Source organism: Streptosporangium sp. DT93, from assembly GCF_049844535.1.
GTDB lineage: Bacteria > Actinomycetota > Actinomycetes > Streptosporangiales > Streptosporangiaceae > Streptosporangium.
Window position 1 is genome coordinate 456,623 of record NZ_JBNCLF010000003.1, and the last position, 41,967, is coordinate 498,589.

At 71.4% G+C, this 41,967-nt stretch carries 29 protein-coding genes and 1 pseudogene; 15 read left to right on the forward strand and 15 right to left on the reverse strand.

Annotated elements, in window-relative coordinates; translation table 11 throughout:
• Positions 1 to 65 precede the first annotated feature (65 nt).
• Positions 66 to 2,645, reverse strand: a complete 2,580-nt coding sequence (gene glgP, locus ACLQ2R_RS09880; protein ID WP_425959063.1) for an alpha-glucan family phosphorylase — start codon at positions 2,643 to 2,645, stop codon at positions 66 to 68.
• Between the two features lie 348 nt (positions 2,646 to 2,993).
• Here glgP and ACLQ2R_RS09885 point away from each other — a divergent pair, with 348 nt between their 5' ends.
• The 3 genes from ACLQ2R_RS09885 to ACLQ2R_RS09895 are packed head-to-tail and all read left to right on the forward strand — an operon-like array spanning position 2,994 to position 8,197.
• On the forward strand, positions 2,994 to 5,129 hold the full coding sequence (locus ACLQ2R_RS09885) for an alpha-1,4-glucan--maltose-1-phosphate maltosyltransferase (protein WP_425959064.1): 2,136 nt from the start codon (positions 2,994 to 2,996) through the stop codon (positions 5,127 to 5,129).
• A 46-nt stretch (positions 5,130 to 5,175) separates the two neighbouring features.
• Entirely contained in the window at positions 5,176 to 6,879 is a 1,704-nt protein-coding gene (gene treS / locus ACLQ2R_RS09890) for a maltose alpha-D-glucosyltransferase (RefSeq protein ID WP_344893948.1), read from the forward strand.
• 4 nt (positions 6,880 to 6,883) lie between these two features.
• Positions 6,884 to 8,197, forward strand: coding sequence for a maltokinase N-terminal cap-like domain-containing protein (locus tag ACLQ2R_RS09895; protein ID WP_425959065.1), 1,314 nt, complete (start codon positions 6,884 to 6,886; stop codon positions 8,195 to 8,197).
• A gap of 75 nt (positions 8,198 to 8,272) precedes the next feature.
• Here the strand turns inward: ACLQ2R_RS09895 and ACLQ2R_RS09900 are convergent, their stop codons facing one another.
• The gene (locus tag ACLQ2R_RS09900) at positions 8,273 to 9,178 is read right to left on the reverse strand and encodes a phytanoyl-CoA dioxygenase family protein (RefSeq protein ID WP_425959066.1); all 906 of its coding nucleotides are present in this window, start codon (positions 9,176 to 9,178) and stop codon (positions 8,273 to 8,275) included.
• Positions 9,179 to 9,380: 202 nt separating this feature from the next.
• Here ACLQ2R_RS09900 and ACLQ2R_RS09905 point away from each other — a divergent pair, with 202 nt between their 5' ends.
• Positions 9,381 to 10,439 carry a LacI family DNA-binding transcriptional regulator gene (locus tag ACLQ2R_RS09905; RefSeq protein WP_425959067.1) on the forward strand — a complete coding sequence of 353 codons (1,059 nt, stop codon included), beginning with the start codon at positions 9,381 to 9,383 and terminating at the stop codon, positions 10,437 to 10,439.
• A 95-nt stretch (positions 10,440 to 10,534) separates the two neighbouring features.
• Here the strand turns inward: ACLQ2R_RS09905 and ACLQ2R_RS09910 are convergent, their stop codons facing one another.
• The 3 genes from ACLQ2R_RS09910 to ACLQ2R_RS09920 form a co-directional block, all read right to left on the reverse strand.
• A complete protein-coding gene (locus tag ACLQ2R_RS09910; protein ID WP_425959069.1) occupies positions 10,535 to 12,130 on the reverse strand; it encodes a glycoside hydrolase family 13 protein in 1,596 nt (531 codons plus the stop codon).
• Positions 12,114 to 12,368, reverse strand: coding sequence for a hypothetical protein (locus tag ACLQ2R_RS09915; RefSeq protein ID WP_425959070.1), 255 nt, complete (start codon positions 12,366 to 12,368; stop codon positions 12,114 to 12,116). The genes ACLQ2R_RS09910 and ACLQ2R_RS09915 overlap by 17 nt, the downstream gene beginning before the upstream one ends.
• A 340-nt stretch (positions 12,369 to 12,708) precedes the next feature.
• Complete coding sequence (locus tag ACLQ2R_RS09920) at positions 12,709 to 13,398, reverse strand: hypothetical protein (protein WP_425959071.1); 690 nt, start codon at positions 13,396 to 13,398, stop codon at positions 12,709 to 12,711.
• 37 nt (positions 13,399 to 13,435) lie between these two features.
• Between ACLQ2R_RS09920 and ACLQ2R_RS09925 the strand changes: the two genes are divergently transcribed.
• A complete protein-coding gene (locus ACLQ2R_RS09925) occupies positions 13,436 to 14,077 on the forward strand; it encodes a TetR/AcrR family transcriptional regulator (RefSeq protein ID WP_425959072.1) in 642 nt (213 codons plus the stop codon).
• A gap of 143 nt (positions 14,078 to 14,220) precedes the next feature.
• On the opposite strand, the gene ACLQ2R_RS09930 is transcribed toward ACLQ2R_RS09925, so the two are convergent.
• The 5 genes from ACLQ2R_RS09930 to ACLQ2R_RS09950 form a co-directional block, all read right to left on the reverse strand.
• Positions 14,221 to 14,811: a hypothetical protein gene (locus ACLQ2R_RS09930; protein WP_425959073.1), complete on the reverse strand. Its 591-nt coding sequence runs from the start codon at positions 14,809 to 14,811 to the stop codon at positions 14,221 to 14,223.
• A gap of 638 nt (positions 14,812 to 15,449) precedes the next feature.
• Complete coding sequence (locus ACLQ2R_RS09935; RefSeq protein WP_425959074.1) at positions 15,450 to 16,748, reverse strand: APC family permease; 1,299 nt, start codon at positions 16,746 to 16,748, stop codon at positions 15,450 to 15,452.
• Positions 16,749 to 16,816: 68 nt separating this feature from the next.
• Positions 16,817 to 17,947 (reverse strand): 50S ribosomal protein L11 methyltransferase, encoded by a 1,131-nt coding sequence (locus ACLQ2R_RS09940; protein ID WP_425959075.1) that lies wholly within the window; start codon positions 17,945 to 17,947, stop codon positions 16,817 to 16,819.
• Positions 17,948 to 17,956: 9 nt separating this feature from the next.
• Positions 17,957 to 18,277 carry a Rieske (2Fe-2S) protein gene (locus ACLQ2R_RS09945; protein ID WP_386234032.1) on the reverse strand — a complete coding sequence of 107 codons (321 nt, stop codon included), beginning with the start codon at positions 18,275 to 18,277 and terminating at the stop codon, positions 17,957 to 17,959.
• Complete coding sequence (locus ACLQ2R_RS09950) at positions 18,274 to 19,434, reverse strand: iron-containing redox enzyme family protein (RefSeq protein WP_425959076.1); 1,161 nt, start codon at positions 19,432 to 19,434, stop codon at positions 18,274 to 18,276. The genes ACLQ2R_RS09945 and ACLQ2R_RS09950 overlap by 4 nt, the downstream gene beginning before the upstream one ends.
• 939 nt (positions 19,435 to 20,373) lie before the next feature.
• On the opposite strand from ACLQ2R_RS09950, the gene ACLQ2R_RS09955 reads away from it, so the two are divergent.
• From ACLQ2R_RS09955 to sppA, 7 genes are all read left to right on the forward strand, one after another.
• Complete coding sequence (locus ACLQ2R_RS09955; protein ID WP_425959077.1) at positions 20,374 to 20,865, forward strand: GNAT family N-acetyltransferase; 492 nt, start codon at positions 20,374 to 20,376, stop codon at positions 20,863 to 20,865.
• 548 nt (positions 20,866 to 21,413) lie between these two features.
• Positions 21,414 to 22,100, forward strand: a complete 687-nt coding sequence (locus ACLQ2R_RS09960; protein ID WP_425959078.1) for a hypothetical protein — start codon at positions 21,414 to 21,416, stop codon at positions 22,098 to 22,100.
• A gap of 3 nt (positions 22,101 to 22,103) precedes the next feature.
• The gene (locus ACLQ2R_RS09965) at positions 22,104 to 23,342 is read left to right on the forward strand and encodes a copper amine oxidase (protein WP_425959079.1); all 1,239 of its coding nucleotides are present in this window, start codon (positions 22,104 to 22,106) and stop codon (positions 23,340 to 23,342) included.
• Positions 23,343 to 23,613: 271 nt separating this feature from the next.
• Positions 23,614 to 25,962, forward strand: a complete 2,349-nt coding sequence (gene glgB, locus ACLQ2R_RS09970; RefSeq protein WP_425959081.1) for a 1,4-alpha-glucan branching protein GlgB — start codon at positions 23,614 to 23,616, stop codon at positions 25,960 to 25,962.
• A gap of 252 nt (positions 25,963 to 26,214) precedes the next feature.
• A complete protein-coding gene (locus ACLQ2R_RS09975; protein ID WP_425959082.1) occupies positions 26,215 to 27,828 on the forward strand; it encodes a glycosyl hydrolase family 18 protein in 1,614 nt (537 codons plus the stop codon).
• A 148-nt stretch (positions 27,829 to 27,976) separates the two neighbouring features.
• Positions 27,977 to 30,133 carry a S8 family peptidase gene (locus ACLQ2R_RS09980; RefSeq protein ID WP_425959083.1) on the forward strand — a complete coding sequence of 719 codons (2,157 nt, stop codon included), beginning with the start codon at positions 27,977 to 27,979 and terminating at the stop codon, positions 30,131 to 30,133.
• A 179-nt stretch (positions 30,134 to 30,312) separates the two neighbouring features.
• Positions 30,313 to 32,013: a signal peptide peptidase SppA gene (sppA, locus tag ACLQ2R_RS09985; protein ID WP_425959084.1), complete on the forward strand. Its 1,701-nt coding sequence runs from the start codon at positions 30,313 to 30,315 to the stop codon at positions 32,011 to 32,013.
• 24 nt (positions 32,014 to 32,037) lie between these two features.
• On the opposite strand, the gene ACLQ2R_RS09990 is transcribed toward sppA, so the two are convergent.
• Entirely contained in the window at positions 32,038 to 32,508 is a 471-nt protein-coding gene (locus tag ACLQ2R_RS09990; RefSeq protein ID WP_425959086.1) for a flavin reductase family protein, read from the reverse strand.
• A gap of 232 nt (positions 32,509 to 32,740) precedes the next feature.
• Here ACLQ2R_RS09990 and thrS point away from each other — a divergent pair, with 232 nt between their 5' ends.
• Positions 32,741 to 33,982, forward strand: coding sequence for a threonine--tRNA ligase (gene thrS, locus ACLQ2R_RS09995; RefSeq protein ID WP_425959087.1), 1,242 nt, complete (start codon positions 32,741 to 32,743; stop codon positions 33,980 to 33,982).
• A 230-nt stretch (positions 33,983 to 34,212) separates the two neighbouring features.
• On the opposite strand, the gene ACLQ2R_RS10000 is transcribed toward thrS, so the two are convergent.
• From ACLQ2R_RS10000 to ACLQ2R_RS10015, 4 genes and pseudogenes are all read right to left on the reverse strand, one after another.
• Complete coding sequence (locus tag ACLQ2R_RS10000; RefSeq protein WP_425959088.1) at positions 34,213 to 35,136, reverse strand: glycine betaine ABC transporter substrate-binding protein; 924 nt, start codon at positions 35,134 to 35,136, stop codon at positions 34,213 to 34,215.
• 36 nt (positions 35,137 to 35,172) lie between these two features.
• Entirely contained in the window at positions 35,173 to 35,844 is a 672-nt protein-coding gene (locus ACLQ2R_RS10005) for an ABC transporter permease (RefSeq protein ID WP_425959089.1), read from the reverse strand.
• On the reverse strand, positions 35,841 to 36,503 hold the full coding sequence (locus tag ACLQ2R_RS10010) for an ABC transporter permease (protein WP_425959090.1): 663 nt from the start codon (positions 36,501 to 36,503) through the stop codon (positions 35,841 to 35,843). The genes ACLQ2R_RS10005 and ACLQ2R_RS10010 overlap by 4 nt, the downstream gene beginning before the upstream one ends.
• Positions 36,504 to 36,714: 211 nt before the next feature.
• Positions 36,715 to 37,800 (reverse strand): annotated as a pseudogene (locus ACLQ2R_RS10015) (ABC transporter ATP-binding protein); the annotation flags it as partial.
• 291 nt (positions 37,801 to 38,091) lie between these two features.
• Between ACLQ2R_RS10015 and ACLQ2R_RS10020 the strand changes: the two are divergent.
• Together ACLQ2R_RS10020 and ACLQ2R_RS10025 are read left to right on the forward strand one after the other, a co-directional pair.
• Positions 38,092 to 40,083, forward strand: coding sequence for a hypothetical protein (locus ACLQ2R_RS10020; protein ID WP_425959091.1), 1,992 nt, complete (start codon positions 38,092 to 38,094; stop codon positions 40,081 to 40,083).
• Positions 40,084 to 40,725: 642 nt separating this feature from the next.
• Positions 40,726 to 41,862, forward strand: a complete 1,137-nt coding sequence (locus ACLQ2R_RS10025; protein ID WP_425959092.1) for a glycoside hydrolase family 19 protein — start codon at positions 40,726 to 40,728, stop codon at positions 41,860 to 41,862.
• Positions 41,863 to 41,967 lie beyond the last annotated feature (105 nt).

Here is a 41,967-nt window from a genome sequence, read left to right on the forward strand (position 1 = left end):
GGGAAAGGACGAGGCCCCGCCCCGCGACGTGAGCGCGGGGCGGGGCCTTCAGGTCGTGCCGGATCTCAGCGCAGGGTGCCGTTGGTCATGCCGACCGGCTCCTCGGGGACGGTCACCAGGCCGAGCTCGGCCGAGGACGCCACCAGCGGGTGGTCGGGGACGACCCTGACCGTGTAGCCGAAGGGACCGGTCCGCTCCAGCGGCACGGTCCCGGCGAAGACGGCCCTGCCGTCGTCACCGGAGGACTCGACGGTCAGGTCGGCGTAGGCGGGGTCGGCGAGGTCGTCGTGGTCCCCGACCCGGCCGTAGGCCGCCTGCACCCGGATGTCGCCCGGCTCCAGCTCGCCCAGCGCGATGGTGGCCCTCAGCTCCAGCGAGGAGCCCAGCTCCGGGGTGTCCCCCAGGCCCGAGGTCTCCACGTGCTCGACCCGCACGCCCGGCCAGGCCCGGCCGACCTTGAGCTTCCAGGCCGCGAAAGACCTGGCCCGCTCGTAGCCGTCGCCGGACAGGGCCCGCGCCGAGGTCGCGGCCGGGGCGTACAGCCCGACCACGTAGTCGCGGAGCATCCGCCCGGCCAGCACCTTGGGGCCGAGCGAGGCCAGCGTGTGCCGGACCATCTCCAGCCAGCGCCGGGGCAGGCCGTCGGCGCGGTCGTAGAAGCGGTCGGCCACCTCGTGCTCGATCAGGTCGTACAGGGCGGTGGCCTCGAGCTCGTCACGCCGGTCGGGGTCGGTGACGCCGTCGGCGGTGGGGATGGCCCAGCCGTTGGTGCCGTCGTACCACTCGTCCCACCAGCCGTCGCGGATCGACAGGTTGAGCCCGCCGTTGAGCGCGGCCTTCATGCCCGAGGTGCCGCACGCCTCCAGCGGGCGCAGCGGGTTGTTCATCCACACGTCGCAGCCCTGCACGAGCAGCTGGCCCAGGGCCATGTCGTAGTCGGGCAGGAACACGATGCGGTGCCGGACGTCCTCGGAGTCGGCGAACTTCACGATCTGCTGGATGAGCTTCTTGCCGCCCTCGTCGGCCGGGTGGGCCTTGCCCGCGATCACGATCTGGATCGGCTTGACCGGGTCCAGCAGCAGCGCGCGCAGGCGGTCGGGGTCCGACAGCATCAGGGTGAGCCGCTTGTAGGAGGGCACCCGGCGGGCGAAGCCGATGGTCAGCACCTCGGGGTCGAGGGCCTCGTCCACCCAGCCGAGCTCGGCCCGGGAGGCGCCCCGGTTCAGCCAGGACTGGCGCAGCCGCTCGCGGGCCGCCCGGACCAGCCGCTCGCGCATCCGGCCGCGGATGCCCCACACGTCGCCGTCGCTGACCTTGGCGATGCTCTCCCAGCCCTGGGCGCGCTCGACCAGCGTGGGCAGCTCCTGCCCGGCCAGCTCCATGATCTCGCGGCCGACCCAGGTGGGGGCGTGCACGCCGTTGGTGATGAAGCCGATCGGCACCTCGGCGGTGTCGAAGCCCGGCCACAGGCCCTGGAACATCCCCCGGCTGACCTCGCCGTGCAGCTCGGAGACGCCGTTGACCCGCTGGGCCAGCCGCATGCCCATCGCGGCCATGTTGAACTTGCCGGCCTCCTCCTCGGCGCCGAGCGCGAGGATGCGGTCGACCGGGACCGTGGGCCAGGCGTTGTCGCCGCCGAACTGGCGGCCGATCATCTCGGCGGGGAAGCGGTCGATCCCGGCGGGCACCGGGGTGTGGGTGGTGAAGACGGTGCCGGCCCGGACCGCCTCCAGGGCCTCGTCGAAGGAGAGCCTGGCCTCGGTGAGCTCGCGGATGCGCTCCAGGCCCAGGAAGCCGGCGTGGCCCTCGTTGGTGTGGAAGACCTCGGGCTCGGCGTGCCCGGTGACCCGGCAGTAGGCGCGGATGGCGCGCACCCCGCCGACGCCGAGCAGCAGTTCCTGCAGCAGGCGGTGGTCGGTGCCGCCGCCGTAGAGGCGGTCGGTGACGTCACGGGCGGCGGCGTCGTTCTCGGCAACGTCGGAGTCGAGCAGCAGCAGCGGCACCCTGCCGACCTGGAGCACCCAGACCTGGGAGTGCAGCGTGCGGCCCTCGGGGAGGCTGATCTTGATCCGGACGGGGGTGCCGTCCTCCTCGCGGAGCAGGGTCAGCGGCAGGCCGCCCGGGTCCAGCGAGGGGTAGTGCTCCAGCTGCCAGCCCTCCGGGGAGAGGGACTGGGTGAAGTAGCCGTGCCGGTACAGCAGGCCGACGGCCAGGATGGGCACCCCGAGGTCGCTGGCGGCCTTGAGGTGGTCGCCGGCCAGGATGCCCAGGCCGCCGGAGTACTGCGGCAGGGCGGCGGCGATGCCGTACTCCGGGGAGAAGTAGGCGACGGCGCGGGGGGCGTCCGCGATGGTCTGGTACCACCGGGGCGCGGTCATGTACTCGCGGAGATCGTCGGCAGCGTCGGCCAGCCGCCGCAGGAAGCGGCGGTCGGCGGCGAGCTCGCGGAGCCGCTCGGCCTCCACGGCGCCCAGCAGGGCGACGGGATCGTGGCCGACGCGCGCCCAGATGGCCGGATCGACCTCGCCGAAGAGGTCCAACGTCTCCGGATGCCAGGACCATCGCAAGTTCAGGACGAGCTCGCCGAGGGAGGCCAGCTCCGGGGGCAGGACGGTGCGGACGGTGAACCTACGGATTGCTCTCACGGTGCCAGACCCTAGTTACTCAGCGCCACGAGGGCGACCTCAACACTCAACGCGTCTCCCCCTCACCGCTATCAAACCGCCCTAAACAATCACAACACAGGTCATCGACCGTGAGGACGGCTCGCCGGAGAGTAAGAGGTCTCGCACTCTATCCAGAGCCAGGCATGAAGATGGACTATTGGGGCACCGGACATACGAGCCAGCCGTACCGCCCTCGGGAACCGGCCGTCCCAGCTGGGCGGGGCTACGCCCTGCCCGGAGACGGCCGCCGGAACGCTTGAAAAACGAAGATCTTCCTTGCTGACTTCCCCGGCGGCACCGGGCGTGCCGCCGCTACCTTGAGACGCGATGATCGGACGAATTCCCATTCAGGACATTCACCCCACGGTCGACTGCGGGCGCCGCCCCGCCAAGGCCGCCGCGGGTGAGACCTTCGAGATCTCCGCGACCGTGTTCCGCGAGGGACACGACGCGGTCGCCGCGGGCGTGGTGCTGACCGGCCCCGGCAAGGTGCGCGGCCCGTTGCTGCCCATGGCCGAGCTCAATCCCGGCACCGACCGCTGGGGCGTGGAGGTGACGCTGCCCACCGAGGGCGAGTGGCGTTTCCGCGTGGAGGCCTGGGGGGACCCCCTGGCCACCTGGCTGCACGACGCGGCCATCAAGATCCCTCGCGATCTGGACGCCGACCTGATGTGCGAGGAGGGGGCCCGGCTCTTCGAGCGCGCGGCCAGGGCCGCCCGCCCGGCCGACTGCCGCCCGGTGAGCACCCAGCTCGCCGCCGTCGTGGCGACCAGCGGGGCGACCACCGCTCCGGCCGGTCGCAGGGGCGGGCGCAAGAAGCCCGAGGTCGTCCCCGAGCAGCACGTCTGCGGGCACCGCGCCGCGCTCCAGGCCGTCGCGGCCCGGCTGCGCGACAGCGGCATCGACCCGCGCGCCCGGTTCAGCGTCGCGCAGACCCCGGAGACGGCGGCGCTGCTGCGCGCGCACCCGCTGCGGGACCTGGTGACCCGCTCGGCCCCGCGCACGATCCTGGTCCACCGCCGCAGGGCGCTGTTCGGGTCGTGGTACGAGTTCTTCCCGCGCTCCGAGGGCGCGATCATCGAGCAGGGCGTCGCCCCCAAGTCCGGGACCTTCGCCACCGCGGCCGAGCGCCTGCCGGCCGTGGCGAGAATGGGCTTCGACGTCGTCTACCTGCCGCCGATCCACCCGATCGGGCAGAGCTTCCGCAAGGGGCGCAACAACACCCTCACCCCCGAGCCGTACGACCCGGGCTCGCCCTGGGCGATCGGCTCGGCCGAGGGCGGCCACGACGCGATCCACCCCGAGCTGGGCACCTTCGACGACTTCGACGCCTTCGTGGCCAAGACCCGCGGGCTGGGCATGGAGGTCGCCATCGACCTCGCCCTGCAGTGCGCGCCCGACCACCCGTGGGTCAAGGAGCACCCGGAGTGGTTCAACATCCGCGCCGACGGCTCGATCGCCTACGCCGAGAACCCGCCCAAGAAGTACCAGGACATCTACCCGCTGAACTTCGACAAGGACCCCAAGGGGATCTACGAGGAGATCAGGCGGGTGGTGCGGCTCTGGATGGACCACGGGGTGCGGATCTTCCGGGTGGACAACCCGCACACCAAGCCGGTCTCCTTCTGGGAGAAGCTGCTGGCCGACATCCACACCACCGACCCGGACGTGCTGTTCCTCGCCGAGGCGTTCACCCGGCCGGCGATGATGCGGATGCTGGCCAAGGTGGGCTTCCACCAGTCGTACACGTACTACACGTGGAAGAACTCCCGCGCGGACGTGGAAGAATACCTGGGCGAGCTCTCCCACGAGACGTCGCACTACATGCGACCGAACGTGTTCGTGAACACCCCTGATATTCTCCACGAGTATCTGCAGAACGGGGGAGTCCCCGCATTTCGGATCAGAGCCATACTCGCGGCCACGTCCATGCCGACCTGGGGCGTGTATGCCGGATACGAACTTGCGGAGAATGTCCCGGTAAGGCCAGGTAGCGAAGAATACCTGGACAGCGAGAAATACCAATACAGGCCCCGAGATTGGGAAGCGGCGGAGCGCGAAGGCCATAGCCTGGCACCGCTCATCACGCAACTCAATGTGTTCCGAAGAGCCCACCCGGCGCTCCAGGAACTGCGTAACCTACGTTTTCACAGCGTCAACAATCCGGACGTGGTCTGCTTCTCCAAGCGGCTGCCCGGCGCCTACGACACGGCCACACGACGGCACGGCCTGGGCGATGTGGTCCTCGTTGTCGTGAACCTGGACCCGCACCACACCCATGAGGCGACGGTGTCGCTGGACATGCCGGCCCTCGGTCTCGACTGGCAAGCCGAGTTCGTCGTGGAGGACGAACTGTCGGGCGAGTCGTACCGCTGGCGGCAGGACAACTACGTGCGCCTCGATCCCCACATCCACCCAGCGCACGTCTTCACTCTGCGTGCCGCGGCGGCGAACCAGCGGTGAGCCGGCCGGGTACGCGTATACCGGCAGAACAGCGGGGAGTCCACTGGTGAGTCAGCTACACGAGCCCATTCCGAACACCTTCGACGAGGAAAAGCCGCGCGATCCGTACTGGTTCAAGCGTGCCGTCTTCTACGAGGTTCTCATCCGGGGCTTCGCCGATTCCAACGGCGACGGCACCGGAGACATCCGCGGTCTCATCCAGAAACTGGACTATCTCCAGTGGCTGGGCGTCGACTGCCTCTGGCTGCTGCCGCTGTACGAGTCGCCGTTGCGTGACGGCGGATACGACATCGCCGACTTCATGAAGATCCTGCCGGATTTCGGCGACCTCGGGGACTTCGTGAAACTGGTCGACGAGGCGCACAAGCGCGGCATGCGGGTCATCGCCGACCTGGTGATGAACCACACCAGCGACCAGCACCCGTGGTTCCAGGCCTCCCGGCACGACCCCGAGGGGCCGTTCGGCGACTTCTACGTCTGGAACGACAACGACGAGCTCTACAAGGACGCCCGGATCATCTTCGTCGACACCGAGACGTCGAACTGGACCCACGACCCGGTCCGCGGGCAGTACTACTGGCACCGCTTCTTCAGCCACCAGCCCGACCTGAACTACGAGAACCCCGACGTCCAGGACGCGATGCTGGAGGTCCTGCGCTTCTGGCTGGACCTGGGCATCGACGGGTTCCGGATGGACGCCATCCCGTACCTGTTCGAGGTCGACGGCACCAACTGCGAGAACCTGCCCCGCACCCACGAGTACCTCAAGCGGGTCAGGGCCGAGGTCGACCGGCTCTACCCCGACCGGGTGCTGCTGGCCGAGGCCAACCAGTGGCCCGCCGACGTGGTCGAGTACTTCGGCGACCCCGCCACCGGGGGCGACGAGTGCCACATGGCGTTCCACTTCCCGCTGATGCCGCGCATCTTCATGGCGGTCAGGCGGGAGTCGCGCTACCCCATCTCCGAGATCATGGCCCAGACGCCGAAGATCCCGGAGAACTGCCAGTGGGGCATCTTCCTGCGCAACCACGACGAGCTCACCCTGGAGATGGTGACCGACGACGAGCGCGACTACATGTACTCGGAGTACGCCAAGGACCCGCGGATGCGGGCCAACGTCGGCATCCGGCGGCGGCTGGCCCCGCTGCTGGAGAACGACCGCAACCAGATCGAGCTGTTCACCGCGCTGCTGCTCTCCCTGCCGGGATCTCCCGTGCTCTACTACGGCGACGAGATCGGGATGGGCGACAACATCTGGCTGGGCGACCGCGACGGCGTCCGCACCCCGATGCAGTGGAGCCCGGACCGCAACGCGGGGTTCTCCGAGTGCGACCCGGGCCGACTCTACCTGCCGGTCATCATGGACCCGATCTACGGTTTCCAGGCGCTCAACGTCGAGGCCCAGCAGCGCAGCGCGGGCTCGCTGCTGCACTGGACCAAGCGGATGATCGACATCCGCAAGCGGCACCCGGTCTTCGGCCTGGGCGAGTTCACCGAGCTGAACTCCTCCAACCCGAGCGTCCTGGCCTTCGTCCGTGAGCTGGGCGACGACCGCATGCTCTGCGTCAACAACCTGTCACGGTTCCCCCAGCCGGTGGAGCTCGACCTCCGCCGTTTCGAGGGTTCGGTACCGGTGGAGACGATGGGCGGCGTCCCTTTCCCTTCAATCGGCGAACTTCCGTATCTTTTGACGCTTCCTGGGCATGGGTTCTACTGGTTCACCCTGCCGCCCGCGTCCCAGGAGGCGTAACACCGTGTTGACGGAGCTCCTTACCGGTTGGATCACCCACCAGCGATGGTTCGCCGGTAAGGGGCGCCCGATCGACGATCTCGTCGTCGATTCGGACGTCGAGCTCTCACCCCGACTGCGCCACCTGATCATCTCGGTCCACCAGGCCGGTGCCCGCGACCGCTACCAGCTCCTGCTGGGCAGCGAGGCACCGGACTGGGCCCACTTCAAGGCCGCCCACATCGGCGAGGGCTACTACGACGCGGCCTACGACGCCGACCTCACCGTGACCCTGCTGGAGGGCATGGCCGAGGGCCGCGACACCGGGCCGCTGCGCTTCCGCCACGTCGAGGGCGTGGAGATCGACACCTCCCTGCGGAGCCTGGTCCTGGGCGCCGAGCAGTCCAACACCTCGCTGGTCTACGGCGAGACCTACATCTGCAAGCTGTTCCGCCGCCTGAACGCGGGGGTCAACCCCGAGCTGGAGATCGTCACCGCCCTGGCCGGCCACGGCGGCCGGAACATCGCCCGCCCGTACGGCTGGATCGAGGCCGATCTCGACGGCGAGCCCACCACGCTGGCGATGACCCAGGAGTTCCTGCCGAACGCCAACGACGGCTGGGCCCTGGCGCTGGCCAGTGTCCGCGACCTGTACGGGGCGCTGGAGGGGTCGGCCTCCGACGCCGGCGGCGACTTCAGCTCCGAGTCCTACCGCCTGGGGATCACCACGGCCCAGATCCACCGGGAGCTCGCGGAGGCGTTCCCGACGGAGACGATCGAGCCGCAGGAGGTCAAGCGGATGGTGGAGGAGTTCCGCCGCCGCCTGGCCGCCGCCGTGGAGGAGGTGCCCGAGCTGGGCGAGCACGCCCACGTGGCCGAGGAGGCCTACCAGCGCGTCGCCGACGTGGCCTCCGAGACGCGGGTCCAGCGGGTGCACGGCGACTACCACCTGGGCCAGGTGATGCGCACCACCACCGACTGGATCGTCCTGGACTTCGAGGGCGAGCCGGGGCAGCCCATGGCCGAGCGCCGGGCCCTGGCCTCCCCGCTGCGGGACGTGGCCGGCATGCTGCGCTCCTTCGACTACGCCGCCCGCCACCTGCTGGCCGACCACTCCAACGCCGACGAGCTGCGCCCGCGCGCGGTGGAGTGGGCCGAGCTGAACCGCTCGTCGTTCCTGGCGGGCTACTCCGCCGGGGGCGGGCGGCTGCGCGCCGAGGACGCCGTCCTGCTCCGCGCCCTGGAGCTGGACAAGGCCGCCTACGAGGTCCTCTACGAGGCCCGCAACCGGCCGACCTGGATGCACATCCCGATGTCGGCCTTCCAGATGGGCCGCTGACGACCGCCCGGCTCACCACCGGCCGGCCGGCTCCTGACCGGCAGGTTCACGATCCCGGACGCGTGACCGGAGGGCTCACGCCTCCCCCATCACCAGACCCTCGATCGTGTGCTTCTGCGTGATCGGCACCAGCTCGTCCACCACCGGGCAGGGCAGGTGGTCGCGTACCAGCGCCGGCAGACTCTCCCGGTAACCGTGGGTGACCGCCATGGCGTGGTGGGCGGCGTTGCCCGCGCCGGGGGCGTCGACGCCCAGGACGAGCACGGGGCGGGACCTCTGCGACCGGTTGGTCGTGCCCCGGTGGATCGTCAGGGCCGAGCGGGCCGAGATGTCGCCGCGCTGCGGGTACTTGCGGGTGGCGCGCTCGACGTAGCGCGACCAGGTGTCCCGGGGCGGGAACATGCCGTGGTCGAACGACGGCTCGTCGTCCCACTGGGTGCCAGGGGCGATCTCGAAGGGGCCCATGTCGGGCTCGGTGTCCACGGCGGTGAGGTTGAACGCCAGGGAGGTGAGCCGGCGGTGCGCCCGGGTCTCCTCGGGCATCGGGAAGTCGCGGTGCCACGGCTGGTCGACCGCCCCGGCGAACGGCACGTCGAAACCCAGCTCGACGATCTCGTACCGGGGGCCGAGCACAGCCGTGCAGACCGCGACCACCCACGGGTGGGTGACCAGGTCGACGAAGCCGCGCATCTGCTCGGGGTGGATCTCGACGTAGAACCGGTTGGGGCCGCGTCCCACCGCGCCGCCCTCGCGGGCGCGCGCCTCGTTGAAGGCGGCGTCGATGTCGGAGGCCACCTGATCCACCCAGGCCGCGTCGAAGGCGCCCCTGCGGGCGGTGATCCCGTCACCGTAGAGGGCGGCGACGGCCTCGGCCGTGCCCGCCTCGTCCACGTGCGCGTTCCTCCAGCCCGGCCGTACGGGCTCCGCGAGCCCTCCTCCGGCCGCCGCCGGGGAGATCGCGTGGTGTGTCGTGTCGGTCATGGCACTCTCCTCCTCTACCCTGTCCTTCTATGTTGCAGCGTTGCATGCAACGCTGCAACACCTCCCGGCGGAATAGGATCGGTGACCGGTGACGAATCCCGGACGCCGGGTCCGGGTGGTGATCGCGAGCGGCCCGTCACGCGGGCGCGGCCGGTCACGGCCGGGCGGACCAGATGGACGAGGCGGACGTGAAGGAGGGGCGATGGCCGGCCTGAAGGAGGTGGCGGCACGAGCCGGGGTGTCGGTGCGCACGGTGTCGAACGTCGTCAACGACTTCCCGCTCGTCGCCCCCGAGACCCGGCGGCGCGTGCTGGAGGCCCTGGAGGAGTTGCAGTACCGCCCCAACGCGGCGGCACGGCGGCTGCGCGGCGGCCGGTCCGGGCTCGTCGGGCTGGTCATCCCGGAGATCGACTCGCCCTACTTCGGGGAGCTGGCCTCCCTGCTGGTCCAGGCGGCGCAGGAGCACTCCTGGACGCTGCTGGTGGACCAGACCGACGGCGACCCCGACCGCGAACGCCGGTTGCTCGAAGGCATGCCCGGCCAGATGATCGACGGGCTGATCATGAGCCCCTGGGGCCTGTCCCCCGCCGACCTGCGGCGGCGTGCCGACGCCGTGCCGCTGGTCCTGCTCGGCGAGCAGGACGCCGCGGGGCTGATCGACCACGTGAGCGTCGACTCGGTGGCGGCCTCCGCCGAGGCCACCCGGCACCTGCTCGGCCTGGGCCGCCGCCGGATCGCCGCGATCGGCGTGCAGCCGCACCTGGCCAACGGCACGGCGCGGCAACGGCTGGAGGGATACCGGCAGGCGCTGCGCGACGCCGGCGCCCCTCACGACCCCGCGCTGGAGGTGCCGGTGGACGCCCTGCACCGCGCCGACGGGGCGCGGGCGATGCGGTGGCTGCTGGACGGGGGGCACGCCCCGGACGCGGTCGTCTGCTTCAGCGACCAACTCGCCCTGGGGGCGCTGCGGGTGGCGCTGGAACGCGACCTGACGGTGCCGGGGGACCTGGCGGTGTGCGGGTTCGACGACATCGAGGACGGCCGGTACGCCACCCCCTCGCTGACCACCGTGGCCCCGGACAAGGCGGAGATCGCCCGGCAGGCCGTCTCGTGCCTGGCCGACCGGCTCAGGCGTCCGGTCCCCGGCGCGCCCCGGGCCGACCCGCGGGCCGCTCCCCCGGCCGGCCCCCCTGCGGCGCGCCGGATCGTGGCCCCCCACCGGTTGCTGATCCGCGAGAGCACCGCCGGCCGCCTCCGGTGAATCCGCCCCGGCGATCCGCGAGCACGCCGCCGGCCGCTCCCGGTGAACCCGCCCCGGCGGCACGGGCCCACCACCGGCGGCCCCGGTGAAGCCGATCAGCGGGCCAGCCACACCCCGGTGTCGGGCGGCAGCCGCCCGCCGTCCAGTGGACCGCTCGCCAGCACCACGCTCTCGTACGGCGGCAGCGCCACCGCCCCGCCCGAAAGATTGATCACACAGGTGAAGCCCGCGTCCCTGGAGAAGGCCAGCACGTCCGGCGGGGCCTCCAGCCACGTCAGGTCACCGGTGATTCCGCGCCGGGCCCGCAGGGCGGCGCGGTAGAGGGCGAGCGTCGAGTGCGGGTCCGCGTTCTGTGCCTCGACGGTGCGCGCGGCCCACCCGGCCGGTTGCGGCAGCCAGGGCTCGCCCGTGCCGAATCCGAACGGCGGCTCCGAACCCGACCAGGGCAGCGGCACGCGGGAGCCGTCGCGGCCCTTGACCGTGTGGCCGGAGCGGGTCCACGTCGGATCCCGCAGCACCTCCTGCGGCAGGTCCTCGACGCCGGGCAGGCCGAGCTCCTCGCCCTGGTAGACGTACACGCCTCCGGGCAGGGCGGTGCTCAGCAGCGCGGCGGCGCGTGCGCGCCGGGTGCCGCGTTCGAGGTCGGCGGGCGTGCCGTGCACGTCCGCGAAGTAGCGGGGGCCGAAGGTGGTGTCCGCCCGGCCGTAGCGGGTGACGAGGCGAGGGACGTCGTGGTTGGACAGCACCCAGGTCGGCGGGGCGCCCACCCGCGCGTGCTCGGCCAGCGTCGTGTCGATCACCTCACGCAGGTCACCCGCGTCCCAGGCGCAGGTGAGCATGGCGAAGTTGAAGGCCGTGTGCAGCTCGTCCGGCCGCAGGTAGCGCGCGACGCGCGCCTGGTCGGGCAACCAGATCTCGCCCACGAAGATCCGTTCGTCCGGGTAGGAGTCGGCGACGGCCCGCCAGGAGCGGTAGATCTCGTGCACCGCCTCCTGGTCCTTCCAGGGCAGATGCCCCTGGTAGCCGGCCACGTCGGGCAGCCCCTCGGCCTTCACCAGGGCGGGAGCGACGTCGATCCGGAAGCCGTCCACCCCGCGGTCGAACCAGAAGCGCAGGGTCCGCTCGAAGTCCGCGCGCACGTCGGGATGGTTCCAGTTGAGGTCGGGCTGCTCGGGCGCGTACAGGTGCAGGTACCACTCGCCGTCGGCCACCCGGGTCCAGGCGCGCCCGCCGAAGGCCGCGGGCCAGTCGTTCGGCGGCTCGTCGCCCGCGCGGAACCAGAACCGCTCGCGCTCGGGCGATCCCGGTCCGGCCGCGAGCGCCGCCGCGAACCAGGGGTGCCGGTCGGAGCAGTGGTTGGGCACGATGTCGACGAGGACCCGGACGCCCAGCGCGTGGGCCTCCCCGATCAGCGCCTCGGCGTCGGCCAGCGTGCCGAAGACCGGGTCGATGTCGCGGTGGTCGGCCACGTCGTAGCCGCCGTCGACCATCGGCGACGTGTACCAGGGGGTGATCCACACCGCGTCCACGCCGAGCTCCGCCAGGTAGGGCAGGCGGCCGCGCAGTCCCGCCAGGTCCCCGACGCCGTCGCCGTCGCCGTCGGCGAAGCTGCGCGGGTAGACCTGGTAGATGGCGGCGGTGCGCCACCACGGGTCCCGTCCCGGCGGAAGCCGGTCAGCCACCGAGCTCACGGACCACGGTGTCCAGCCGGTGCGCCAGCTCGTCGAGCCGCGCGTCGCTCACCTCACCGCCCGCGCCGCTCCCGCTCCCGCCGAGCTGGTCCTGCAACTCGCGGCGGCTGACCACGGTCAGCCCCTCGACCCGGTCCGCCGGGACGACGCGGCACGCGCCGCCGACGAAGATCAGCGTCGCGTCGGGATCCGTCGATGTCAGCAACTCGCGGACGTCGTCTCGATCGACCATTGCCATGGATGCCACCCTCTTCTCGCTCGTCCGTGCGGTGCGCCGTTCGGCCTCGTCCTCCTGCCTGCCTCGCCCGCGTGGTCCGCGCCTTCCGCCGGCAGCGGTGCCCGGAGGGACCTGCGGGACACGCGGCCCCGGCGAAGCGGCGAGATGGTCCCGGCCCGGTGCTACCCGTCAGGTCGTGCCGTACACCGAGCGGAGGACGTACGGGGTGACCGCCTCACGGCGTCCCCTTCGTCCTCACCGTCCTCGTCGTCCAGCGTCCCCGCCGCCCCCGCCGGCCTCGCCAGCCTCGCCGGCCTCGCCGCCCTCGTGTCGGCATGATGACCCGGCCCTCGGCGCCCTGTCACGGGGCCGGGTTCAGGCGGATCAGGGTGACGCCGTAGGCGAGGATCCAGACCACCCACATCGACCAGCCGGCGAGGCCGAGGAGACCCAGGGGGCCGGCGTGGTCGATGATCAGGGGGGTGAGCGTGGCCGAGGTGAACAGCAGCGCGGCCGACACCAGCCCGAGGGCGCCGTGCCAGGACCGGATCACGCCGGCACGCAGGCCCGCCACCGACAGGCCGAGGAGGGCGAGGGCCAGGAAGGTGCCGTTGAGGGTGAACAGCGCGTCGTGCAGGGCCCACAACCCCCGGGTCACGCCGCCGTCGTGCCCGGCCGTGGCCGAGAGCGCCAGGCGGGTCGCGACGACCCCGGCGAACGTGACGTTCTGCAGCGCCAGCCCGGTGAACCCGACCAGCGACCAGGCCTCGCCCCGTTCGCGCTCGGGGCGCCGCAGCGCGGCGGCCGCACCGGCGCCGAACAGCGTGGCCAGCACCCAGGCGGCGGGGGTGATCGCCGACGCGAGGGCGACGACGTCGCCCTCGGTGCCGAAGAACGCGTCGACCTCGCCGATCCCGGCCCCGGTGAGCGGCAGGCCGGCGGGCACCATGACCGCGTTGGCGAGGACGATCGCGACGGCGAACCCGAGGGCGGCGACACCGGTGACGCGCGAGAAACCCGGGGAGGACCCCGCATATGACTGACGTGGCATATATTCATTATAAGCACCGTAAAGCCTCGGAGGGGCCGTGAGCTCAGAGCCGGAACGGCGTCGTTACGACTCCCTGCGCCGGTCGGCACAGGCGCGGGAGACCCGGACGGCGATCGCCGACGCCGCCCGCCGGCTGTTCGTCTCCCGGGGATGGGCGGTGACGACCGTCAGGGAGGTCGCCCGCGAGGCGGGCGTCTCCGCGCCGACCGTCTACGCGACGTACGGGAACAAGGCGGGCCTGACCCGGGCCCTGGCGGACGCGGCCGACCTGTCGGCCGACATGCCGAGGATGCTGGAGGAGCTGGAGGGCACGACGGTCCCCGAGCGGCACCTCGCGGCGATGGCCGCCTACGACCGGCGGCTGTTCGAGCGCGCGGGGGACGTCATCTCGCTGGTGCGCGAGGCGGCCCGCACCGAACCCGAGCTGGCGACGGCCTACCGGGAGGGACGCGGGCGGGGCGACGAGACCCGGGTGCTGGTGTTCTCGTCCTGGCCGGACGGCACCCTGCGGGACGGCCTGGACGTCGCGTCCGCCGTCGACGTCTACGGGGCCGTGTGCAGCATCGACGTCTACACCACGCTCACCGGCGAGCGCGGCTGGTCACCCGACCGGGTCGAGCTGTGGTGGAGCGAGGCGCTGGCCCGCGAGCTCCTGAGCCACCACCGCGCGGGCTCCTGAGAACAGGATCCGGCACCACGCCTGGTCCTGCACTCCGGACCCGCCACCGCACTTGATGGACACCAGGACGTCCCGCTGCGTTCACACCCCGTGGACGGCGTCGGGAACGATCGGCGAAGATCGCGATCACGCGCGTCCCGCACTCACGACGTCTCCGATCCGCCGCGGAGGCTCTCGGCCGGCCGCCAGACGCTGGCCGAGGGATTCGCGAGTACGTCCTCGTCGTCGGCGGTGAGTTCTCTGGCCCGCCGGCACGCCTCCCCGACCCCGTCCACGATGAGGGGGCTCCCCAGATCGAGCGATATGAAGACCGGCAATCCTATTTCGTACAGGGCCCTTGTCCCGAGGGACTGGTCCGGCAGCCCCAGGACGGACGTGCCGTTCTCCCCCCGGTGTTTGAAGAACACGTCTTTCCGTCGTTGCGGCGAGTATCTCCCGGCCCCTCCCGAACGGGTGGACCGCTCGGCGAACTCCGCGTCCGTCTCCTCGACGATCTCAGCCGACTCGATACCCGTGTCCGCAGCCCGCAACAGCGACGTCAGACGGTCGGGGTAACCGGATCTGTCCAGGAGATCCGCGGTGAACGCCGAGCGGGAGGAGAGCGTCATCGCGGGTTTGCGATCCAGGACACCGGAGAACCAGTCGTGGACCGCCCTGACCAGGAACTGCTTCGATCGCGCCGCGACGGACGGGAAGAGGACGTTCGACTCCGTGATCTCCTCCACCTGCCGCATGGACTCCGGAGAATGTTCTCCGTACGAGTACCCTTCCAGACGCCGATGAAAAATCGTACGTTTCCGGATTGTCGGCGCCGTAGCTGGGAGTCAGCAGCAACTGCTGCTCATCACGGAGTGACCTGTGGTTGACCGTGCGGAAACTCAGCAGCATCGGAGCGCAGGCCTCCTTTTACCGAGGGGTCTACCCCGGAGTGCGCGGAAGAACCGCACGAATGAGCATGAGCAACTGCAAGGGGTCGACAACCCCGCCGTCTCGGGAGATCAGCGGAATTCACGTCGCCGGGCATCGCGAACGGCCGTCGTCCGTACAAGGACATCGGCTCACCTAAATCCGATATCTTGAACAATGGCCGCCGAACAGGACGCACGGGAATGGTCGGCGACCTGTTCCCCCGCCGACGACATCGCCCTCGGGCGGAACGCTGAACAATGAGTGCACGGCGGCATCCCATCGGAGGCGAATTCCACAGATACGGGACGCCCCACCCACGAATACGAGACGTCGCGGGATTCTCTCGCCGAGCCGGGGAACGCGAAAGATCGGCGTGGCCGTACGCGGCAGGGCGGGCCGGTCCCGGTTCACCGGGGCCGGCCCGCCCTGCCGGTCTCAGCCGTCGTGGCCGGCCTCGGCCGGTTCAGTCGGCCGGGGGTGCCACCGGCACCGGGTCCTTCTCGGCGGTCAGCACGTGCACCACCGCGCCGGCGGTCAGCAGCGCGAGGGGGTAGAGCAGCATCCAGCCGAAGCCGATCAGGAGCACCACCACCGGGGCGCACGCCAGCACCACCAGCAGCCAGTGCCTCGGCCCCCTGAACAGGGCGCCGTACGCCAGGGCCGACATGGCGTAGCCGATGATGAAGTTCACCGCCGACAGCCGGAAGACCTGGTCCAGCGTGAGCAGCTTGGCGCCGTTCAGGAGCACGACCGTGCCGAACATCAGGACGGCGAACACGATGGCGGCGACGGGGGCCCCGTTGACCTTGTTGCAGACGGTCAGCCGCGCGGGCAGCAGGCGCTCGCGCGCGGTGGCGAACACGATCCGCGAGGTGGCCCAGGTTCCGCCCATCAGCGTCGCGAAGACGATCAGGGCGCCGAGCACCGCGGCCGCGGTCCCGGCGGCGGCGCCGAAGACCTGCCGCAGGACCGCCGCCACCGGCGCCTGCCGGACCATCGGGTCGCCGGGGTCCAGCGACACCTGGACGGCGGTGGCGATGCCCACGTACAGGACCACGATGACGACGAAGGAGGCGATCAGCACCAGCGGCAGGTCGCGCCGGGGGTTGTGGTACTCCTCGGTGGTGGAGGCGACCAGTTCCCAGCCGGTGAAGGCGAAGAAGACCAGGCCGACCGCGGGGAGCAGGTCGAGCCAGTTCACCGGCAGCGTCACCGTGCCCGGCGTGTCGAAACCGGGGGTGACGAACGGCACGGCCGCGACGACCGCGATGAGCAGCACCAGCAGCGCGGTGACGACCGTCTGGACCCCGCCCGCCAGGCGCGAGCCCAAAGCGTTCAGCACGGCCACCAGCGCCAGGTAGGCCAGCGTCGCCGGGAAGACGGCGTCGGGCATGCCGAGCAGCACCGCCGTGTAGTTGCCCCCGGTGATCGCCATCGCCGCCCCGCCGCACGCCGTCGCGCCGAGCAGCACGTAGGCGACGGGCGAGGCGACGCTCCTGCCGAAGGCGGCCTGCATGAAGCCGATCACCCCGCCCGCGCTGGGGTAGCGCGAGCCGAGCTTCGAGAAGACCAGCAGCAGGGGGATCACCATGATCGCCGCCACGACCCAGGCGAAGACCGCCGAGGATCCGACGGAGGCGTACGCGAGACCCGGCAACACCAGCAGCCCGCTGCCGACGATCATGCTGACCGCCAGGCCGACACCCCTGCCGATGGTCAGGGTCTTGCGTAGTTCCTTGGATGAATCAGCCGTGGTACTCATCTTCTCCTCACAATGGGCGGAGGTACGGGAGCGAGGGTGGACGCCCGCCCGTCCCCGGTGGTTGTCGGCTACCTGTGTCCGGAAGGGGACACTTCGGCCGCGGCGGCACCGAGGGGTTCGGGCCGTACCAGCACCCGGTCGTTGTCGTGGGTCACGAGCAGCCGCAGCGGCTCGCCGGCGCGGCAGGGCAGGGGCCGCTCGAAGGTCTGCACCGCCTGCCGCCAGTGCGTCCCGTGGTCCTCGGGGCCGTTGGACAGGGTGACGTCCTCGGCCAGGTCGAGCTCGAACCACATGACGATCGCGTGGCAGGTCCCGTCGGCCGACACCGGCGCCGGGACGACGCGTTCCTGCTCGCACTTGCCGGTGCGGAAGTCGAAGTCGAACAGCGGGAACGGCTCGCCGAGCAGCCGGTGCCGGTAGCCGGTGAGGTAGGTGGAGAAGTACTCCATCGACCTGAACTGCTGGAAGAGCGTCATGTCGAAGTCGTAGACGGTGTCCACGTGGTTGCGCCCGAACAGCTCGTCGCTCTCGACCAGCTGCCCCCACAGCCGGGCGCCCTGCGGCACGATGGTCGCGTCCGGCCGCAGCAGCTCCTGGCGGGCGTGCTCGATGCTCGGCAGGGCGCCCTCGCCGAGCAGCGCGCAGTCGAAGATCTCGGTGACCAGCACGTCCGCCGGACGGGGAAGGTCGACGCCGACCCGCAGGTCCGTCGACCTCGCCTCCACCACCTTCACCCGCGACTCCACGCCGTTCACCGCCATGGTCCGGCGGGCGATCGCGGCGATGACCGGCTCCATCTCGCAGGTGACCACCATGTCGGCGCCGGCCTCGACGGCGAGCAGGGACAGCAGCCCGGCCCCGGTCCCGATGTCCAGGACGAGGTCGCCGGGACGCACGACGGCGGAGATGGCCCTGCGGTAGGCCTCGTTGCGGGCGTGGTCGTTGAGCATCGCGAAGTGCCAGCGCGGCACGAGCTGGCGCACCGCGCGGTTGAACAGGAGGTTGGCCGGGCCGTACCCGGCGCGTGCCCCGCCCGCTCCCGCGAACAGGTTGGCGGCGGTGGTGTAGTCCCGCCGGTTCATCGCGTCCATGCCGTGCTTCAGCATGGTCTCGGAACCGATGACCTCGGCCCAGAAGAGCGACTCGTCGGGTCCCGGGCCATTCGACGAACCCTCGACGTTCCTGATGATGGGTGCCATGAATCGTCCCTAGCTCGCGAACACGATCTGCTGTACCGGAACCGCCTCGCCGGCACCGGCCGGCAGGTAGGCGACGACGCTGGAACCTCGCTGGATCGTGGGGACAGCGCGGTCACAGAGGCGGTCGACGCGGAAGGTGCTGCCGTGCCAGGGGCAGCGCAGCCGCCCGGCCTCGATCTCACCGAGATGGAGCGGGCCGCCGCGGTGGGGGCAGCGGCTGTGGATCAGATGGACGGAACCGTCCCGCTCCAGGCAGAAATAGGTCTCGTCGCCCGCGCGCACGGCGTTGTGCCGGGGCCATTCCAGTTCCACCCTGACGCGAGCGCTCACGAATCGGCCCGCGCCGGCGACCGGGTGAAGGCGATCGTGGCGCTCGCTCCGGCCCGCAGGCCGTACAGCCGCCCCGTGGGGACGCGCACCGCCTGGCCCGTGGCCACCTCCAGCGGCTCGCCGGTGGCGCTCCAGTGCAGCTCGGCGGTGCCGTCCAGCACCGAGACGGTCATGTCGTGGTCGCTGATCGTCGTCTCGAACGGGGTGGTGGCGTCGATCTCTCGCGGCTCGTCCCGCCCGTCCCCGCCGGTCTCGGCGGTGACGACCTCCGGCTGCCAGGAGAGCTGCCCGATCAGGTCGGCGTCGTTGAGCCGGCCCAGGACGCGGACGTCCTCGATGCCGCGCAGCAGCTCCCGGATGGCGAGGTCGCCGTGCTTGCGGGCCAGCGGCAGCAGCAGGTCGTTCACCGCCATCCTGCCGTGGTGCTGGTCGATGTGGGCGTGCTCGTCGAAGTAGCGGGTGTCGATCCCGTCGCCGTAGACCGCGCGGTACGTCTTGGTCATGGCCGCGAAGGACGGGGCGAACGTCGCCTCCAGGAAGGCCATGCCGCCGATGTAGCGGAAGAACTGGGAGCGGTTCCTGGTGACCTTGTAGAAGTAGTTGTTCCCGGCCATCCAGCTCGGCATGTAGGAGAACCAGTAGTGGTGCGGCTCGGCGCTCATGCCCACGCTGCGGCAGAGCTCGACGAACAGGGTGCTGTGCTTGGCGTCGAAGACGCCGTAGCCGAACTCGTCGATGAAGATCTTGAAGACCTCGCTCTGCTCCGGGCCGTACGCGCCCCCGAGGTTCTGCGACATCGCGGTCGCCTCGGTCAGGCCGTCGAGCGCCATCTGCGCGATCATCATCTCGGCCGCGCGCCGCGGGTCCGCCGCCTGCTCGATCGCGCGCAGCGCCGGCCGGTCGCCGTTCACCGCCTCGTCGATCGCCGCGAGGACGTGCGCCTCAAGGGCGTCGCAGTCCCAGCGTCCGTTTATTCGGACATCCGATCCGAGAGAGTCGAAGACAAAGGACTCCACGGCCGGGCGTACGAGATCGGAATGGAGACGCGCTTTCCGGCCGTAGAACTCCTCGAACTGCCTCTCCTTTCCGGAGAGCCCTCCGGAGGGGAGGAAAAGCGCGTCGCTCTCGTAAATGTTCATCAGCAGCCGATTGGCCACCAGGCTCTCGTCCGAGAGTAATCCGTCTTCGGTCAGCGGCTGATCCCATTTGATTCTGGAAAGCCGATCGGCGTCCAACGGACGGTGATAGGGAGTGTCATCAACGTACGGATTCACCGTCGGCCGGTAACTCGAGGAAGCGGTCAGCTCCGACACCGAGTCCCTGACGGAGACGGGCTCTTCGAGCGGTCCTGCAAGCGTCATGTCAAGAGCGCCTTCCACAAGAGAAGAACAGTTTCTGGAGCATGGTCGAGCGCAGGTCGGAGGGCACCTTTAAAAAAGGCGCGCCCGCGCCTGCGTCAAGATCGGATTGCCTCGTGCCGGACTGGACGACCCCGTGGTTCGCTTTCCCGTACCCTCTACCGCTTCATATCCCCGTACTTCGCATCGCGATGGTAATACAGCCCCCCAGGCAGGGCAAGGCGGTCTTACGGAGATTTTCCCGCCCTTCGGCCCGCAAACGGAGAAGATGCTTGCAGAGCAGGGGAGACGTAAAAATCCTCAATTACGGCAGGCCGTGACGCACGCGAAATCCACGACTTCCCCGCCTCAGGAAAGGGCGGCATCCGGATGACCCGTCCACCCGCGCTTCCGACCTGCGGTCGAATCGCGGAGTTTCACCGTCCGGCGTCCTTTCATCACGGCGCGACAGGGAAATCGGAAGGGCTGTTCCGATTAGGTTCGCCCATTTGCCGGGGAGAGGGACAACCGAATCCGGTTCGGGACCTGTTTTCGGTCCTGCCGGAAGGGACGCGCCGGCACCGGCGCAGGAGGGACGACCCGGCACCGGCCCCGGACGCCGGGGCACGGGGAACGGCACGGCACGGGTCCCGGGACGCCCTCGATGCCCCGGTGCCGCCAGTGACGTCCCGGCGCGAGCAGCCGCTCGCCAAGCGCCGATTCAGCCGGTGACAAGGCGGTCGCGGCAGGCTGGCCCGCATGTCGTTCCTCCCGAGAACCCACGAGATCCCCCCGGGCGTCCAGCACCGCAGGTTCCACGTCCGGCCCATCACCGTGCACGACGCGGTGCGCGACTTCGACGCCGTGATGAGCAGCGCCGCCCGCCTCCGTGAGCGCTTCCCGCTGGGCGGCGGCTGGCCGCCCGACACCATGACGCTGGAGGAGAACCTCGTCGACCTGGCCTGGCACCAGAAGGAGGCCCTGCTGCGCAGGTCGTTCAACTACGCGGTGATGAGCCCCGACGGGGCACGCCTGCTCGGGTGCGTCTACGTCGAGCCCCCGGAGAAGGCGGGGGCCGACGCCGACGTGTCGTTCTGGGTACGCGACGAGGAGGAGGGCACCGGCCTGGAGGAGGAGCTGGAGGCGGCGGTCCGCGCCTGGATCGCCGGGTCCTGGCCGTACACCTCGGTCCGCTGGCCGGGCCGGGACATCTCGTGGGAGGAGTGGGACCTCCTCCCCGGCGCGCGATGAAAAACCAGGACCTGTTCCGAGGCGACGACATATCGGGAAAGCCACGGACGGCACCGGACGTGCCGGAGCGCCCCTGGGACACGGCGAGGTCCCGGGGCGCCACGGCGTTCCGGGGGTTCCGGGGGTTCCGGGGGTTCCGGGGAACGTGACATCGCGGGGCGCGGGAGAGGCCGCGGATGCCGGAAGCGCCGGAACGGGCGGGAAATCCGGCGTGCCCGCGAACTTCCGGCCGCATGGAAACCCGGTTATGACAGAAAGCCGCTTGATGTGCAGTGAAATGACAGATATGTCCACCCCTTGGACACGCCGCGCGTACCGAAGGCGGCCGGAAGTCGAGAACGCGACAGGAAAAGGACAGGGCCGGCGCCCCAGGCGTGACAGGAAATCGAGGACACCACCGGAAGAAGCGGGCTCTGCCATGAAAACGGATCGAACGCACAAAGATCAGCAATAGCGACCAACGGCGCAATACCCCTTTCAAGCCGCCACGACTTTCCCCGATCGCTACTCTTCGCAAGGGAACGTCAACGGTGAGTAAAGGGGCACTGATGGGACGAAGGCTGATCGTCATGGCCGGCACGGGAGCGGGGGTGGTCGCGGCCGTCGGGGCGGCGTTGCTCGCCGGGCTGCTCGTCTCCGGCGAGCAGGGGTCGCGGGCCGCCGGTTCCTCGGCGCGCCTGCCCGCGCTGGAGGACCCGCTCACCGGCCAGGAGGTGGCGCGGGCCGGTGCCATCGCGTCGGCGGGCTCCCGGTCACACCTGGCCGCCGGCCGGACCAAGCTGCTCTACGTCGAGCGCGACGACGACAAGGACTCCCCGGGTCAGCGCCGCGCCGACGCCTACCTCTACGACTACGGCGGCGACCGGCTCATCGTGCGGACCGTCGACCTCGGCCGGGGCACGGTCGTGCGGGAGACCGTGGAGCAGGGGGTGCAGCCGCCCCCCTCCAAGGAGGAGGAGACCACGGCCGCCGGGCTCCTGCTGGCCGACCCCGGGTTCGGCAAGGGGCTGCGCGAGGCGTACGCCAGGGCGGGGGGCGGGGCGCTGCGGTCCGCGGCGGCCCTGGGGCTGCGCGGGCTGATCTTCACCCCGTCCGGCGAGAGCGGGTCCGCGCGCCAGTGCGAGACCCACCGGTGCCTGCGGCTGTTCGTACGGCTGCCCGACGGCACCTGGCTGGACACCAGCCGCGTCGTCGTCGACCTGTCCGCCAAGAAGATCCACACCCTGGAGTGGTGACCGGTGTCCCTGCGCCTCGCCCTGTCCTGTGTCCTGCTCGCCACGGCCCTCACCGCCGCGACCGCGTCCCCGGCGTCCCCGGCGGCTCCGGCGGCTCCCGCCCCGCCACCGGGAGCGTCCACAGCGTCTCCGGGGTCCCCGGGGTCTCCGGGGTCTCCGGCGTCCCCGCGGACCCCCGCGACGCCGTGCAACGCGCCGTACCGGATCGACAAGACCCTGCCCAACGGGGCGCGCTGGCAGCTCTGCTGGGAGATGCGCAACGTCGAGGGGCTGACGCTGAGCAGGGTCGTCTACACCCCCCGGGGCCAGCGGGCGCTCACCGTGCTGCGCAGCACCTCGCTGGCCCAGATCCACGTGCCCTACGACCGGGGCCGCCCGCGCTACCACGACATCGGGTCGCTGGGCCAGACCGCCGTCCCGCTGCGGGCCGCCGACTGCCCGCTCGGCGAGCGGCGCGAGCAGTTCGTCTGCGTGACGACCAGGGCACGGGGCCACGCGCACCTCAAGGCGGTCCCCGACCGGCTGAACGTGACGGCCCAGGGACGTGAGCTGGTGGTGTTCGCCGCCTTCCAGGTCGGCTGGTACACCTACCTCGCCGAGTGGGCCTTCGCCGACGACGGCTCGATCACCCCGCGCGTGGGGGCCACCGGCTCCCTCGCGGGGTTCACCACCACCCCCGAGTACGGCTGGCCGATCGGGGTGGGCGACACCAAGTTCGAGGCCAGTCACACCCACAACGTCTTCTGGCGGATGGACTTCGACGTGGCGGGCCGGGCCGACGACGTGGTGGAGCAGTACGACTTCGCCGGTTCGGGCACCGCGAACCGGCGCCTGACCCGCACGGCGTTCACCACCGAGACCGGGACGGTGCGCAGGCCGATGCGCTGGTGGCGGGTGGTCGACCGCAAGGTGCGCAACGCCGACCGGCACCCCGTCTCCTGGGAGATCAACAACTCCGACAGCGACCAGTACCGCGGCCCGGCGGACGAGGCCTTCACCCGGGCCGACCTCTACGTCACCCAGTACCGCTCCTGCGAGCGCCTGGCGACGGTCAACCCGTCCCCCCGGTGCGCCCGGTCCGTCGACCGCTACACCAACGGGGAGCGGCTCACCGACCCCGTCCTGTGGGTCAACGTCGGCTTCCACCACGTCCCCCGCGACGAGGACGCCGATCCGATGCCGAGCCACTGGCAGGGGTTCCGCGTCACCCCGCGCGACGTCACCGCCAAGAACCCGTACTAGCCCGGAAACCCGTACCGGACCCCGCCCGGCGTCGTCGCCGGGAATCCCCGCCGAGAGCGCTCCGCCGATGCGGAGCGTCCCCGGCGGAGTCGCTCCATGATCGGATACGGTCGGCGGAAAGCGCCACGACAGGCCCCACAAAACCGACAATCGTGACTTTCGCCTCACTCCCGTCCGCACGTTTCGGAACGCGCATGGTGATAGCGGACAAGGGCATGGGTGAAGCACCCGAGTAGGGCAAGGTAGGGGCCAACGATCTACGGGAGTAAGCATGGACGCGCACCTGGACCTGGACCGGCTCGCGGGCGGAGCACACCATGATCCGCACTCGATCCTCGGGTCCCATCCGGGTCCCGAGGGCGTGACGATCCGGACACTGCGGCCGATGGCGCAGGGGGTCCAGGCCGTCGTGGACGGCGAGGTCCACGAGATGGAGCACGTGGCCCACGGCGTGTTCGCGGTGACGATCCCCGGCCTGGACAAGGTCCCCGACTACCGGCTGCGGGTCTCCTACCCCGGCGCCGAGCCGTACGAGGTCCTCGACCCCTACCGGCACTGGCCCACGCTGGGAGAGGTGGACCTGCACCTCATCGGCGAGGGACGGCACGAGCGGCTCTGGGAGGTCCTCGGCGCGCGCGTCATGCGGCACGAGGACGTCGAGGGCACCGCCTTCGCCGTGTGGGCCCCCAACGCGCGCGGCCTGCGGGTCATCGGCGACTTCAACCACTGGGACGGCGGCGCGTACCCGATGCGCTCGCTCGGCCGGTCGGGCGTGTGGGAGCTCTTCGTCCCCGGGCTGGGCCCCGGCGACCGGTACAAGTTCAGCGTTCTCGGCGCCGACGGGGTCTGGCGGGCCAAGGCCGACCCCATGGCCCGGCGCACCGAGCTGCCCCCCGCGACCGCCTCGGTGATCGAGCGGTCGGAGTACGACTGGAACGACGCCGAGTGGATGCGGCGCCGGGCCGGCAACGACGCGACGCACGAGCCGATGAGCGTCTACGAGGTGCACCTGGGCTCGTGGCGTCCTGGCCTGTCGTACCGGGAGCTGGCCGTCGAGCTGGTCGAGTACGTGACGGAGATGGGCTTCACCCACGTGGAGCTCATGCCGGTGGCCGAGCACCCGTTCGGCGGCTCGTGGGGCTACCAGGTGACGTCCTACTACGCGCCGACCTCCCGGTTCGGCTCCCCCGACGACTTCCGCCACCTGGTCGACAGCCTGCACGCCGCCGGCATCGGCGTGCTCGTCGACTGGGTGCCCGCGCACTTCCCGATGGACGAGTGGGCGCTGGCCCGGTTCGACGGCACCCCGCTGTACGAGCACGCCGACCCGGCGCGCGGCGAGCACCCGGAGTGGGGCACCTACATCTTCGACTTCGGCCGCCGGGAGGTGCGCAACTTCCTGGTCGCCAACGCGGTGTACTGGCTGCGCGAGTTCCACGTCGACGGCCTGCGCGTGGACGCGGTCGCCTCGATGCTCTACCTGGACTACTCGCGGCGCGAGGGCGAGTGGACGCCCAACGAGTACGGCGGCCGGGAGAACCTCGACGCCGTCGCGTTCCTCAAGGAGATGAACGCGGTCGCCTACCGCGAGGCCCCGGGCATCGTGACCATCGCCGAGGAGTCCACCGCGTGGCCGGGCGTCTCCCGCCCGGTCCACCTGGGCGGGCTCGGCTTCGGGTTCAAGTGGAACATGGGCTGGATGCACGACACCCTGGCCTACCTCAAGCACGAGCCGGTCTTCCGGCAGTACCACCACCACCAGATGACGTTCTCGCTGATGTACGCGTACTCGGAGAACTTCGTGCTGCCGCTGTCGCACGACGAGGTGGTGCACGGCAAGGGGTCGCTGCTCGGCAAGATGTCCGGTGACGAGTGGCAGCGGTTCGCGAACCTGCGCGCGCTCTACGCCTTCATGTGGGCCCACCCGGGCAAGCAGCTGTTGTTCATGGGGTGCGAGTTCGGCCAGGGCTCGGAGTGGTCGGAGGAGCGCGGCCTCGACTGGTGGGTGCTGGACTTCGACGGCCACCGGGGCGTGCAGCGGCTGGTCCGCGACCTCAACCGGGTCTACCGGGACTCCCCCGCGCTGTGGGGCCTGGACACCTCCCCCGAGGGGTTCCGCTGGATCGACGCCGACGACGCGCTGGGCAACACCTTCTCCTTCCTCCGCTCCGCCGAGGACGGCTCGGCGCTGGTCTGCGTGGCCAACTTCTCCGGCGCGCCCCACCAGGAGTACCGTCTCGGACTGCCGTTCCCCGGCCGGTGGGAGGAGGTGCTCAACACCGACGCCTACGACTACGCGGGCAGCGGCGTGGGCAACTTCGGCAGCGTCGAGGCCGTCGAGGAGCCGCGTCACGGCCTGCCGTACTCCGCCACGCTGCGCGTCCCGCCGCTGGGCGCCATCTGGCTGCGTCACGCCGGTGTGCCGAAGCCGGTCGTTGTGGAGGAGCACGCGGTGGAGACCGTACGGGCCGGGGAGCGGGAGATGACCGCGGAGCGGCTGGAGGCGGCGGCCGAACCGCCTCCCACGCTCGCCCCGGCCGTCGAACCGGCCGCCACGCGTGCCGTGGAGCCACCGTTCACGACCGGGCCGGAGGAGCGTGACGAGGCCGCGTCGGCCTGACCCGTCCCCTTTCCGCGCCGGGACGAACTCCCCCGGAGCCGGACCCCGGAGATGCCCGGGTGCACCTGAAGTGCACCCGGGCATCTCCGTGCGCGCCAGGTGTGCCCGGCGCACCGCCAAAAACCTTAAATCGGCCTTATATCCACGAACTAGGCATTGACCGTCGGCGCACCGGAGACTTACGCTCTGGAAATTAATAGGAAACTTTCCTATGAATACGGGGGCTAGGCAATCTCTGACCTGGAGCGACCCTTGCGACGAATCACCATCGGCTCCTTCATCGCGGCAGCGGCGCTGCTGGTTCCCCTGGGAATCGGCACCGCGACGGCCGCCACACCCGCCACCGCGACCTACTCGACCACCTCGAACTGGGGCTCAGGCTTCGAGGGCAAGGTCGTCGTGAAGGCCGGAACGAGCGCGCTGACGAACTGGAAGGTGGAGTTCGACCTCCCCTCCGGGACGTCCATCGGCTCCTCCTGGGACGCGGACCTGACGAAGAGCGGCAACCACTACACCTTCGTCAACAAGTCGTGGAACGGCGCGCTGGCCGCGGGCGCCTCGACGAGCTTCGGCTTCAACGGCGTCGGAGGCGGGATCTCCGGCGTGCTGAACTGCAAGCTCAACGGCGCCTCCTGCAGCGGCGGCGGGACCACGGACCCGACCCCCACCCCGACGCCGACGGTCACCCCCACGGTGACCCCGACGCCGACCCCGACGCCGACGGTCACCCCGACCGTCCAGCCTCCCGGCGGCAAGAAGATCGTCGGCTACTTCACCCAGTGGGGCGTCTACGGCCGTAACTTCCACGTGAAGAACCTGGTCACCAACGGCTCCGCGCAGAAGCTGACGCACATCCTGTACGCCTTCGGCAACACCACCGGCGGCAGGTGCACGATCGGCGACTCCTACGCCGACTACGACAAGGCCTACACCGCGGCCGACAGCGTCGACGGCGTGGCCGACACCTGGGACACCGGCGCGCTGCGCGGCAACTTCAACCAGCTGCGCAAGCTGAAGAAGGCCTACCCGAACATCAAGGTCATCTGGTCCTTCGGCGGCTGGACCTGGTCCGGCGGCTTCACCCAGGCCGCGCAGAACCCGGCCGCGTTCGCCGACTCCTGCCACAACCTGGTCGAGGACCCGCGCTGGGCCGACGTGTTCGACGGCATCGACATCGACTGGGAGTACCCCAACGCCTGCGGTCTGACCTGTGACACCAGCGGCCCGGCGGCGTTCAAGAACATCATCTCCGCGCTGCGTACCAGGTTCGGCTCCAACGCCCTGATCACCGCGGCGACCACCGCCGACGGCTCCAACGGCGGCAAGATCGACGCCGCCGACTACGCCGGGGCCATCAACAACCTGAACTGGCTCATGCCGATGACGTACGACTACTTCGGCGCGTTCAACGCTCAGGGCCCGACGGCTCCGCACTCCCCCCTGACCTCCTACACCGGCATCCCCCAGGCCGGCTTCAACTCCGACGCGGCGATCCAGAAGTTCAAGGCCAAGGGAATCCCGGCCGGCAAGCTGCTGCTGGGGATCGGCTTCTACGGCCGCGGCTGGACCGGCGTGACCCAGGCGGCTCCGGGCGGCAGCGCCACCGGCGCGGCCCAGGGCACCTACGAGGCCGGGATCGACGACTACAAGGTCCTCAAGACCAAGTGCCCGGCCACCGGCACCGTGGGCGGCACGGCGTACGGCTTCTGCAACGGCAACTGGTGGAGCTATGACACCCCCGCCACCATCGCCGGGAAGATGACCTACGCCAAGAACCAGGGTCTGGGCGGTGCGTTCTTCTGGGAGACCAGCGGCGACACCACCAACGGCGAACTCATCACCGCGATCGCCAACGGGCTCAAGTAACATTCCGACCACTCGACCCTCCGTGCGCGTCACGCCGCGGAGGGTCGAGCTTTTCTCCGAAGATCCCCTGAATTCCGGGCAGGGTATTCACGCGGGACATACGTCTGCTTAGACTCCGAATCGCCTGTTTCATCCCCCCGGAGGACGCGTGCGACTTCGAGCTCTCGTGGCCATGGCGATGATCTTCACCGTCGCCCCGGCGGTGCCCGCCCTCGCGGAGGACGCCCCCGCCCCGCCGGCCGCCTCGGCGAGCGCGACCTCGCCCCCGCCCGCCGCCCCTCCCCCCGCGACGCCTCCGGACGGCGGGACGACGGCCCCCCCTCCCCCGGCGGACGGCCAGGCCACCTCCGACGGGCCACAGGGGCCTCCCGGGGACGGCCAGGCCCCGGCCGCCCGTCCCAAGCTGGAAGCAGGGCTCGCCGGCGACGGCGACGGGACCCGGGTCATCGTCGAGCTGGCCGCCCCGGCCGAGGCGGCCCCGGTGGCCGGCGAGGCGCGGTCGCTGCCCGGCGCCGAGGTCGTCCTGGAACCGGCGGAAGCCTCGTTCATCGTGGTCGAGGCCACCGGTGAGTCCCTGACCCGGCTGGCCCAGGACCCGCGCGTCCGCTCCATCCGCCGCGACCGCACCTACTCCCCGGTCTCCCTGGGCTCCCGGCTCTCCGTGAGCCCGATGGGCCCGATGGGCCCGTTCACCTCCCTCGCGTCGGCCTCCGGCGCGGCCTCCCTGGCCTCCAGCCTCCAGGTGATCGGCGCCGACCGCGCGCACGCCGCCGGGCTCAAGGGACAGGGCCAGACGATCGCGATCATCGACACCGGGATCGACGCCGACCACCCCGACCTCGGGGGCAGGGTCGTGGAGCAGGCGTGCTTCTCCGCCGTCGACGACGGCGCGCGGTCCCTGTGCCCCAACGGGCAGACCGGCGACGCCTCCGCCGACGCCGAGACCCCCGCCTGCGTCGACGGCCAGGTCAACCTGTGCGACCACGGCACCCACGTCGCCGGGATCGCCCACGCCGTCGCGCCGGACGCCGACATCGTGGCGATCCAGGTCTTCAGCAGGATCGACGACTGCGACGACACCGGCACGGCCTGCCTGACCGCCTTCGAGTCCACGATCCTGCTCGCCCTGGAGCACGTCGCGAAGCTCAAGGGGGCCGGCAGGAACATCTCCGCGGTGAACATGAGCCTCGGCGGCGGCCTGTACGAGGGGGCGTGCGACGACGAGCCCGGGCTGAGCTCGATGAGGGGACGCGTCGACGACCTCCGCGCCAGGGGCGTGGCCGTCGTGGCCGCCGCCGGGAACGAGGGCGTCGCCGGAGCCGGGGCGCCCGGCTGCTTCTCCGGCGCGGTGACCGTCGGCGCGACGGGCGACGACGACACCGTTCCCCCGTGGTCCAACCACGGCCCCGTGCTCGACCTCTTCGCCCCCGGCCTGGAGATCGACTCCGCGGTGCCGGGCGGCGGCCACCAGGTCTACAGCGGGACCTCGATGTCCGCCCCGTTCGTCGCCGGTGCCGTGGCCCTGGCGGCCCAGAAGACCCCGGGCACCCCGGACGCGCTGGCCGAGACGCTCACCAGGGCGGGCCGCCCGATCGTCCACGGCCAGGTGACCACCCCGCGCCTCGACCTGAACGCCGCGCTCGCCGGAGGCACCCCCGGCTCGCCCGTCACCCCGCCGCCCCCCGGGACCGGCGACCCGGCCGACCCCGGCGGCCCGCCGTCCGATCCCCCCGCCGACGACCCCGGGGACGGGCCCAGCCCCGAGCCGAGCTCGGGCCCGTCCCCGACGGCCACGCCGGACGACCCGGTGCCCAGCCCGATCCCGCTGCCGACGGTGACGATCACCGTGACCGTGACCGTCCCCCCGCCCGGGGCACCGGCGCCGGGGGCCCCGGCGGTGTGCACGCGCGGCAGGTCCTCAAGGACGCTGACGGCCGCGCAGTGGGCCACCGAGATCTCCCGGGGCAGGGGCACGATCCCGGACGCGACGCTCGGCTGCTACCTCGGCCTGGCGGGCAAGGCCAGCACCGTGTTCCCCGAGGTCACCCGCGCCTCCAGCCTGGCGGCCGCGTACCGGGTACTCGCACCGGCCAGGCGGACCGCGCGGGCCGCCCTGGAGCGCGAGCTGCTCGCCTCCTGGCTGAACTGGGCGAACGGCGGGGTGAACTTCACCGCCGCGATCAAGGGGAAGGGGACCCTGAAGGCCGTCCTGACCTCGGTGGAGAGGCAGCGCCTGAAGGGCTCCGCCCCGGCCGCGTCCACGTCACTGCTGAAGAAGCGGGTGAACGCCCGCAGGCCCGCCTGACCTCGCCGCCGCAGCGGGGGAGCCCGTGGCCGAGGGGCGGGTGACCGCCCGCGTCGCCGTCCGCTCCGGCGGTCGCGGGCGGGCGGCCCCACCGGATCACGGGCCCGGCGGAAGGTCCGGAACAGGGTCACCACCGCCGGGCCGCGTAAGCCCGGTATGTGTCGCTTAGGGTGAAGAGCATGGACGCGACCAAGGTGATCATCGATTCCGTCGACCGGTTCCGGCAGCGGCGTACCGCCCCGCTGGTTCTTGAGCTCGACCTCACCGAGGGCCTCACCGACGGTCCTCCCTCCGACCCGCTGACCGCGATCATGGCGATGCGGAAGACGAGCCTGACCGACGTGCTCTCCGGCCTGAAGCGGGCCAGGACCGACGACCGGGTCAAGGCGCTGATCGTCAAGATCGGCTCCCAGTCCCCGGGGCTGGCGGTCGTCCAGGAGCTCCGCCAGGCCGTGGCGTACTTCAGGGCCGCGGGCAAGCTGACCGTCGCCTACGCCGAGAGCTTCGGCGAGCTCGGCGCGGGCACCGTCCCCTACTACCTGGCCAGCGGCTTCGAGCGGATCTACCTGCAGCCCTCGGGCGACGTCGGGCTCACCGGTGTCGCCATGGAGCAGCGCTTCCTGCGCGGGGCGCTCGGCAAGCTCGGCGTCGAGTACCAGGTCGGCCAGCGGCACGAGTACAAGACCGCCGCCAACACCTTCACCCAGGACCACATGACCGAGGCCCACCGCGAGTCGATGAGCCGCATCACCGAGTCGGTCACCGAGCAGGTCGTCGCCGGCATCGCCGAGGGACGCGGCATCGACGCGGCCAGGGTGCGCGAGCTCATCGACCAGGGCCCCTTCATCGGCGCCGAGGCCCTGGAGGCCGGGCTGGTGGACCGGATGGCCTACCGCGACGAGGTCTACGACGAGGTCAAGAGCGCCGTCGGCGACGACGCCATACTGCAGTACGTCGGCCGCTACGCCAAGGCGCTGACCTCCAGGAAGCTCCCGCGTCCGGGTGAGCAGACCGTCGCGCTGGTCCACGGCAGCGGCGCGATCCGGCTCGGCCGCAGCGGCCGCAGCCCGCTCGGCGGCGGCGGGGCCATGGGCTCCGACACCATCTGCGCCGCCCTGCGCGCGGCCCGCCGCGACGACAACGTCAAGGCCGTGGTCTTCCGCGTCGACAGCCCCGGCGGCTCCTACACCGCCTCCGACGCCATCTGGCGCGAGGTCGTGCTGACCCGCAAGGCGGGCAAGCCCATCGTGATCTCCATGGGCGACCTGGCGGCCTCCGGCGGCTACATGGTCTCGATGGCGGCCGACGCGATCGTGGCCCAGCCGGGCACACTCACCGGCTCCATCGGCGTCTTCGGCGGCAAGGCGGTCATCAGCGGGCTGCTGGAGAAGATCGGCATCTCCTCCGAGACCGTCGGCGAGGGCACCAACTCCGGCATGCTCTCCTCCACCAAGGGCTTCTCCGACGCGCAGTGGGCGCGGATCAACGCCTGGCTCGACCGGGTCTACGACGACTTCGTGAACAAGGTCGCCGAGGGCCGCGGCCTGTCCCGCGAACGCGCCCACGAGCTGGCCAAGGGCCGGGTCTGGACCGGGGCCGACGCCCTGGAGAGGGGTCTGGTCGACGAGCTGGGCGGCCTGGAGGACGCGCTGTCGCTGGCCAGGAGGAAGGCCGGGCTCGCCGCCGACGCGCCGGTGCGCCCCTACCCGAGGCTGAGCCCGCTGGAGCGGCTGCGGCCCGCGGAGTCCAGCGAGGACAAGGCCGCGGCCCTGGCCCAGGTCAGGCTGGAGGCGTGGGGCCCGATCGCCCACCTGGCCGGCGAGCTGGGCCTGCCGTCGTACGGCCCGCTGATGCTGCCGGGCTGGTGGACCATCCGCTGATCGGCGGCAGCCGCTACCGGGGCGTCAGCGGTAGCGGCCCCGGTAGCGGGACAGCGGCGTGGCCGACGCGTCGACGTAGTCGACCCCGAGCACCTTCGCGATGAAGAGCGTGTGGTCCCCGGCCGGGACGACCTTGACCGTCTCGGCCTCCAGCGCGGTGACGCCGCCGTCCACGACCAGGGCGTCGCTCAGCCTGCCCCGGTGGTGCGGGGTGCCCGCGAGCAGCAGCCGCGCCCCCGGCCGTCCCGCCGTGGAGAACCGGCTGGCGATCGTCTTCTGCCCGGCCGACAGCACGCTGGCGGCCCAGCGGTCGTTGCGGAGCAGCAGCTCGTTGGGATACCCCTCGTTGTCCAGGCTCACCATCACCAGCGGCGGGTCCAGCGAGATCGAGGTGAAGGTGGCGACCGTGACCCCCACGTCGTCGCGCTCGTCCTTCACCGTGACGACCGTCACCCCGGTCACCACCTGGGCCATGGACTCGACGAAGTGGTTCATGCGCCCATCATCCCGGAGCCGGGCGGATGCTCACCCCCTGGGCGCCGCCCGGGAACGACCTCGTGGACGCCGCGAGGTCTCTGCTACCGTTTCCACCATGAAGCGCGCTGCCATGACGACGACGCCGGAGAGTGTCCCGGCGCGCTGACGGATGTCCTAGTCGAAGCCCCGGGGCGAGTGCCCCGGGGCTTCGTCTTGCGGTCACTCGCCCGACGTACGCGAGGAGACCGCCATGTACGACCACGACCACCGCAGGCTCGGCCGTGAGCTGGACCTGTTCGACACCGACCCGCTGATCGGCGCGGGACTGCCCTACTGGCTGCCCGACGGCGCGACCGTGCGCCACGCCCTGGAGGAGTACGTCCGCGCCGCCGAGCGGCGGGCGGGCTACCGGCACGTGTACTCGCCCGTACTGGGCAAACGGGAGCTGTACGAGATCTCCGGGCACTGGTCGCACTACGGCGACGACATGTTCCCGCCCATGGAGCTGGGGTCCGAGCAGGTGGTGCTGCGGCCGAGCCTGTGCCCGCACCACGCGCTGATCTACCGCTCCCGCTCGCGCAGCCACCGGGAGCTGCCGCTGCGCATGGCCGAGCTGGGCGGCATGTACCGCTCGGAGCCCTCGGGCGTGCTCGGCGGGCTGACCCGGGTGCGGGCCATCCAGCTCAACGACGCGCACATCTTCTGCGCTCCCGACCAGGTCGCCGACGAGGCGGCCGGGGCGCTGGAGATGATCCGCCGGGCGTACGCGGCGCTCGGCCTGACCCGGGCCCGCTACCGTCTCTCCCTGCCGGGCCCCGGAGGGAAGTACGTCGCCGACCCGGAGATGTGGCGGCGCTCCACCGCCCTGCTGACCGGCGTCCTCGACCGCTCCGGCCTGCCCTACGAGGCCGCCGAGGGGGAGGCCGCATTCTACGGCCCCAAGATCGACGTCCAGGTGACCGACGGCGCGGGCCGGGAGTCGACCCTGTCCACCGTCCAGGTCGACTTCCACCAGCCCGAACGGTTCGACCTGCGCTACGTCGGCGCGGACGGCGCGAGGCACCGGCCCGTCATGGTCCACCGCAGCATCGTCGGCAGCGTGGAACGGGCCGTCGCCCACCTCATCGAGCAGCACGGCGGCGCCTTCCCCGCCTGGCTGGCCCCCGTCCAGCTCGCTATCCTGCCCGTCTCCGAGGCCGAGCTGCCGGACGCCGAGGCGCTGGCCCGGCGGTGCGGCGACCTCGGGCTGCGGGCGGAGGTCGCCGGGCCGGAACGCGGCAGCCTGGGGGCCCGGGTCCGGCAGGCCAGGCTCGTGCCGTACCAGGTCGTCATCGGGGCGCGTGAGGCCGCGTCCGGTGACGTCGCCCTGCGCCTGCGCGACGGCCGGCGCCTCGATCCGCTGCCCGCCGCCGACGTGCTGGCGCGCGTCACCGCGCTGGTCGGCGCCTGCGGCACCGGCCTGTGGGACGACGCCGTCCCGGTGGGGGCGTAGACGACGGAACCACTCCGGCGGGGGCGGAAGCGGGAGGCTCGTCGAGGCGTCCGCCTCCCCGGGTTCCGTGCCGGGCACCGGTTTGCCGGGGTTCCGTGCCGGAAAAGGCGGAAGGCGGGTGGAGGTCCACCCGCCTTCCTTTCACGACGGCCCTGCGGAGGAGTCCGCGGGCGTCGCGGCAGGCCGTTCCGGGTCGGATCGCGACGGCCGCGCGGAACGATCCGCCGCCGCTACAGCAGGCCGTTCTGGGTCAGCCAGTCCTTGGCGACCGTGGCCGCGTCGTCCTTGTCGACCGCGACGCGCTTCATCAGCCCGACCAGGCCGGCGGTGTCGAGCTTGGCCGAGACCGCGTCCAGCGTCGTGCGGACGGTGTCGTTCACGCCCGCCTTGTTGACCAGCGGGGCGATGTTCTCGGAGGCGAAGGCGCTCTTGTTGTCCTGGAGGGAGACCAGGTCGTTGACGAGGATCTTCGGGTCGGTGGTGAAGACGTTGCCGACCTGGACGGTGCCGTCCTTGATGGCGTCGGCGGTGGCGTCACCGGTCTTCTTCCACTCCTTGAACTCCAGGCCGTAGGTGTCCTTGAAGTTCTTCTCCTGGCGGCTCTGGAACTCCGGCGGGCCGCCCACCGAGAAGGTCTTGGAGACCTTGACCAGGTCCTCGATCGTGGTGAGGCCGTTCTTGGTGGCGGTCTCCTTGGTGACGGTCAGCGAGTTGTTGTCCTCGGCCGCGGCCGGGGTCAGCACCTCCAGCTCGGCGGGGAGCTTCTCCTTCAGGCCGGCCACGACGTCGTCCTTGGACTTGGCCGTGGTCGTCTTGTCGACGAAGGCCAGCAGCGAGCCGATGTACTCGGGCAGGACCGTCAGGCCGCCGCTCTTGACCTGGTCGTAGAGGACCTCGCGGCTGCCGATGTTGAGCTTCTCCTCGACCTGGACGCCCTTGGCCTCCAGGGCCTGGGAGTAGATCTCGGCGAGCAGGACGTTCTCCGGGAAGTTGGCCGAACCGATGACGACCTTCCCCCCGGCCGCCGGGGCGGAGGAGGAGCCGGATCCCGCGGGCGCCGGGGAGGCGCTGGTCAGCGGATCTCCGCCGCCGCACGCGGTAAGGGTGAGCGCCGCGGACAGAAGGACCGCCGCGGTGCCGAAAAAGCGCTTCATCGTGCTATTCCCTTCTAAAACGGGGGGTATAGGAGACTATCGGATGGACTGGCGCTGGCTGACCCCCGGGGAGACCGTTACGCGCTGCACCAGAGTGAACCCGAGCTGGACGAGCAGCGCCAACAGCGCCACGAGGACCGCCCCGCCGATCGTGCTCGGGAAGTTCTTGGTCGCCAGACCGTCGATGATGAACCGGCCGAGCCCCCCCAGACCCACGTACGCGGCCACGGTCGCGGTCGCCACCACCTGGATCGCGGCCAGCCGCAGGCCCAGCAGGATGAGCGGCAGCGCGACCGGCACCAGCACCCGCCCGAGGACCTGCCCGCCCTTGAGCCCCATCCCGTACGCGGCGTCGCGCAGCTCGGGATCGACCCCGCGGATGCCCTCGTAGGTGTTGACCAGGATGGGCGGGACGGCCAGCGCCACCAGCGGGATCAGCACCGGCAGGATCGTCCCGACGCCCATGAACAGCACGATGAGGACCAGCAGGCCGAGCGTGGGCAGCGCGCGGGCCGCGTTGGCGATGAGGATCACCAGCAGGGCACCCCTGCCGGTGTGGCCGATCAGCAGCCCCAGCGGGAGCGCGATCAGGGTGGCCAGCAGCAGCGAGAGCCCGGCGAACTCCAGGTGCTCCAGCAGCCGGATCGGGATCCCGTCGGGCCCCGACCAGGTGGCGGGGTTCCCGAAGAAGTCGAGCAGCCAGTTCACGCGGACCCCCTCGCCCTCGACCACGGGGTGAGCAGGCGCTGCGCCAGGATCAGCAGCAGGTCCGCGATCCCGGCGAGCACCACGACCAGCACGATGCCCACGACGATCGGCGTGTAGAACTGCCGCTGCCAGCCGTCGATGAACAGGTAACCGAGCCCGCCCCTGCCGACCAGCGCGCCGACGCTCACCAGGCTGACGCTGGCGACCGTCGCCACCCGCAGCCCGGCCAGCACCACCGGCACCGCGATCGGCAGCTCCACCTGGAGCAGCCTGCGCAGCGGGGTGAAGCCCATGGCCACCGCGGACTGCCGTACGTGGTCGGGGACCGAGGCCAGACCGTCGACGACGGCGGGGATGAGCACCGCCATGGCGTAGAAGGTGAGCGGGACCATGACGGTCGTGCGGGTCGCGAGGCCGGTCAGCGGGATGAGCACGATGAAGACGGCCAGCGAGGGCAGCGAGTAGACCACGTTCATCAGGCCGACGGTCGGCTGGTAGAGCCAGCGCCAGCGGACCCCGGCCAGCCCGAGCGGGAGCGCGATGAGCAGCCCCACGACGACCGGTACCAGCGCCATCACGACGTGGTCGGCGAGGAGGTCCTGGATCGTGGGCCAGTTGCGGCCGATCCAGTCCCAGCGGACCAGCGGTTCCTCATCCATCGACGCCTCCCGCACCACCGGTGGTGCCGTTCGGACCGGCGGTTCCCCCGGCGTCCTTCACGGACGAACCGGTGTCCTTGACGTTCTCGACGTTCTCGACGGACGAGTCAGTGTCCTCGACGTCCTTGACGTCCTTGACGTCCTCGACGTCCTTGACGGCCGTGCCGGTGTCCTTCACGGACGAGCCGGTGTCCTTGCCGGTCGTGCCGGCCGCGACCTCGGTCAGGGCCTCCTCCAGGGCCCGGCGGGTGGCGACGCCCACCGCCCGGCCCGAGGCGTCCACCGCGACGGCGTTGCCCGAGGGCGACAGCAGCGTCGCGTCCAGCGCGCCGCGCAGCGAGTCGCGCCCGCTGACATAGGTCCCGTACGGCGCGAGCTCCAGGTCGGCGAGGGTGCCGGACCCGGGCAGCTCCCGGGTCGAGACCCAGCCCAGCGGCCGTTCCCTCTCGTCCACCACGGCCAGCCACTCCTCGCCGGAGGCGCGCGCCGAGGCGACGTCGGCCGAGGCCGGGACGAGCAGGTCGGTGCGGAGCCGCAGCCCCTCGTCGGAGACGAACGACAGGCGCCGGATGCCGCGGTCCCGTCCCAGGAACTCGCGGACGAAGTCGTCGGCGGGCCGGGCCAGCAGGGTCGCGGGGGTGTCGAGCTGGGCCAGCCGCCCGCCGACGCGGAGCACGGCCACCCGGTCGCCGAGCTTCATGGCCTCGTCGATGTCGTGGGTGACGAACACGATGGTCTTGTTCAGCTCCGACTGGAGGCGGAGCAGCTCGTCCTGCAGGCTGGTGCGCACGATCGGGTCGACCGCGCTGAACGGCTCGTCCATCAGCAGCACGGGCGGGTCGGCGGCGAGCGCGCGGGCCACGCCGACGCGCTGCTGCTGGCCGCCGGAGAGCTGGAAGGGATAGCGACCGGCCATCTTGGGGTCGAGCCCGACCCTCTCCAGCAACTCCATCGCCCGGTCGCGGGCCTTCTTCTTGTCCCAGCCGAGCAGGAGGGGCACCGTCGCGACGTTGTCCACGATCTTCCGGTGCGGGAAGAGCCCGGCCTGCTGGATGACGTACCCGATACCGCGGCGCAGCGTGGGCGGGTCGATCGTCGTGACGTCCACGCCGTCCAGCAGGATCTGCCCGCCGGTGGGATCGATCATCCGGTTGATCATGCGGAGGGACGTGGTCTTGCCACACCCCGAGGGACCGACGAAGACCGTCATCTCCCCGGTGGGCACCTCAAGGCTCAGATCGTCCACGGCGACGGTCCCGTCGGCGTAGCGCTTGGTGACATCGTTGAATGTGATCATGCGCAACCTCTATTTTTCGACAGGATTGTGGCCCCCTGCCCCAACCGCCCCCATGATTCCGCGCGGGTCAGCCTATGCCCCCCTTAACCGGTCTGTCTTCCCTGCTTTGCCGACCTAGATCGTCATGTGTATTTCTCGGCAAAAGGGCATTCAGTAGTGCGGGAGGTGCCCATGACTTGACATGATTACCCACATCGCTGAACTTGATCCCACCGGCACCGTACGTCTCAGGCTTCACGGACGTCCCCTGCTTCTCCCCCCGCTCGCCGAAACACCAGAGGAACCGGTCCTGTGACCCCACCGCTCCTCGGTCAACGCTCGCGCGCCGAACTGATCGCCGAGCTCTACGACCGCCACGCAGCAGGGCTGTTCGCCTACGCCCACGACCAGCTCGGAGACGCGGGCTCCGCCTCCGACGTCCTGGTGGCCGTCCTCTCCAACGTCCTGGACACCGAGCCGCCGCGCGCGGCGCTGTACGCGCTCGCCCGCCGTGCGATCTACCAGCGCGACATCGTCTACTCGCCGCCCCTCACCGGGCTCGACCCGGTGGCCGCCCTGGTCCAGCGCGTCCTGGGCGACCTGCGCACCCACCAGCGCGAGGTGCTGTACCTGTCGGGCGTGTGCGAGATGGACGCGGCCGAGCTCTCCTGGGTGCTGGACGTCGCGGCCGACACCGCCGACGAGCTGACCGTGAGCGCGTGCCGCCGGTTCGCGCAGTCGCTGGGCCTCGCCCTGGCCTCGGCGCGGATCCCCGGGCATCTGGCCGAGGTGTTCGGCGCCCTCGCCGTCGCACCGGTCCGCGACGTGCTCAACCTCGCCCCCTGGGCCACCCCGGCGGCGCGGCTGCGCTCGGAGGTGCTGGGGCCCCGGGCCTCGATCGCCCCCACGGCGGGGCGGCCGATGTCCCCCCTGGTCAGGCAGTTGTGGCCGACGACACCCCAGTGGCCCCTGCCGTCGCCGGAGAACGGCGGCGCGCCCGGCCCGCCTCCCGGCCCCCCCGGTCTTTCCCTCCTCCCCGGTCTCGGCGACCCGGCAGGGACGGTCGAGGACCGCTTCCCCGACCCCTTCGCGCCGCCGGACCGGGACGCGGTCTCCGCGCACGAGGCCAGCACGCAGCCGATTCCCAAGATCAGGGATTCGGTCCTCAGCGAGCTGGACGCCGCGGCCCTGCGTCCTCGCCGCAGGCTCCAGCGTCCCCGGCCGCGCCGGGCCGCCCCGCTGTCCGCCCCGGTCGCCGGGGACGTGCTCGACGACGCCCCCGCGCGGCAGGAGCCGCTCACCCCGGAGACGCGGGCGGCCCGCGCCTACACCGACAGGCTGGTCGCCGCCGCCCCCCGGGACGGGGAACGAGACACCGAACGGCGCCCGGACGAGGTCACCCTCCTCGGGGCCGCCCGCGTCTCCCCCGCCGAGGCCCTCCGCACGCCGCCCGCCGATCTCACCGATCTCTCTGTGACCGCGCGTGTCTCCGGCGTCTACGGTGACGTGCTCGACGACCCGCCCGGTACGCGCCCGCTGCCCGGCTGGCCCCTGCAGACCGACCAGCTCGACGCCCTCGCCGCCCGCGACGCCGACGAGCGCGAGCGCCGCGCACGGTCGTCGTTCCCTGGCGCGGCCGTGCCGCCCGCACCCGCGGCCCCGGCCTTCCCCACCCCGGTCCCCGCCTCCCCTCCGGTCCCCGCCCCCGCGCCGGTCATCCCGATCGCGCCACGGGCCGGTCACGCCTCCCACGGCTCCCACGGCTCCCCGGTCGAGGAGATGCCGACCGCCCTGCCGCACTGGACGCCCCGGCCGGACCACCTGAGCACCCCGGCGAACCAGGAACGGTTCCGCCTGCCCGGCTGGGTCGTGCGCGAGGACCACCTCTCCGGGGACCGCCCTTCCGGCGCACCGCTCCGGCCCGTCCCGGCGCACCGCACACCGACGTCGTACGAGGCGCAGCACGGCAGGGGGACGACCGCACCGGCGGACGTGTCCGGAACGGCTCCGATGCCCTCGGTGACTCCGGTGGCTCCGATGCTCCCGCCCGATCCGGTCGTGCCTCCGGGATCCCTGTGGAGCGGGCGCGCCCAGGCGCCGCGACCTGCACCGGCGGCACGGACGGCCTCCTCCCTGTCCGGGCGGGCCGCACCCCGCAGGCGCGGATGCCACGCGTCGCACGGCCGCAAGGCGAGGACGCGCGTCTCGCACCACGACTGGGCGTGGGAGGTGGCCGGCTTCGTCATCGCGGTGGCGATCGCCATGATCGTCTTCTTCGCCGTGCCGATGATGACCGCTCCCTGACCTTTCCGGAATCGTTCGGAGCCCCCGGGACCTGACGGTCTCACGGGGTCGTCGCGACTCCTCGGATCGAGATGTCGCGACGCCCCCGTGAAACCGCCCCTTCCCGGGGGCTCTTCGTCTTCCGGGGCCCTGCCACCTCTCCGGCAGTACGTCCGCGCGGTGCCCGCCGCACGACGAAACGCGCCCGGCCCCGTATCGGGAATCAGGAGCGCGCGGGGGTTGTAACGAACAGGTGTCAAGGCTAGGATCACGGGAACTCTTAGGAAACTTTCTTAAGAGAAAGTTGAGCGAGAGCCTCCAGAACCTCGACGACACCCGTCCGATCCGTCCTTGAGCTGTGCGAACCCCCGATGACGCGAGCCGTCGTCGCGGGAAAGTCCGACCGTCCGGACGCACCACGCCCACCGGCTCCACCCCTGGGAGCGACCACGCGACGCGCCCGTGCGCCTTCCGTCCTGACAGGACCGGAAAGCCTCGCGCGGGCCCTCGCGTCCTCGGTCACGTGCCGCACCGCCACGACGGGCGACGGCCCGGGACGAGGCTCCCCCGGGTGGGACGAGACGGCGTGACGCGACGGCTCCCGTACGGACCCGGTCCCGTCGCCGACCCTCCGCGGCCCCGGCCGCACGAAGGAGTGATCAAGTGTTGAGACAGCGCGTCATGGCCACCCTCGCCGCCCTGGCGGTCACGGGCGGGCTCGCGGTCACCCTGCCGATGTCCTCCGCCTCCGCCTCCGCCACGAGCAGCGCCACGAGCAGCGCCACGAGCGCCACCGGCAGCGCCGCCAAAAGCGCCGCCGCGAACTGCGTGGCCGCGTGGAACTCCTCGACGGTCTACACGAACGGCATGACCGCCTCCCACAACGGCCGCAACTGGTTCGCGCAGTGGTGGACCCAGAACGAGGCGCCCGGCACCAACTCCGTGTGGTCCGACAGGGGAGCCTGCGGCGGCGGGACCACTCCCCCGCCCTCGGGCAACTGCAACCACCCGAACTGGGCGGCGGGCACCTGGTACACCGCCGGGAGCATCGTCAGGTACACCGACGGCAGGTACTACCGGGCCGAGCACGACAACCCGGGCTACGACCCGGTGATCAGCACCTGGTACTGGGAGCCGCACACCTGCGGCGGCACGACGCCCACCGACCCGCCGCCCACCTCGGGCTTCGTGGTCAGCGAGGCGCAGTTCAACCAGATGTTCCCGAACCGGAACCCCTTCTACACCTACAGCGGCCTGACCGCGGCGCTGAGCGCCTACCCGGGCTTCGCCAGGACCGGCAGTGAGACCGTCAAGCGCCAGGAGGCCGCGGCGTTCCTCGCCAACGCCAACCACGAGACCGGCGGCCTGGTCCACGTCGTGGAACAGAACACCGCGAACTACTCGCACTACTGCGACCCGAGCCAGTCCTACGGCTGCCCGGCCGGTCAGTCGGCCTACTACGGGCGCGGCCCGATCCAGCTGAGCTGGAACTTCAACTACAAGGCCGCGGGCGACGCGCTCGGCATCAACCTGCTCGCCAACCCCTACCTGGTGCAGAACGACGCGTCGGTGGCCTGGAAGACCGCCCTGTGGTACTGGAACACCCAGAACGGTCCCGGCACGATGACCCCGCACAACGCGATGATCAACGGCCACGGCTTCGGCCAGACGATCCGCAGCATCAACGGCAGCCTGGAGTGCGACGGCCGCAACCCCGCGCAGGTGCAGAGCCGGATCGCCTCCTACCAGCGCTTCACCCAGATTCTCGGCGTCACCCCCGGCGGCAACCTGAGCTGCTGAACCACCGCCGTGCGCCCGGCCTCCGGGCGCGCCCCGCGCCGCGCGCGGGGCCGGGCCGCGGCCGCGGCGCGGGCGGCGGGGGTCGGGTAGACCTCGCGCAGCGCC

Coding starts and splice junctions, on each gene's coding strand:
- ACLQ2R_RS09885 (WP_425959064.1), top strand. CDS start 2,994: ATGATCGGACGAATTCCCATTCAGGACATTCACCCCACGGTCGACTGC.
- ACLQ2R_RS09900 (WP_425959066.1), bottom strand. CDS start 9,178: ATGACCGACACGACACACCACGCGATCTCCCCGGCGGCGGCCGGAGGA.
- ACLQ2R_RS09905 (WP_425959067.1), top strand. CDS start 9,381: ATGGCCGGCCTGAAGGAGGTGGCGGCACGAGCCGGGGTGTCGGTGCGC.
- ACLQ2R_RS09915 (WP_425959070.1), bottom strand. CDS start 12,368: ATGGCAATGGTCGATCGAGACGACGTCCGCGAGTTGCTGACATCGACG.
- ACLQ2R_RS09920 (WP_425959071.1), bottom strand. CDS start 13,398: ATGCCACGTCAGTCATATGCGGGGTCCTCCCCGGGTTTCTCGCGCGTC.
- ACLQ2R_RS09930 (WP_425959073.1), bottom strand. CDS start 14,811: ATGCGGCAGGTGGAGGAGATCACGGAGTCGAACGTCCTCTTCCCGTCC.
- ACLQ2R_RS09935 (WP_425959074.1), bottom strand. CDS start 16,748: ATGAGTACCACGGCTGATTCATCCAAGGAACTACGCAAGACCCTGACC.
- ACLQ2R_RS09940 (WP_425959075.1), bottom strand. CDS start 17,947: ATGGCACCCATCATCAGGAACGTCGAGGGTTCGTCGAATGGCCCGGGA.
- ACLQ2R_RS09955 (WP_425959077.1), top strand. CDS start 20,374: ATGTCGTTCCTCCCGAGAACCCACGAGATCCCCCCGGGCGTCCAGCAC.
- ACLQ2R_RS09960 (WP_425959078.1), top strand. CDS start 21,414: ATGGGACGAAGGCTGATCGTCATGGCCGGCACGGGAGCGGGGGTGGTC.
- glgB (WP_425959081.1), top strand. CDS start 23,614: ATGGACGCGCACCTGGACCTGGACCGGCTCGCGGGCGGAGCACACCAT.
- sppA (WP_425959084.1), top strand. CDS start 30,313: ATGGACGCGACCAAGGTGATCATCGATTCCGTCGACCGGTTCCGGCAG.
- ACLQ2R_RS09990 (WP_425959086.1), bottom strand. CDS start 32,508: ATGAACCACTTCGTCGAGTCCATGGCCCAGGTGGTGACCGGGGTGACG.
- thrS (WP_425959087.1), top strand. CDS start 32,741: ATGTACGACCACGACCACCGCAGGCTCGGCCGTGAGCTGGACCTGTTC.
- ACLQ2R_RS10000 (WP_425959088.1), bottom strand. CDS start 35,136: ATGAAGCGCTTTTTCGGCACCGCGGCGGTCCTTCTGTCCGCGGCGCTC.
- ACLQ2R_RS10010 (WP_425959090.1), bottom strand. CDS start 36,503: ATGGATGAGGAACCGCTGGTCCGCTGGGACTGGATCGGCCGCAACTGG.